Source organism: Scytonema sp. NUACC21, assembly GCF_054684315.1.
Window position 1 is genome coordinate 1 of record NZ_BAAFZH010000058.1, and the last position, 57,671, is coordinate 57,671.

A 57,671-nucleotide genomic window follows, 5' to 3' on the forward strand; every position below is an offset into this window, starting at 1 on the left:
GAGTTAATGGTTAACTGTCAACACTCAACAATCGAACAGTCCGAAGTCGCGAGCGATCCTCAGATTCGGATTCGTACCACAGCTATTAATAATGATTTTGTTGCGATTCATATTATAGACAATGGACTGGGAATGACTGAAGATGTGCAACGACACCTTTTTGACCCCTTTTTTACTACCAAACCTATTGGCAAAGGGACAGGTTTGGGCTTGAGCATTAGCTATCAAATTATTGTTGCTAAACACGGAGGACAAATGCAATGTATTTCAGCACCAGGGAAGGGAGCAGAGTTTATTATTACCATTCCCGTTAGACAGCGATCGCCTCAGTTGTGCAACATCACCCAGCGTAGGTTGGGTTGAGGCACGAAACCCAACATTTCAAGTATGAAGTATGAAGGATAAAGGATGAACGTAGGTTGGGGAGCCACTGCGTTGTGGGGGTTCCCCCCATTGAAGCAAGTGGCGTTTGAGGAACCAAACCCAACACAATCACTGCTGCACAATTTCCACTTCACTTTCCCAGTAGTCATCAAAACGGGACGAAAACCTTATCGGCATTGCTTATATATAAAACCAGCTTATAGTTAAAATTACTTATTTATATATTTTTTAAGTTCTATTGAGATCCTTAAGAGGATATTATGAAGACAAATGTCATGAAACTATAACAATAATAAAGTGGAAAAATTTTTGAAATTTGTCATCTATAAATGTATGGGAATTGCCGAGCCCTAAAGTGCCGATTCATTAGTCATCCATTGGGAAAAAACTAATTTCTTTGTCTGTAAAAACCGAGGTTTCCTTGACTCAATTCAAGAAAACTGGGTTGCGTGGGATGCCTGCAATTATGGAATAGCAGGCTAGAACCCAGATTGTGGATTCAGGCTGTTAACAAACTAGAGATATTTTGGCTCTAGTAAACTTGCGTTCTGCCGCTATGCTGTAGCGAAGCTATCGCTTCCCTTGTTTATTCATAAATTCCAAGGGTTGCAGGGACAATCATACGCAGAAAATTTTTCAAAAAAATTGCTTTTTCTTATAGTTTCTGTGGAGAATTATGAAAAGCTATTTACCAAAAGAACGGAGCAATGACACCTACTTATCCAGATTAAATTATAAAAACGTCCATTTAAAATGGAAAAATTACTGGTTCAAAATCCGGGCAAGTAGGCGTTTAGTTGCTCTAGAGAGACCTCATTACACACATATCTTTTGGAGCTGGCTAGGTAGTTTTATAGGAATAGCAGCCACAGCTTACCTTTCCGTGAAAACCAATACTCCTCTACTTATAGCTCCCTTTGGTGCGACCAGCGTATTGATTTTTGGTGTCCCTGATAGCCCGTTAGCACAACCCCGTAATGTAATTGGCGGTAATCTCGTAGCGGCTTTAGTTAGCCTGACTATTCTGCACACTTTCGGATCGGAACCTTGGGCAATGGGAATGGCAGTGGCAACAGCCATTGGAATGATGCAGCTGAGTGCAACTTTGCATCCACCTTCTGGAGCTGTTGCATTAGTTGTCATGATGACAAAACCATCCTGGCAGTTTCTGCTAACTCCTGTACTAGAAGGTTCTATAATTTTGGTACTTTGTGCTGTGGTTTTCAATAATCTAGCGAAAGAGAGGACTTATCCCAAATATTGGTTTTAATTTCTTTTCCAAATAACCCTGTCTAGAGTTAAAATTTAGCTCTTATTTTTCTTCTCCCAGAGTGACAGAAGAGGGCTTAAAAGCCCTGAAATACTTGATTTTCCTAAAGGCGGCACCCAGATTTGAACTGGGGAATGGAGGTTTTGCAGACCTCTGCCTTACCACTTGGCTATGCCGCCAGACTGGGCTAAGTTACTAGTCGCTAGCTTACAGTTGGACACTTGTCTACTTATTGTTAAGCAGTTTTAGTAGCCATCTTTTAAGCTCTATCTATCATAGCATAGAAGTATTGTGATAGCCAACATTTGAATCATAACTAAATGGCTGTTACCTACCTATACCTGCTTCTAGAGCCATAGTTATAAAGGTATGCCTACAGTTGTCTAATTTTTGTAGCTTTTAACACTTCAAAACAAGTAAGTAGGCGAGAATAAACAGAATTACGTCCTTTACGCTGGTTTTTGTTGGTAGGGCTGTGGCACTGATTGATTCATGGTGGGCAGTGCCCACCTACGTCTGCTTGGGACAGCTTTACCAATGACAAATGACGAAGGACTGAGGACAACACCTAGTTAATGTGTAAATTTCTGTAAGGAAATGGTCAATTTTACATAAACGACTAAACCTGAGGTTGAGAAGTAAGTAGGTAGAAATAAATAGAACTCTGTTAAAAAACAGAAATTTACCTGAAACCCTTACTAATGACAAATGATAAAGGACGGCTTTAACCAGTTAACTTTATTTGCACCGCTTTACTTAAACTCAGGAGTTTGGTATGTCTTTGACCGTTGAAAGCGCATTTAATGCCAATTTTTATCGTGCTGCAAATTCTGACTTGGCTTCTTTCAATGATGCTCAAGCCTTGTCCCACTTCCAAACATTTGGTTTAAACGAAGGTCGGCTGTTTTCACCACTGGTGGATTTGAATTTCTATCGGGCTAGTAATTCTGACCTTGCAAACTTCGATAACAGCCAACTGTTCGACCACTTTAGAGAGTTTGGGGTTGCTGAAGGACGGAGTTTCTCTCCAATTGTTGACCTCAGTTCTTACCGTGCTTACAACAATGACCTAGCTGGTTTTAACAATGAACAACTGTTTAACCATTTGAATACCTTTGGTGTTGAAGAGGGCCGCGTTTTTTCTCCTATTTTCACTCTCCAATTCTATCAAGCGCTTAACTCGGATCTTTCCAATATGAATGGGTCTCAATTATTAAACCATTTTGAAATTTATGGTATTGAGGAAGGACGACAGTTTTCGCCTTATATTGACTTCAATTACTACCGGTCTAACTACAATGACTTGGCTGTGTTCAACAACAGACAACTGTTACAACATTTTGAAGTTGATGGTCTAGATGAAGGTCGAAAAGCTTCGCTCTTTTTTGATTCTGGTTATTACAGAACAAATAACCCTGACTTGTCAGGCTTCAGAGGCATTGACTTGGTCAAGCACTACGACACATATGGCTCTTACGAAGGGCGTTCTGCTGCTAGTGACAATGCTGGAAACACACTAAGTAATGCCTACCAGTTGAAAGTAGGTTCAAATTTAGTTTACGCAGTTGAATTTGTTGGTCCATCCGATTCTGTAGACTACTACCGATTTGATTTAAATACAACTCGCACTGTCAATATAGTTAATGCTGGTGCTTCTCGCAGTGTATTTGAGGAATTGCTTGATAGTGAAGGTCAGGTTTTAAGTTCTAGGAATACCGCACTAATCACATCTGATAATGGTGTTCTAGGTGATTTGAGTCAAAGTGTGTCATTAGGTGCTGGTACTTACTACTTACGAATTCAACCACAATCAGGTAATACTAATTACAGCATCTTCCTGACTGCGGAGTAAGACAGTAAAGTTGTGGTCTTTTAAATCGAATAGTAAAGCGGAAAAGACTTTGCATCTTTGGGCTTGACATAAACCTTTTGTTGTGGTTCCAGCTTTAACTCGTCATACCGTTCTCGTGTTAAATGGGCTGTGACTACCTGCCCATCATCCAAAGTCAATTCTGCTTGCACTTCCCACCCTAAATGTATCAACCGAGTTACCCTGGCTTGTACTGTGCTGCCGTTGGGAGATGTTTCTACAATCACGTCTTGGGGACGTAGGAATACTTCTGGATGGGCAGAATCAAAACCGTTACTCTGGAAAATCTTAGCAGTACTGGGCAACACGTTAACAGGACCGATAAAACTCATCACAAAGGCTGTTGCTGGATGGTCGTATATTTCTGCTGGTGTGCCTACCTGTTCCACTCGCCCTTTGTTCATCACCACGACTTCATCGGAAACTTCCATTGCTTCCTCTTGGTCGTGGGTCACAAATACGGTGGTAACGTGGACTTCGTCATGTAAGCGGCGCAACCAAGCTCTTAAGTCTTTACGAACTTTGGCATCAAGTGCGCCAAACGGTTCATCTAAGAGCAGTACTTCCGGTTCTACTGCCAGCGCCCGTGCCAGTGCGACTCTTTGACGTTGTCCCCCGGAAAGCTGTGATGGGTAACGATTACCCAAACCGCTCAGTTGCACTAAATCTAGCAACTGTTCGACCCTTTCTTTGATTTTTGCTTTTGAGGATTTGCGAATTTCTAAACCAAAGGCAATGTTTTGCCTCACCGTCATATGCTTGAATAGAGCATAGTGCTGGAACACAAAGCCAATTTTCCGTTGTTGCACGCTTTGATATGTGGCGTCTTTGCCCGTCAGCAAGATTCTGCCACTATCTGGCAGTTCTAAACCCGCAATCAATCGCAGTAGGGTAGATTTTCCGGAACCAGATGGTCCTAGCAGTGCTACTAATGAGCCACTCTTTACTTCCAGACTGACTTCATCGACTGCTTTAAAATTACCAAACTCTTTAGATACGTTCTCAACTACTATGCCCACTGTGCTTGCACCTCAGTAACTAATCTACGGGTTTTTGATAAGATTAGCGTATATCACAGTATACCATCATATTGTTTTTGCTGCACTATTTATAGATTTTTGGCTTTAAGTAGGTAATTATATATCGCCTTTGTCATCTGTCATTAGGTAGAATAATACAAATAAAGTTAACTCATGAGAATCGTCCTTTGTCATTGGTTATTGGTAAAGTACGTTTAAAAAGAACGATCATCTTTGAAGAGGGGAAGCGATCGCCGTCGCGAGCCACCTCCACCCCTCTCTATGATTATCATTTTAAGTGAGAGGACTTAATCGAGAGTTCTCTAAGCATTTATCAGCAATAACACCAACACTTTGAGACAATTTAATAACTAAATAATACTTAAGCGGATTTCATTTCTCCTTGTTACACTTTTGCCTCTTGATTTGCTGATTTGCAGTCAACCCCTACAGGTACAAGATATAAGAAAACTTGTTTTGTGCATAATAATGATGCTCGACTGCTGCAACTAAATATTTTTTTTTGTAATTTTAGGAAGTCAAATTTGAACCATAAGAGTTTTGCATATAGTAGAGGCTCAATGGCTTGTATCCTGACAATGTAGTGTACCTCACCGCATATAAAAACTGCTATAAAGTCATATAAAGTCATATAAAGTCTGTGCTCTTCGATGATTTCTGTAAATCCCCAAACATCCTGTGAGGAATAAGTATACAAACATAAAACTCTCATCACTAGGAGTGCAGACAATGTTGCAACTGAACAACACAGAAATCCTATCATCCAAATTAGAAGCACAGAATAATCCCTGGAAAATACTCAAGCAGTATTTTAAGCAGTATGTCTCCCCGGTTGAGGAAATTGAAAATTTGGCAATTGAAGCTTTCCAAAATAAAGGAGGTTCTGCTTGGAAAAAAATTCAATTCCTTCTATTTGAAATGAACTTGCAATTAATGCGAGAAGGATTTGGGTTAGGAACTGACCGTTTCATGAAAGAATGGGAAATTCGCCATTTAATTGAGCAGATTGAGCAGCAATACCTACCTCAAGAGCAAATTCCTTCTGAAATCACCAGAGTTGAGGAGTTCATGCCTTGGCTGAAAGAACGGATTAGTCAACATCGTGTCAACCATCATCCATTATTTGAACTATTCGATAATGATGGGTTGAGCGATGAAGAAATTCGTTACTTCCTTGCTAATTACCGAGTTAATATGCAACGTTTTCACTTACACGTTGCTGCCTTCAGCCTGATTGTGCCTTTTGAAATGCGCGAAGAACTTTATCACAATCTCCATGACGAGTTTGGTCAAGGGGATTTTACCCAAGCTCACCCCAATTTATTTGAGCCTCTCATGGACTACTTTGGAGGAGCGCGTTCGGAGGATATTAACGCAGAAACTTGTCATCTGCTCAATACCAAAATAAACCTCTGCTGGTTTGCGGATGGTCTTCAATATGGTATTGGTGGGATGGGAGCTTTAGAATTAGCAATCCCCCTACAACAGAAGCGAGTTTTGGCACATCTACGCCGTCGGGGTTTGAGTGAAGAGTTAGTGAAATTTTTTGTCGTTCACTGTGAGTTAGATGAAGAACACGGTGAAGGATGGTTTGCTGCAGGAATACCCTATATGCATACCTTTGGTGACTTGGAAAAAGTGTTCTCTAGTGCGATGCGGATGCTTGAAGCTAGAGCTGGAGTTTATGACGGTATTCTTAAGGGTATTTTGTTACGCCGTAACGAAACAGACAAAAGGCTTGAAGCTGCTTAACAGCCTCAGATGCTGTTTGAAATGCATAAAATAAGGGTGCAACGTATTGCGCCCTTACCTCCATACTTCATTTATCTAAAAATGTTGGTGCCTTTACAGTTTGAAGACTGGTGGCAGTACCAACAATCACAGGAAATGTCAGTAATGCCACTCATAATACTAAAGACTAATAAGGGTTTTCTTAAGAATATTGCAGATAGGCTTGCTGAAGCTTTATCTCTAATAACCGAAAAAACCCTTCGCAAAAAGAAGGAATTAATTGTTGTTCGTTTTGAAACCATTTATGGGCGATCGCAATGGTATATAGGCGGTGCTATTAAAAGTGACGACCGGGCAATTTTTGAATTAAATATTATTATCACAAAAGGGACAAATACTGATAAAGAAAAAGCTCTTTGGATAGCACAAGCTTGGGAAATTGTGACAGAAATTCTTGGCAATGCGCCCCACCCAAACTATTCTCTATTTAAAGAAATACGTAATGTTTTTAAACGTCCCAAAAGTTCAAGGTTGAGCATCAATTCGCCAAATGCACTACCCCAATCTAATCCTGCGCCTATGTTACCACCTACTTTGTCCTCAGCCTCGATCGCTTTTCTGAACCATTCTTCATCTTTCAACAAATCCATCGGATTTACTGCTTTGTCTTGGTTAGAGGTAGATTGATTGTTTGGTGGTTGTTGCTGGCTCATCACTTACATCTATTATTTGTATCATATTTTCATTATGATAAAGACAAGTGGATTAGTTGTATGGGATTAGTGAGTAACTTATTATGTACTCTCGCTACATTACTCAGGAACACGACGAACTCCATATTCAAAATAAATTAGGTCGTCATAATCTTCATCTTCCCCCAAATTAATCATACCTTGATTTTCATAAAATTCTTCGGCTCCTGGTAAAGAATGTAACCCTATTCTACCTTCATAACCTAGTTCTATACTGCGATTTCTTGCAAACGCCAAAAGCGCAGTACCAACGCCTTTTAATTTTGGCGGACGTTGAATAAATTGTCTGTTCCAAGGAGCGGAGGCAATACCTTCAACATATATCAGCCTTTTCCCCTCTGTAAACCGCGAACCGTGCAACTGAGTTTCGATCAACATTAAACCCTGCGTTTCGCCTTCATACTCAATTGCATAGCCTTCGCGGTTCTCTTGTCTGGTAATGATGAACCGCAGTTTGAACTCCCAGTCCCAAAACTTATCTTCTTGTCCGTACAATCTTAATTGTTCTTTCCAAAACAAAACATAATCCTTAACGTGTTTTTGTGCCAATTCTACTAAATATGCTTCTACGGTCATGTTATCTTGACCGCGAATTAATTCTATTTTCGTTCGCATTGCACTTACATCACGTGTATTAACAGACACATATCTGCAAGAGGAAAGGATTGTCCAAAATTAAAGAAATCCAGTACATCTTCTACTTGCACACATAATTTTAAAGCTTGGTGAAAAGTATACAATAATGTTGTAACTTTCAACTGTTACTCTAATTAAACTATTGATAAAAACTACCGTGCAACGGAAATTCTTCCTAGTATCTACCACTTTTGTAGCACTTGGGTTTCTCAGTAGTTTCTGGGGAATAACCGAAACTCATGCCCAAGCTAATGGTTCCCAAGAAGTGACAATCCAATTTCGTGGGATGGTCGGCGATAAGCCGTTTAGTTGTGGTGAAAATTATGCACAAGTCGGTCAACCACCAACTACTGTAACCGCTACAGACTTCCGTTTTTATGTATCGGATGTTGCCCTGATTGATGACAGTGGTAAGGTGGTACCGTTAAAGCTAACGCAGGATGGTAAGTGGCAATACCAAAATGTGGCTTTACTGGATTTTGAGAATAAATCTGGTGCTTGTGCCAATGGGACTTCTGAGGTCAGAGATCGCATCACTGGTACTATACCAAAAGGCAATTATAAGGGTTTAAAATTTACCTTGGGTGTTCCTTTTCAGTTAAATCACGAAGATGCCACACTTGCTTCTTCTCCCCTGAACCTCACTTCTCTATGGTGGAGCTGGAACGGGGGTTACAAGTTTGTGCGGATCGACCTGAGGAAGCCAATGTCTGCCCACAATACCAACGTAAAACAAGACAGACATGGCGGTCAAGGATTTGCTATCCATATTGGCAGCACGGGTTGTCAAGCAGCGAACAATAGCCAGAAACCAACAAGTTGTAGCAATCCCAACACTTCAACTATCAGCTTTGCCAACTTTGACCCCAATCGAAATGTTGTCGTTGCTGATTTAAAGGCATTGTTAGCAAGTACTAACTTGGAAACTAATCAAGCTAACACTGGTGTCGGTTGTATGTCAGATTCTACGGATAAAAACTGTGCTGGCATTATGGCGAATTTTGGTATACCTTTTAATGGCAATCCTTCAAAGCAAACCTTCTTCCAAGTTAAATGATACAAACTAGCTGAATGAATTGGAGACGTTGGTCAACCTTTGTTATTGCTTGCATTTTGTCCTGTTGCCTGTCGCTGTGTCTGAACGCTTTCATTTCACCACCCAGTGACGCTACCCCATCAGCATATAACTGGAACATTCCTGCCTGGATGCCAAAGCCAGTGGTGCCAGCAAATAACCCCATGAGTGCAGCAAAAGTGGAGTTGGGAAGGCACCTTTTTTATGAGAAGCGTCTGTCAATTACGGGAGAATTCTCCTGTGGTTCTTGCCATATTCAGGCAAAGGCTTTCGCAGATGCTAAACCAGTGGCAGTCGGTGCGACTGGAGAAAAGCACCCCCGTAATTCCATGAGTCTGACCAATATAGCTTATAATTCAGTGCTAACTTGGGCTAACCCCATTATGAAAGACCTGGAAACTCAGTTATTGGTGCCTCTGTTTGGGGAACATCCAGTTGAGATGGGGATGGCTGGACGGGAAGAGGAAATCTTGACAATGCTACGAGGAGATGCTATGTATCGGCAGTTCTTTGCTGCTGCGTTTGGTGCTCAGGACGATTATATCAGTATTGCAAACCTCGCCAAGGCGATCGCTGCTTTTGAACGCACTCTGATTTCTGTCAATTCACCTTACGATCGCTATCGTTATGGTGGGGAGGCAAATGCAATTTCTGCTGCTGCAAAAAGAGGGGAAATATTATTTAACAGCGAACGTTTGGAATGCTTCCACTGTCACGGCGGCATAAATTTCTCTGACTCCTTAAAGCATGAAAGGCTGGCGTTTCAGGAAATTGCATTCCACAATACTGGGTTATACAACATTGATGGCAAAGGGGCATATCCACCGAATAATACAGGAGTCTATGAAATTACCAAGACATCCTCAGATATGGGACGGTTTAAAGCTCCCACCTTGCGGAATATTGCCCTAACAGCTCCTTATATGCACGATGGCAGCATTGCCACTTTAGAAGAAGCGATCGCGCATTACGCTGCTGGTGGCAGAACAATTTCTACCGGGCAGTATGCAGGTGTTGGCAGCAAAAACCCACTCAAAAGTACTTTTATCAAAGGCTTTAAGCTGACTCAAGCTGAAAAGCAAGACTTGTTGGCTTTTTTGCAAAGCTTAACTGATGAGACCTTCATCAATAATCCTGCATTTAGCGACCCGAATTCAGCCAACTAGCGTTCGCAGTACTTCCCCAACAAGGGCATAAAACATATCATACAATTGTATAAGTTAAAATTGGTGCAGCTTTTTGCAATCTAAAACCTTAATTTTTTTGTGTCAGATAGTCTTAGTAGCTGTTTTGGTTATCGCGTGTCATGGCATAACCAAGACCAATGATGTTAGTATACCGAGCGCTAGCACAACTCCATTCTCTAACACTAATGTTCCTCAAGGATGTATTGAAACTTATAATCCAGAAATTGATTACTTCCCTGAAAAAGTCAGTGTCAATTACGCTAAAGGATTTATAGTAGAATACCACAAAAATTATAAAATTGTCACAGTCAAAAATCCCTGGAGAAATGCTGACACCACATTTCAATATGTTCTCGTTCAATGTGGCACACCCGTACCTAAAGGTTTTCGAGAATCGCAAATAATCCAAGTTCCCATCAATACAATAGTTTCTCTTTCTACAACTCACTTACCTCATTTAGATATGTTAGGAGTCGTAGATAAACTTTTGGGAGTTAGCGATGCAGAAAGGATTAACACCGATCGTATTGCCCAAGAAATCAAGGAAGGTAAAGTAGCAAAGCTGGGGAATAGCACCAATGTAAATCTAGAAAAAATCTTAGAATTAAATCCTGACTTAGTGACAACTTACGGTTCGGGCAATTCCACCATTGATAGCTATCCCAAATTGCTAGAACTCGGCTTAAAAGTCGCCATCAACGCTGAATATATGGAATCATCTCCATTAGGACAAGCAGAATGGCTAAAGTTTACATCTTTGTTTTTCAACCGTGAGGCAAAAGCAGAAAAACTGTTTGGCGAAATTGCCCAACAATATGAAGCAATTTCAACTCAAGCCAAAGCGGTTAAGAAACGCCCAACAGTCTTTGTGGGATTCAACTTCAAAGGTACGTGGTATATGCCTGGGGGTAAAAGTTATGTAGCACAATATTTAGCTGATGCAGGTGCGAATTACCTGTGGAAAGATAACGAATTATCTGGCACCATACCATTATCCTTTGAAAAAGTTTTTGAGCGTGCTGCCAATGCTGACTACTGGTTAAACGGTAGCCAATCATGGAAAACAAAAAAAGATTTACTTGCTGAAGATAGTCGCTATGCCGACTTTAAAGCAGTAAAAAACGGTCAAATCTACAATAACAACGCCCGTCTCAACTCCAGTGACGGGAACGACTACTGGGAAAGCGGAATCAGCAACCCCCATGTTGTTCTATCCGACCTCATCCAAATTCTACATCCAGAAGTTCTAAGCGATCGCACGCTAAAATACTACCGCAAACTCTCCTAATCTTTGCTATCCTCTTGACTCGGGGTTCTCTGCGCTTAGTACGGTTCGTATAATAAAAATGTCATCACTCAAACACAAATTAAAGCCCATTTTAAAAAACTCTCAAAATCTTCCCTTATCAACACTTATCTTCCCCATACTACTTATAACGCTCCTAATTGCTTTCTTACTCGACATAGCCCTAGGTTCAGCTCAAATACCCCTAAATCAAGTCATCACAATCCTACTAGGACAACAACCAGAAAAAATCACTTGGACTAATATTGTTCTTAAATTTCGCTTACCCAAAGCCTTAACCGCCAGTCTTGCTGGTGCTGCATTAGGCGTAAGTGGGTTGCAAATGCAAACCTTATTTAGAAACCCTTTAGCCGGACCCTTTGTCTTGGGAATCAGTTCCGGTGCAAGTTTAGGGGTTGCATTAGTTGTACTCACCGCAACCGCAACAGGTGCGCCTGCATTATTCCAAGATTTAGGAATAATTGGGGATTTTGGTTTAGTTATAGCAGCCAGTCTCGGCGCAGCTTCAGTTCTTGGGATAACGCTAATTGTTTCTCGCCGGATTCAAGACACAATGACACTCCTCATTTTAGGTTTACTGTTTGGTTATGCGACGAGTGCAATTGTGAGTATTCTGCTGCATTTTAGTTCGCAAGAGCGCATTCAAAGTTACCTGACGTGGACTTTTGGTAGTTTTGCAGGTGTCACGTGGAAACAAATGGTTGTTCTAGCCCCAGTTGTACTTTCGGGGTTATTGGTGGCGCTGTTGCTATCAAAACCACTCAATGCACTTTTACTGGGGGAATCTTATGCACGCAGTTTGGGGTTAACAGTTCAAAAAGCTAGATTTTTCATTATCACCAGTGCTTCTGTTTTGGCGGGTGCAATGACTGCTTTTTGCGGTCCTATCGCTTTTCTGGGTGTCGCTATTCCCCACCTCTGTCGCAGTCTGTTTCACACCTCAGATCATCGGGTTCTCATTCCCGCAGTGATGATAATGGGTGCAATCCTCGCATTGTTTGCAGATTTGATTTCCCAACTTCCAGGAAACGACATTGTTTTACCATTAAATGCTGTGACTGCTTTGATAGGAACTCCCGTAGTCACTTGGGTGATTTTGCGGCGTAATTCTCAAAACTCTTTTCCCTCATGAGTGACGCGATTCTAACAACTCACAATCTAACTATTGGCTACAAAACCTCTCGAAAAACTTTCCGGAGTGTTGCGTCTAATATATCTGTATCTCTAAAACCAGGGGAATTGGTTTGTTTGCTTGGTCCTAATGGTGCGGGTAAATCAACTTTATTGCGGACACTAGCTGGAATGCAAAGCCCCATCCAGGGTGAAGTGCGGCTTTTAGGAGACGATGTCTACAAATTACCCCCACAAGAATTAGCGAAACGTCTTAGCTTGGTACTCACCGAGAAATTAGATGTAGGCATACTTTCAGCTTATTCCTTGGTGGCGCTAGGACGCTATCCTTATACCAACTGGTGGGGAAAGTTAACACCCCAAGATGAAACCACAGTTGCTTGGGCTCTAAAATCTGTAGATGCTGCACACTTAGCACAACGAAATGTGAGCGAACTGAGTGATGGTGAACGGCAAAAAATTGCGATCGCTCGTGCATTAGCACAGTCACCAATTGCCATGCTACTTGATGAGCCAACAGCATTTCTAGATTTACCACGGCGAGTGGAGATTATGCAATTACTGCGCCAAATTGCCTGGGAGAGTAATCAAGCCATTCTCCTTTCCACCCACGATCTCAATCTAGCTTTACGTTTAGCTGATAAAGTTTGGTTGTTAGCAAGCAATGGAACTTTGCATGTTGGTGCGCCAGAGGATTTGGTGTTGAGTGGAGCTTTTGCTGAAACTTTTCACAGTGAAGGTGTGGAGTTTGACGTTGCTTCTGGTGAATTTCTGCTCAACATACCTTATAAAAGAAAAGTTCATTTGGTGGGTGAGGGTATTGCAGTTTTCTGGACAACTCGCGCTTTACAAAGAATCGGATTCCAAGTGTCTCAAGACGCGGAAATTTTAATAGAAGCGATCGCACAAGAGGAACGAGTTTATTGGCGAACGACAATCGGAAATAGTGTCTACACCCATCACTCCTTGTATAAACTGGTCAAATTTTTAGCTTCTAGTTAGCCCAGTATAGTTCAGTATACCCAATTGCAGGGGTGCAAGTCCTCCCTTACTAAGGTACTTGGGTTAATAACCGCACCTTTATCGACGGACACCACGACAGATCGGAAGATGAGAAACGCTTAACATTTCGTTACGATAGAAACATCAAGGGGGGTCAAACAAAACCTCTCCACATTGAAATCAAAGGTGAACGACATGAATGGCACAATTCGCGCTTAATTGCTGCTTCATCAAAGTCAAAGATTTCTAGGGTTCCTTGAACAGCCGCGTGGGTTTTAGCATGAGTATCTCTCTTTGCAGGTTCTTTCTTCTCATCCCCGTAAAGATTGTCCATCCGCTTTTTGGCTAGACTACTCATTAGCTCGCAATATTTGAATTCGTCTTTTTCTGGATATTCTGTAAATAGGTTCATTTTTTTTAGTTGATTTAATAATGGATTTTATTTTTCTATCATCAAAATTAGCTTCCGGGCAATTGCTGCGATCGCATCTGTGACAATTGTGTGGAATTTACGTAGATGGGTTTGAAGGGCTTCAATGCATGAATGTCCACACAGGGCGTACATTCCAGTTTGGTTGTGAGTTCAGCACTGAAGGACGCTAACTGTTCGACAAGAGCCTGGCGATCGGTTAAACAACCTTTGATTGCTATGAGTTCTCCCAAAGTCCACTCATACAGATGTCTGTCTCCATTGTTCATGATTACAGTCAATTCGTTCTTAGCTCTCGTGATTTCATTCAGAAGCTCATCTATTTTGCCACTAATTAAACTTGCAATCAAGATGTTAAATGTCTCTTTGCGACCTATCATATCGATCAGTTCATCAACGTACTGTCTGAGTAGAACTATAAATCTCTGATTCCACTCATTACGGATGCCTTCTACCGTGATGTCAATATCTCTGTAAACTTTATTAATCTTGTTATTAATTTCATTACTGTTAGCAACAAAAGTTATAATTTGGTTGCTAATTGTAGGGTTCCTTGTAACATTTTGCTGTAAGCGGCGATCGAAGTACTGGTTTACTTCTTCATTATTATTTACAATGTTGGCAGTAATTAATTGCATGTAATTTTGGATCTTTTGCTCAAAGATTTGATCCACATACTGGTTGACGTGCTGGTCTAGTCTCTTCCATAGCTCCAATTGGATTCTCTCTTCTAGTTCCCGTTTCGCAGATGATGACCGACGACGCATCCACAACCATAAAAGCAAACCTAACAGCGCTGCAGGTAGCCACCACAACAGCAAAAATAAAAATGGATTCCTAGAAAAGGAGTCTAAGATATTTGAGTCTCCGTCACTGTTAACTAAACCAACAATATTTTTCCGGCTGTCTGGATTTAGATTGGAACTCCCAATTTGGTTATCTTCTGTTCCCGTTCCACGCGAGGGTGTACCTTTCTCTCCTGTCCCATACGAGCCTCCAAAATTTTTATTCGTTAAATCTTGTCCGGGGTCGTTAGTCTCAACTCTCGAAGAACCACCTTGTCCGGGGTCGTTAGTCTCAACTCTCGAAGAACCACCTTGTCCGGGGTCATTCGTCAATACTCTCGAAGAACCACCTTGTCCGGGGTCGTTAGTCTCAACTCTCAAAGATGGGGTGTTTGTTCCCGGATACTCTCTTTGTTCTTCAACAGAAGTGTTTCCTCCTGGTTTTGTCCCTCCTTGCACCCCTCCATATTGAATACTACTTTTTCTAGAAGAACCCTCCAACCTCTGCCCTTGAGCAGGTTTCTCTTGAGAGGATACCTGAGGTTGTCCTCCGATTCTCTCTGTGGAGTCTGTTCCATCTGTTGAGTATGTTTCACCTTGCAGACTCCTTTGTCGGTCTATTATTTCAGGTGGTGCATCAGACAAAACGGGGGTTGGGATCAGGAGACTCAATAAAACTGTTACCCCAACGTATGAATATCTTTTTTTTGCCATAAGTACTATTTTTGACCCACGCAAAGTAATTTTCTATCCAGCAGCCGAGCAGATTAAAATAGGTTTAGAAAGAGTTTTTATAGTTTATAAGTCATCACAAAAGTCAGACATTTTTTTCCTGGTATTTGACTCCTCGTTTTTTGGGAGGGAACTCAGCAATGGTGGAATAAACTGTATATACTTCGTAACCTCTTGATTTTTCTAAGCTTTACCACCCAATATATAGTAATATTTGAGATCGTCTTTTTCTAAAAATTCTGTAATTAGTTGCATTTTTCTAATGCTCGCTTATTATCCCAGGAAATTACATCCATGATAAGTGATTTGCCTGATAGCAGCAATACTCAAATTCGATTCCTTCATCATTTCTCTGTAGAGCGAAAGCAAGAAAAGTAGGAAAAGTAGATTACCCTTTATTTAAAGATTATTTGTAAAATAAACATTGAAATACCGTGGGTTGGAGATTCGCAAATAGTGCAAATGTTTCTCCCGAAACCCTCAAATCACAAACAATACAAAAATGATTGTAAGCCTTACCAATGGATGATGACGAGCGGAGTTTTGCTCTTAATTTTATTTGTTCGTACTACTTTTCCTACTTTTTTAAGCTTTTCTTGAGTTTTAGATATTACGTAAGAACTTACTTTTCATACTTTATATGAAATTTGTTAAATTATTTAAAATTGTCGTGAGTGTATAAGCATACTATTCATACTTTACATTTTTAATAATTGCTAATAAACTGATATATGAGGTTTAAATAAAAAACTAAAGCTATTGAAAAGCTGAAGATATACCCATGCACCTATACCTTAAGAAAGAAACGAGTTAAGCCAGACAAAAGGAAAGTTTTGGAAAGTTATTTTTTTCTATCTATCAGTCACCAGGTATATGAATGGTACCTCATCTTTTAATGGGGCGGGGGGCTGCCTCAATACTTTGTAAATTGCGCTGTGGATGTTACTACGGTAGTCCTCTGACTGCCTTTACTTTAGATAATGGAGTATGGCTGTCGTCCAACGTTATTGTGATTTCTCCCCTACAAAAGTAACAGATATAAGAAAGTAGAACATGAAAATGAAAATACTTGCCTACGGTATTACCATACCAAATATATCGCAAGTTAGAGGATACATTAAGGTACTAGATTCGATGATAAATTTAGTGTTTTAATTATCAATCCCATCTCTCTATTTAGTAAGTCTGGAGAAATTGATTGCACGGGATTTAGAACTAGGAGCAAATAAAAAAGTCAAGCATGAAATTATTCGGGTTCAACAAAAAGAAAAAAAAGGAAAAAAGCGTGAGTAAGCAAGCCATCTCTATACCTCCTGTTGATTTAGCGATCGTCATCGATACCAGTCCTTCGATGAAAGATGAAGCACAGGCGTTAAGTGATGCTGCAGCAAGTGCGATCGCTAAAGCTAAATCGAGTTGTCCTTCAGACTTAAGAGTCGTTTGGTTGGGTATAGAAGGTACTTGGAAAGGTACAAATTTCGACCAAACTATTAGAGCCTATCTGACTCAAAAGTTGAAGGTTCCTGAATCTAAACTCCGGGGTAGGAAGAGAGGAGAACTAGCAGAGGCAGGAGCCCAAGAAGACGCTGCTCGCGCTATTGAAGATATCTCAGAATATTTTGATTGGCGCAAAGGCGCAGCAAGGTCTATCTTTTATCTCGGCGATGAAGCCCTCGAAGGGGGTGGAGATAAAACAGAGCGAGAGGATATCAAGGCTGCCGATTTAGCTATCCAAAAAGCCCAGACTTTAGGAGTTACCGTTCATACCTATTTTGGAACTTCTAAGAGCAAGCATAGAGAAGGGATCAAAGCTGAATACGCTAGACTCGCAACCTCAACAGGTGGACAAGCTTTTACAGATAAAGATGCCATTGGTGGTTTTAGTGCAGTCTTAGAAAAAGTTATCTGTGGTAGTCGCACAGCGAAAATCGTCAAGCTGACACCAGGAGCAGTTTACATCCAAGACTGTGTTTCCAATGAATTCAGCAAACTTTATACCCTGGATTTAGTCACAGGTAAAGCTACTTTTATTGGCGAGATAGTTACAGAGGTTTCTGATATTGCTTTTGTCGGTTCCCAGTTGTACGGGCTCGATCGAGAAGGTGACAAGACTCAACTCATTCAAATTGACCTGAACTCAGGTGATGCAACCGTAATTGGTGATATTGGTTTTGCTGCAGCTGGCTTAACTTATAGTTACAAGCGTCAAACTTTATACGCCACAACAGCTAAACAGCTGATTGCCATTAATATCAAAACAGGTAAAGGTAAACCAGTAGCCACAGTAGCAGGTAAAGATTACAACTGTGGCGAAGTTGCCTTTGATGCAGATGGCAAAGCTTACATCACCTTAATCGGTTACGACAAGAAGAAGATATTAGCAACCTGCAACCTTGAGACAGGGAAAGTCAACAATATCGGTGATATTGGCTTTGCCGATCTTGCCAGCATGGAATTTGTTGGTAATGCTCTCTATGGCGTGACGGGCAATTTCTTTAACTTAGGTAAAGACGGTCAGTTAATCCGTATTGATACCACGACCGGTCAAGGAACTTTAGTTGCCATGACCGATCCTATAGGTCGTTGGGCAGGCATTACTATTTATGAACCAACTACGGCAGCCGTAACGACAATTACTTCAGAAGTTACGCCTAAGGAAAAGTCGGAAAAGAGCGCAGTTTCTCAAGAAAGTAAAACTAGTTATGAACAAACTTCAGCAGTCACAACGAAAGTTACTTCTGAAGTCACCTCAAACGGAAAATCGGAAAAAATAACAGTTTCTCAAGGAAGTCAAACTATCAGCGAGAAAGTTATGAGCATTTTAACCATCGATACCAAAAATAATTGTTACGTAATCAACCCCGAACAAATGAATATCTTGCAACAAAATGTTGCAAGTTCTTTTTCTTTAGAAAAAGGTACTTTTGATATCAAAATTACCGGCGGTCGCTACAGCTACGCTAAATCTAAAACAGAAGGAGAACCTTTCGTCTTACTCTGGATATACGGAGTTAATGGTAACAAATTTATTAACAAAACCACAGGTCATGAAGTAGGTGCAACTTGGACAACCTTAAATGGATACAATGACAAGTTGCAGTTAGAAGTCCAAGAAAAAGCAGTGCTTTGTGCCTTGTTCTTTGATGTCAACAATGCTGATAACAGCGGCTCAATTAATCTTTTAATTACCAGTAACAAGCCATTTTTCAATCCTCAAAACTTAACGGTAGACAGCAAAAGTAACTGTTACGTACTAGATGAGAATCACCTGTCTGGACTGAAACAAGCAGGTACGAATTCTGTTGAATTAAATCCTGGCAATTACAAAATCAAAATTCGCGAAGGGAATGCCAGCTATTGGTCGGACAACAAGAAGTTCAATATAGAACCTTGGGCTTTACTATGGGTTCAAGGTGGAAAATTTATCACTAAGCTGACTGGCATTGAAGTTGAAGAAACCTGGTGTTCTTTAAATGGTCTAACCGACGAAGTCGTTTTAGAGGTCAAAGAAAAAACTACACTATCAGGTTTCTTTTTTGATACCTACAAAGAAGACAACGAAGGGCAAATTATTCTGGCAATAGAGTCAGTGAGTGCCACTGACATATCTGACGGCTATAAACAGCAAGAACAGACGATTACAACTACTATCGAGACTGTCACCATTGGCGGCACAACTGTATCTGAAACTCGTGAAGAAGTAGGCGCAAACACTTCGATGCAGTTTTCCTTCCGCTTTAACGACGAGGAGTTCAAGAAAAAATGGGAGGAGCAGTTACAGCAGATTAGTTCCTCTATCAAGGTGATAGATGAAGAGGATGTAACCCTAGAAGCTAAGTACTGGGATCAGCTTGAACAGTGGCTCCTGAAGAACTATGAGAAGCACTTCAAAAACTTAACTGTAGAAGTGGCGAAGGTCAAGTTCTCCATGGACACCTACATCCAACAGATAGAGTTCAGCCTGAACCAGCATTTACAAAGTTTGTCTACTTACTTAGACACCCTGGTTCAACAAAGAATCAACGTTGAAATATCCAGGAGAATTAACCAGCAGATTAACCAGTATTTCGACCAAACCTTTGAGCAAAAAATACGTAACAACGTCGGATTAATCATCAATAACATCGTCAACAAGCAGGAACTCAATCAGTACATAGACCGACACGTCGATCGCCAAATCGACCAAATCTTCGACCAAAAGGTGCGTAACAATGTTGGATTAATTGTCAACAACATTGTCAATAGACAAGAAATCAACCAGTACATAGACCGACACGTCGATCGCCAAATCGACCAAACCTTCGAGCAAAAGGTACGTAACAATGTTGAGTTAATCGTCAACAACATTATCAACAGACAAGAACTCAACCAGCACGTCGATGGCCAAATCGACCAAACCTTCGAGCAAAAGGTACGTAACAACATTGAGTTAATTGTCAACAACCTTGTTAACAGACGAGAACTCAACCAGCACATCGATGGCCAAATCGACCAAACCTTTGAGCAAAAGGTGCGTAACAACGTTAGCTTAATTACCCAGAATATCCTAAATAACAATACTGAGCTTAATCAGTACGTCAGCCAGCAAATCAACGAAAACTTCGAGCAAAATGTACGCAACCACGCTGAATTAATTATCAGCAACATTGTCAACAAGCAGCAATTCAACCAGCACGTTGATAACCAAATCGACCAAACCTTTGAACAAAAGGTACGCAACAACATCAACGTAATTACTCAAAGTCTCGTTGATAATAATACTGAGCTTAATCAGTACGTCAGCCAGCAAATCAACGGAAACTTCGAGCAAAATGTACGCAACCACGCTGAATTAATTATCAGCAACATTACCAACAAGCAGGAACTCAACCAGTACGTTGATAACCAAATCAACCAAACCTTTGAACAAAAGGTACGCAACAACATCAACGTAATTACTCAAAGTCTCGTCGATAATAATACTGAGCTTAATCAGTATGTCAGCCAGCAAATCAACGGAAACTTCGAGCAGAATGTACGCAACCACGCTGAATTAATTATCAGCAACATTACCAACAAGCAGGAACTCAACCAGTACGTTGATAACCATTACGATATCACTTCCAAGCCACCTGGAACTATAGAGTGGGAATAACCTATTAGTTAATGGTTAGTAGTTGGTAGTTAGTAGTTTTACCGCTATCCACTAACCACTAACCACTAACACCTAAAAACTAATATGACTGGATTGGTATGCAGGTGGTTCAACATGGATTAAAATTCGTGCGGGATGGAAGCGTTCTTCCAGTCGCCTTTCTACTTCTTCCGTAACGCGATGGGCGGTTTCTACGTCTGATGCATCCACGACTAAATGCATTTCAATGAAAACTTGGCGACCCAAAACTCCGCGAGACGCAATATCGTGACAGTTGACTACACCAGGAACAGAAACTGCGATCGCGTGAATTGCTTCTGGTGCAATTGCCATTCGATCCACAAGCCAAGGTAAATTCTCTTTTAAAACTGTCCAGCCACTCCAAAAGACTAATAAAGCTACAGGGAAAGCCAAGAATATATCCAGCCATTGAACACCCAGCCACACACCTATCAATCCACCCATAACGCTGATTGTCACCCAGATATCACTCATTGTGTGTTTGGCATCAGCTATCAAAATTGGGCTACCCACTCGCTGCCCTACACCACGTTCGTAAAACGCTACGAAAATATTAATTCCCAGAACTATCAACAATAACCATAATTCTGGTGGCGATATTCTCACAGGTTGACCGCCGTTGATGATTCGTTCAATTCCTCCTTGGAGAATTTCAAAGCAGGCTATGCCTAAAAAAGCAGAAATTCCTAACGCTCCCACTGCTTCAAATTTTAGGTGCCCGTAGGGATGTTCGCGATCCGGGCGTGGGGAAGAAAATCGACTGGCAATCAATCCTAAAATATTATTTGCGCTATCTGTCACACTGTGTAGGGCATCTGCTTGCAAGCTCAGAGAACCTGTCAGATTTCCTACCACAGCTTTCAATACCATGACAAATATGTTTAGCAGCAGGGTGATCGTGAGAACCCTTTGGACTGCACCCCTATTATCGTAATTCATACAATCTTTAAAATCTTATGTTACATAATTTACATCTTAAAAGTTACAACATAAAAAAACGTTGCAAACTCTTACTTTGTAAAAATTACACCTGCCTTTAGGATTTAACTCTGCTCACCTACTTATTCCGGTAACATGAATTATTCAGACGTTTTAACATATAGCTCATGTCCGGGAATCACTTGACACTAAATTTAGTTGAAGGTTCTGTTTCTTTTAGTTTTTCACCCGAAGCAGCACGGGAATTAAAAGCAGCCCTTGATAAATTGATGCAAAGCCTGAAAGCAGTCTCCGCTAAAGCTTCTTCGAGTGGTGGTAAACCTACTCCTCAATCTCCAATGGAGTATCGCTATACACAAGAAGTGTTTCTAGAAATTTTCTGTAATCCTAATATCTGGCCCACTCCCTTCGCTGCTAAAGTTCTCTTAACTATCCGTGACCTCAATATTCGCTTAACGACAGAAGCTGAACTGACGCGAGTGATTGAGGACGTTAACCAGTATTTGGAGCAAGTTGGTTAAAAAAGGTTTATATAAGTAATTACACCCGGTATGCAGCCTAGCTTTCAACAAGAGCGTTACAAATGCCTGCAGAACGGGTGTATTTTAGCAAATTTATAGCAAAACGATTTAGTAATTAACTATTAATTGGATTTGGGGCATCAAAAAATCCGGAATTTGAAAATTTGATAAGTAGTTAAAGAATAGGCTTAAACACAAGCACTCCTCTGTTCCTCTCAAATTTTGCCCCCCGAAACCATTTCCCAATCCAAAATCAAATCAAGAACAGATTAGTCGTTTTCCCATTCTTCACGACCAATCAAATCGGCAATGCGATCGCGCAGTAAAAAATCACACTTTTCCAACTCGCACTCAATGCAGACCCATTCTCTAGCTGGGATGTATTGGCACAGGGTGTAAATTGGCTGCTGTCTGCTAACCAGCCCCCTTTGAACCAATCGCCGTGCTTCCTCTTGTATCACGTCCAGAGAATAGTAACTGATAGAAGGCACCGTATTCACACTCATGATTTTTTGCTCACAGATTAACACTTAAGTAGTGTTCCCAAAATGGAATGGGAACAAACATGACCTGAAAAAGAAGACTAGTTGCTACAGTTTTGTAGTTTTCTATACGGAACTATTTTCATTTTGACGCTACATATCCTCAAATTATGTGAAGAAATATTAAATTTGTCAATATTTTCTGACATTTGCTTTTATTGTCCTACATATAAGAAAAGTATGGTAGTAGATTTATCTTGCTACTGTTGTTAAGAAACGTGGATGCTCCTCATTTCTCGCTGACAGTTCTGAATCAACCGTCTACCTCCCAAGCAGGAAGTTCTCATAGAACAGATTTGCTACAAGCCGTACAAGCGCCAAAACGCTATCTTAAGCTTTTCACATCTTTCAGTAGAAATATACCTGAAACAGTTGTCAGGGGAGAAAGTATAAACTGCTGCAAAACATAAGCGCTACCGTACAACACAAAGGCTTGTTAGTCATTAGTTATTAACCTTTTCTTAAGCAAAGAAAGTTGCAACTGGAGTAAGCATTAGGCGGTTTAGGAACAGATTGTCAGGGATAAGCATCTGTACTCATTGGGAATGTTTTTTCCTGAAGTAGTGATGGCTTGAGTGTAACAGTTGAGAATTGAAATTTTTTATCCCATTGGAGTTAAAGCTGCCATTGAAAGACAATTTTTTCAGAAAGAAACTTAATAAAACGTCATAACTCTCTCTAAAACTGTCTCAGTGATTGGCTATATAGCTATAAAACTATATAACCTTTATAGGTTGTTTGTCCTTTGGATAAAAAGCCATAAATATTATCAACTTATAAAATATCCAACCTTGTTTCTACAACCGTAACAGAAACAATAGAATGCATCATCGCGCTCGGCACAAGTAGATAACAAGAACAAGCTGTTCCACATTTAAGTTACGTCATCTAAACAGGGGAGACTGGTGTAAATGGAATGTGTTTTAGCTTAAGATTACGTATTTCATTTCCGCGCTTTTCATATTCGTAATATAGCAATATTTAAACAGACGCGATGGAGTCGCGTCTGTAAAATTCTTGGCTGATATACCTGATTTAATTGTTCTTTACGTTACTTAATCTTCATCAGAATTATCTTCATTGTCTTGCACTTGACTGTCTGGTTTTCGTTCTTCCTTCAATCGATTCAACAGTGACAGCACCTTACTACCGCGTTCTATGGAACGATCTTCAATAAAGACCACCTCTGGTGTACGACGGAGACGAATCCGCGACCCAAGTTCGCTGCGTACATAACCTGTCGCAGATTTTAAGCCCGCCATTGTCTCTGCTTTGGCTTCCTCGGTACCATAGATGCTGACGTAAATTTTGGCGTGTTGCAGGTCGCCAGAAATATCAACGTCGGTGACACTTACCATTCCCGTGCCTACACGGTCATCTTTAATACCGTTCAGCAGCATCTGGCTTACTTCCCGTTTTATCAATTCAGCAACTCGGGAAACACGGCGATTTGTAGCCATAAAAATCAGTCTCCTCACAAGAGGTTGTAATGATGGATTGTTTCCAAACCTTATGGGTTATGGGTAATTGGACTAAACTCCTCTTTAGAGATTAACCTTTAGCCTTAGGCACTTACCTCAGGCTATGGTCTTACAACCGAAACTCACCCAATCCTGATTATGCCAATAACGTTGAGCTAGATTGTACTCAAGCCAAGCATTGCTCGCAAGGTAAGAGTGACGAAGACGATCGCGCCTCCAAATAGTCCTAGAACGGCGATTAAGGTAACTGGGCGTTTTAACAGTGGTACCACCGAGCCGAACGCGTTTAAGAATAAGCCTAAGAGAATGCTGATGAAGTAACGGGGATACCGAAAGACGTTTTCCCAAAATCCTTTAAACATTTGAATGTAGACTACCTTGTTATAAACTGTCTGTTGGCTCTGCTTTGATTTTATTTTAATTGTAATCTATCTATAGAGAGTTAATGAATTAATATCGAGTATAGTCTGACAAGCAAAGAATTTAGTTATTTATTTTTCTTTTAGAACTTGGATTCTGAAGATTCTTGTTCTAGAAGTTTCCCGTGTGCGATCGTATATATTTTAAGTAGATGGGCGGCAGGCAACAGAACTATATTACAAAATATCAATTTTATTGCAAAGACTTACCAATAACTAATAACAAATGACTGAGGACGACCTTCTCCAGGTACATTTTTTCATACCAATTTACCTTCTACAGACCTATTTAATAATTATGAAGTTGGTAACTTCCCTGTATCCCCCCGCTTACCCCTGATAACTTCTATGAATAGAAAGGAAAAGTGGATTGCGGGGAAAATAGGAAAGATATTTGAGTTGAAAATAGAGAGATGTAATATATAATAACCATTTAAACAAACGGGATAAAGTCAAGGAAAAAGTCGGTTAATATTGCGTTATTGTAGATGCAAGTAACCACGACTTTAACCTGGATGACTTTCAGCGTTTCCGTTACGGATGTCCCATGCAAGTTCTAGCAGTTGGGTCCAGCGCTTTTGTAGCTGTTTGGGAGTGCATTTGACGGCTTTGGCGATCGCTTGGTCACTTTGTTTTTCAGCTTTGAGTTGTAGTATTTGTCGTTGCTGTTCGGTCAGTTGGTTGACAAAGGTTTCCCACTGTTGGGAGGATAAACCCAACTTTTGCTCCAACCCAGCACCGAGCCATTGGTGTACCAACTGCCAGTGATGTTGTTTGGCGAATTTTTCCACATGATATTTAAACCTCTGTTGTAAATAGTCCCGCTGGCGGCTAGTTAGACCGAGGATTTGGTCGATTTCCGGTGCTGAAAAATCCTGTAGTTTTAAAGTTAAGTAGTCCACACAGTCAGATTGACCTTGGGATTCTAAGTATTTTACGAGTTCCGAGATGACGCGATCGCGTTCGGATTCCTCAGCCGGATCGAAGTTAGGTTGTGCGATCATTTGAGAGCGCACCTGTTGAACTGCCGAGTTACGTTGGAAAGATTCTGCATCTTCCGTCTTGGAAGACTCAACCGCCCTTTCAATATCGACAGTTGTTTCCTGGGGTAATCGGCGAGCAAAACCTTGAGCACGCAAGATAACAAGCTGCTGATTGGCCCCACCTGGTAGATTAATGCGGCGCTTGGCATACTGCTCTGTAAAAGCCATGTATTCTGCCAGTTCCAACTGAGTCCGGGGAGTGTAATCTTCTGGTAATTCATTTTCCCGCCTGAAAGCCTTAATAGCTTCCAAATAGAAAGCTTGCAGGAAATCTTCAATCAAATTGTAACGAGCATCAAACCCCAAATCAGAACCAGGTGCGGCAACATGACGATAAACCATAGCTCCTAATTGGCTGTGCAATTCCACGCGACCCTTTTTTGAACCTAAATGGTAGTAGTGCAGGCATTTTTGAAGGCGATGTCTAGCCAAGGTCTCTAACCAAGACTTGATTTGCCCAGATGTTTTAATGCGAGAACTTTTATCACAAATACGTTCTACTTCTCGGGCTATGCGCTTCGCAACAGCTTCCATAGATTCAAGTGATGTTTTCACTTGAGCTTGCAGTTCCTTGGACAGCATCTGCACTAAAGCATCTGTGTTGATGGCTTGCAATTGTTCGGTAGAAGCTTCGTTATCAAAACCTGGTGTTGGGGTGGGTAGATTGGCGAGGTTAGCTTTCATGATTTTTCTGGGAATGGTACTGCACCTTAAGGACAAAGCAACAGACAGCACTGAAGCGGCAAGCCTCAACTGGCGGATCTCCTACATAGTCTTCATACATTAAGAGTCGCCATCAGCACTGCTTACATATATAACTGTAAATAATCCGGAAAAATAACGGGGGTTGCATTGTGTCGCTTTTTTCATAAGCCACTAGACAGTAGGTGGCACATGGCTAGCTGTCACAACCTAAAAATGCCTCAAACCCTCACTAGATCTGGCTTTTTCTGTGTGCGAGTTGCGTTCGCTCCCAGCTTCATAAATATGACAATCTTGAAACTGGAGTGCTGAACTCTTTGAAATACGAAATTGACAGATGAACAAGTGATGTATAAATCTTATACTAACGTTGCTGCTGTCTCCCAACCTAAACCTTGCCTTGTCATAATTGGTTGTTCTCCTGTCAAGTCCAAAATGGTTGATACTTCGTAAGTGGGTTCCTCGCCAGTATCCACAATGACATCTACCAATCTGTCCAAACGGTCAAACAGTTCTACCTGGGATAATAACGGTTCTGTTCCAACTCCTCGCAACCCATTCCCTACATCATCTGGAGGCACGTGTGCTGAAGTTGAAATAATTGGATTTTCCAACCCTGCTAGCAGTGCCAAGCAGACAGCGTGATTTGGAACTCTAATTCCAGTCGTTTTCCGTTTGGGATTTTGTACCAGTTTCGGTACCAATTTTGTAGCTGGTAGCAGAAACGTATACGGTCCGGGAATTAGACGTTTCATAATTCGGTAGGCAGTATCACTAACAAAAGCATATGTCGTTACATTAGAGAGTGAGGGACACAAAAACGTTAGTGGTTTATCATTTGCTAACTGTTTGATTTGCCGCACTCGCTCTACTGCCGACTTGACATTTAAATCACACCCGATGGCATAAACTGTATCCGTAGGGTAAAGCATCACCGCACCGCGTCGCAGTTCTGCTTGTATCTCTTCTATTCGTCGAACTTGGGGATTATCAGGATGAACTTGGAAAATTTTTGCCATAAGAGATAAAAGCGGGATTGGAAAATGGTTAGTGGTTAGTGGTTAATAGTTAGTGCTACTTTTTAACTACTAACGACTAACGACTAACGACTATCCCAATTGCAATGACGCCCCAGCCCGTTGCGCCAGTAATTTTGCCAGAGCTAAACGGATAGCAAAATTAATTCTAAACGCTTCTCCACCAGAGTAAGTTTCATAAGCTCGCGTTCCCTGAGCATCTGCAATCAAGATATCCAAGGTATCAATCAGCTTGACATTTTTCTTGGTTGCCTTACCGTGTCGCCCAGCTTTCTGAGTCACAAATTGAACGTGCAACTGATTGGCACTCAATCGCGAGAGCAATTGGTTTGTCTCGGCTTCCAATTGAGGCAAAACATTCTCAATCATCAATGCCTGAATACCATTTTTACCAAAGGCTAGCGCCAATTCCTGATAAATGCGGTGTTGCCGTTTTACAGACTGCAATTGCTGCAGCTGCTCCTCGTACTGAAGTTGCAATGTTTCCAGCTGGTGACCCAGTTGTTGCATACGCCCCAGGTGCGAGAGTTGCTCGTCAAGCTGACGCCTGCGGGATGTGAGTTGCTGTTCCAAAGCTTGAATCTGGGCTGTTGGGTTTGCCGTGTCTTGCAACTCGCGAACGATGCTTTCGATTTCGGTGAAAAGCCTCTGCCGTTCCGCTAATCTTTCTTGCAAAGACACCTCGAACTCTTGCAGTCTCGCCCTCAGTTGAGGGTACTGCTGTTGCGCCCCCAGAAGATGTTGATACTGTAACTGCCAAGACTGTGCTTTGCGTGCTGCTGAGCGAAGCCTGTTGTGCTGCTCTGTATCATAACCCATTTCCGCAATGTATTTTTCAAGAGCTATGATTTGCTTGGCAAACTCAGATTCAGTTGCTTCATGCTCAATTCTGACTTCTAATTGGGCAATTTGTGCCTGAATTTCTGGTTTGCGTGCCTGTATTTGGGCATGACGTTTGGCTGCATCTTTAACCTGGCTGAGTTTAATTTCCGCCCACCGCCATCGCTCTACTTCGTTACGAGCAAGGGCATGATCCTGTTCGCTGTAGTTCAGTTGTTGTAAGTATTGCTCCAGTTGTTGCAGTTCGGTTTGTAAATCGCTAGCATAATCACCTATGTGTAAGGATTGCTCTAGTTGCTGCTTCTCGACTACTATCTGCTGTAGCTGTTGTTCGACATCGGTTGTTGCCTGCAATTGTGCTGCTAATTGTCCTCTTTGTTCGCGTAAAGTATCGTAAGGAGACAATAATTGCGATATTTCTCGGTATTCCTGCCTCAAAACCTGAATTTCTCTGTCTGAAACAGCCATGCGTTCCCGGACTATCCACAATTCATCCTCAGCGTCTTTGTACTCGCTTTTGGTTTTGTCCACTACACGATTCCAATGGTGTTCGTCTAAGGGACGTTCGCACAAAGGACACTGAGCATTGGGGGTTTGGAGCATTTGCAGTTTTTGCTGTAGTTCTCCCAGAAGTCTTTCGTAGTCCCTTTGGTGAGCTTGCAAGCGTTCTATGAGGTGGCGTCTCTCCTGTCCTTTTTCCTGCACTCTTTGCAGATAAACCCGCTTTTTTTCCAACTCCTCAATTTGTATTGCAACTTCCATCACTGCTTGTTGTAGTTGCGGGTAACGTCGTGAGGCGCGTTGCAGTTGGTTCTCTGTCGCTTCTAGTTGTTCGAGACGAGCAACTATAGTAGCTTGAGCGCGATCCAGTTGGCTTTGTAAGGAAGCCCGTTTTTGCAGAAGAGGCGAAACCTGTAATTGTAACTGGTCTAGTTGAGAAAGACGGTTACGTGCAGTCGCCAGCTGTGCCAAAGCCGCTTCAACTTCCTCCGATTTCCCAAGAATTTGCTGAAGTTCTTGCTCTTGTTGCTGCAATGCTGCTAGTTGAGCCTCGGCGTGCTGTAGTTGGCGCTCAATTTCGTGAGTTTGTTTGCTCAGTTGCTGTTGCTTCTGTTGGCGTGCTTGTTGGGCGCGAGTGTATTCTTCAAATCTTGCACCCATCGCTTCTTCTTGGGATTGCAAAGTTTGGTACTGAGCATACCCTGCTTTAATTTCTGCCTCTTGACTCAATAACTTTTCTAAAGCTGATAGCTGAGAGCTAATTGCCAAGCGCTCTTGTTGAAGGCGATCGCAATCTTGGGTAAGATTCTGGTATTGCTGCCTGATAAAGTTGAGTTGTTGTTCCCTGGTTTGCCGTTGGTGCTGAACAACTTGCAGACTTTGCAATTGAATTGTATCAAATGCTTGTACCTGCTGCAGTTGGTTAATTTCTGCTTCCAACTCCGTTTGCTTTTGCGCGATCGCTTCTCGCTGATGCAGTTGGTTTTTTAACGATTCCAAACAACGTTCTAATTCTTCCCCTCGTGCTTTAAACTGACGTGATAGTTCTTTTGCCCGTTCTTCTAGTTCATCATATTGATTGAGTTTTAATAATTCTGCTAATATCTCTTTACGTTCATTGGGACGCTTGAGCATAAACTCATCAGCACGCCCCTGACGGAGATAGGCTGAATTAATAAAAGTGTCGTAATCTAGCTTAATATGTTCTAGAATGACATCTTGCGTTGCCCTCAACCCTTTACCGGTCAGTGGCTTAAAGCCAGTAGGCGTTTGTATTTGAAATTCTAGACCCCCATTCCCACCCCTTTGGCGGTTGCGAATCACCCGATAAATTTGTTGGTTTGCTTCAAAGATAAAATCAACCCTAACTTCTTTAGACCCTGTGTGAATAACATCATCTTCCGATATAGCTCTGCTTTCACCCCAAATTGCCCAGGTGATAGCTTCCAGTAGGGAAGATTTTCCAGCGCCATTAGAACCACAAATACACGCTGTATGTAGACCGCGAAAATCTAAAGTGGCATCGCGGTAACTGAGAAAGTTTTTGAGTTTAAGTTGTATTGGGATCATTGAGGCTTCAGCGCGACACCTTTTTTTTCAAAAGTAAACAGTACAGATGCTCTCTTTTGTTAGTTTAGCTAGTTGACTATCATGTTTCTAGTCTTTAATACCTCAACTTTACAATTGTTAACATTATAATGAATATAGTTTTTCCTAGTAGGCAAACACTTTTTGCCATCTTCAACGAAGTTTGCCTTCGCTTCCTGGAAAGTCATTTTTGTAGGTAGGGCTATGCCGCACGTTGACGGCTGTACAGCATAGCCCTACCTGCATCTACCTAAATCTTTAGGTAATCTTCTGGCGCGAAGGGAGTAGTTCTATTGTCTTCCATTTGACCTTGAGCGTGGTATCAAAAGCCCGTACAAAATTACTCCTCCTGAACCTTGGCGTTCTTGGCGTCTTGGCGGTTGTTATACTTGCCAAAAAGTCTAAATCTTGTTAATAATAATCATAATTTAATAGAGGCGTTATTCTTATACAATTATGCCTAAGCTCATCAAAGACTTGCTGCTACCACTACTAATAGTACTGTGTAATGGTGCATTAAGCTGGTTAACCAACCAATTACCAGCATACGATAAATTAGGCATTCCACAGTCTGTAATTATTGGGTTAACTGGACTGTGCATAATAGCAGTGTTTGTTTTAGGCTTGCTGTCAACTCAGACGCAGCCAAGTTCTACATCTCACAATCAAAATTGGTTGAGTGGCTTATTACCTTTGTTAGGAGGTGCCATACTTTTCGGGCTACTAAAGCTGAGTTTCTTACCTCCAGAGCTTAATCAACTCGTTTCTTTTATAGCACTGATTTTGTTTGGTGCAGGAACAGTATTACCACCTACTATGCTACTGCTACCACAATCGCAACTGTTGCCACAACAACAACAGAAGTGGGTGGTTAGGTTAGCGATCGCAGTATTTCTGGGACTAACGCTTCATTTTCTTTTCATTCAGCAATGGTATTCAGCTCTATGGTCTTTGGTTTTAGCACTGTTAATTATTTGGAGAAAATTTTTATTTCAATTTATAGATTTAATGTCCCAGAAGTGGGAGGTATGGCAACAGCAATTGGCAGTTAATTTAGTCAGTAAACTTGAATTTTGGTGGTGGGAATTTACTTCACAATTTCAAGCCAAGTATTACAAATATTTAATTTATACTTACCGCACCTACCGCACACAAGGACTAAAAACTCCAGGAGCATTCACTCCAGATTTGGACAAGGTGTTTGTACCATTGCGGGTATCATCAAAAAGTCCAGTTCAAATGTCAACAGCGCTTATTCAAAAAGAAACATCTGGAGATTTAAAAATTTGGGATTTTTTAGGAGAAATTCATACTACCCCAATTTACAAGCATATGGTAATTATTGCGCCCCCAGGGTATGGAAAGACGACTCTATTGGAGCATTTAACTCTAACATATGCTCACAATACTCAGCGACGGCAGTATAAGAAAGCGCCTAACCTCATTCCAATACTATTGTATTTGCGGAAAATTCGCGATCTCATTACAAATCCTCAACCTCCTAATTTGGCACAACTGGTTACGGAAGTTGTGAGAGCTGACTCTCAAGAATCCAGCATAAAACTTGACCCACCATTGCGATGGTTTGAGGACAGGCTAAGAAGTGGTAAATGTTTGGTTATGTTAGACGGGTTGGATGAGGTTGCGGATATAAATCAGCGTCAACAAGTTAGCCAGTGGGTAGACGTTCAGATGAAAGCGTACCCCGAAACAACTTTTATATTAACTTCTCGACCTTATGGTTATCTGGAAGCTCAACTGCAACAGCAACCATTTTGCTTAGAGGTACAACCTTTTAATCTCAAGCAGATGCAGGAGTTTATAAACAATTGGTATCTGCAAAATGAAATTATACGTCAAGGAAGAAAAGAAGATCCAGGAGTGCAAGCAGATGCAAGGAAGAAGGCAAATGACTTGATTGGGCGTATCAAAAATAATTCAGCGTTAGCAGCAATGGCTCTCAACCCCCTGCTTCTGACGATGATTGCCACAGTTCACGATAACCGAGGAGCACTTCCAGGATCGCGTGTAGAGCTATATGCAGAAATTTGTGAAGTTTTGCTAGCACGGCGACAAGAGGTGAAGGGAATCGGCTATCCAATTCAATTGAAAGCAGCGCAAAAGCAATCTGTGCTGCAAGTGTTGGCGTTAAAGTTAATGCAACAAGAAACGCGTGAATTTACTCCGGATGTTGGAGAACAAATTATCCAACAACAGTTGAATGCTGTAGCAGGCAGCACAGTAAAACCTCAGGAGTTTCTAAAACATATTGAACAAGCTAGTGGATTGATATTAGAAAAGCAGCAGGGTGTTTGTGAATTTGCTCATAAAAGCTTTCAAGAATATTTAACCGCAGTTCAAATCAAAGAAGAAAATGATGAACAACTTTTAAAAGATAACATTAATAACTCATGGTGGGATGAAACTATTCGCTTATATGCAGCCAAAAATGATACTACACATTTAATTGAGGAAGCTTTAAAATCATCCACTGTTATATCTTTAAGCCTTGCTTACGACTGCTTGCAAGAGGGTATGAGCGTTGCACCAGCAGTAAGACAAGAATTGGAAAATACGTTGGAATCTGGTTTAGAATCTAACGACTCACAAATTTTTCAACTAGCTGCACAGGTACAACTGAGACGGCGATTAAGCAAATTCGTAAGAATTGATGAACAACTAGAAATAGATTTAGATAGCTATATAACTGGCGCTGAATATCAACTGTTTCTTAATGAGACAGGGCAGTCTCGCCTACCCCAACACTGGCAAAGCCGTAGATTTCCAAGTGGAGATGCCAAAAAAACAATAAGTGGAATTGAATGGGAAGATGCAAACCGATTTTGTGTCTGGTTAAAATCTTGGAGTAAAAAGCAAGGTTTAAGCAACCAACTCAGTGAAGAGGTAACTTTTTATAGATTACCAACAGAAAAAGAAAGAAACGAGCATCCTATCAAAGATGACCAGCACTTAAAAGACAGTGGAATTCGTATCGTTAAATGTCAACTCCCTATCTTATACAGTCAACTTGCTGACTATCTACTAAGTGGAGAATGGCAAAAAGCTGATGAAGAAACAGCCAAAGTGATGCTTAAGGTAGCGAATAGAGAAAGCAAGGGCTATTTAGATGTACTAGATCTAGAAAATTTCCCATGCCCGGATCTTCACACCATCGACCAACTTTGGGTGTATGCTAGCAAAGGATACTTTGGTTTTAGCGTTCAAAAGAATATTTACCAAAGTTTGGGTGGTACAAGGAAATATAATGAGAAAATCTGGGAGGCTTTTGGCGATTGCGTTGGATGGCGAACAGGAGGTGAGTGGTTGGAATGGGAGAATATAACCTATACTTTAAATGCCCAAAGTATAAAAGGACACCTCCCAAGTCCAACTAGTACGTGGGGGGCGTTTTTCGCGTTACTTTTGGGAACGACGAGGGCTCGAGGGCAGAGAGAGGGAGTGGGAGTGGGAGATGGAGGGACGTGGCGTGGTATCTCTTCTCTCGCGCAGAGACTTGTAGACTGTAACACATAATGCGTTTCAGTCTTTATGAAGATTTGTTACCAGAAGCCTTTTCTACGAAAACACAAGCATTTCAACGATTTCGATACCAGGCACTGCGTCACTGCGGCATTGCTGTCAAGAATTAAACAACTGCATCGCAATTTTGGGGTCATAACAGTTTGCCATGACAAACTTTTCAGCAACTGCTTGGACTTCTGTGGTTAAAGGTTCCCACTCATCCCAAGGTAATCGCATCTGCCCCGGCGATGTCTTTTTCTTCTTTCCTTTCAGGATTTTAGGCAGCAGTTTACTTCCCCAGCCATAGCTTTTTTCAGGTTTAGGCTGAGGTTTGTACTTTTTACAGAATCCCCGGTACTTAACAGCACATTCTTCCAGTGTCTGCCCCAACGATAAAAATGCTGGATGCCACCCTATCGGAAAGTCAAAAGTCAAAAGTCAAAAGTCAAAAATTTATTTATTCAACTTTTCTTTAGTCGTTACTAGGGTAAGGGCGAGTGCTTTTACCCAGTTACTATGACCGACTAAGGTACGCAGTTGTTCTCCGGTTTGCCAATTCCAGACTTTGAGGGTGTTGTCAAAGGAACCAGAAATCACGTACTGGCTGTCTGGGGTGAGGGCAAGTGCAATTACCCTGTTACTATGACCTGCTAGGGTACGTACTAAGGAACCGCCAGGAGAACTTAAGCTGGCTGTTTGGGGAAGCAAGCAAGGGGTTTCGCATTGCTGCGCCTGCGTTAACAATCTTTGAATTTCTTCTGTTTCAAAACCCAGCAACCGCCCTAATAATTGCCCTCGTAATTGCTGTTTATCTTGATTTAAAATATGTGCCGACAGCCGCAATGCACCTTGAATTAACTGTAAACTCTCATCCTCCGACAAAAAATCATAATCTGCTATCAAAGCATTAATATTGATTTTCTCCAACTTCGCCTGCAACCAGCGAAAATCACACAGCAGTTGTTGTAATTCTCTTTCCTTTTTCCCCGCCAGCAAGTGATAAGCCAAGTTTTGCCAGATATAGCCGTCATTTTCTAAACTATGCCAGCCTAAGGGGTATTTTTTGCTGTAAGCATTTAAGAAACGAGTGTGTAAACACCCTATCCCCTCACTTTCTTTTACTAAGGTGGCGTGCTGCTTTCTGACATAATCAAACTGCAAGTCATGTAATCGCAAATTTCCCGCTTCATCCCGCAAAGCCAGAGATTTACTTACCAATTCATCAATCACATCTTGGGTATCAAACTGATTCAAGCCCAAGGGTTGCCAAAAAGTCTGCAAAACTGCTTCTGGTATGGGTGTATCCTCAGGAAAGACGGCAAAATCTAAATATCGCTGTTGGTAATTCTCAGACATATCCTCCACACTCACCTGAATTGCCTTAAGTAAATTCGGATAAGGATAATTGGGGAATTGTTGTTTGATTTTCTCTAGATCGGCACTACGTAGTTTTTCTAAAATATTGTGCCAGCGATTTGGCGGTTTCCCGCGCATCATCGCCCCTACCATTGCCAATGCTAAGGGCAAATACCCGCATTCCCTCGCTACCTGCAAGGCGACATCATTTTGCTCTATGGGGTGCAATATCTCCGGTTGATTTGCCCAATCTGCCAATAGTGCTAACGCCTTTTGTGCATCTAAAACCGCAAGTTGATGTTCTTCTCCTCCCAACCCTGTAATTATCGCTGTATCACGGGTGGTAACTATCATTTGACAGCCTTCCCCTAAGACATCAAACGCCGTCGCATCATCCAAACGCCAAACATCATCCAAAATCAGCAAGCAAGCTTTATCTGCAAATAACTCCCGCAACCGCGCTTTTCCTAATCCAATCTCGGTAAAAGCTGCTTGCTTGTCGCCCAACGCCTGAGCAAGATAGGATTGCCAAGTTAAAATTTGGGGTGTTTGTCCAAATGTTACCCAAAACACTCCATCCGAAAACGCCTGTCTGACTTCTTCATCCCGCGCTAGGGCTGTAGCTAAAACAGTTTTGCCAATTCCGCCCATTCCTTGCACGCCAACACGACGACTTTTCCCCGTAATCCCTATAGGTTGTTTTGTTAATGAAAATACCTTATGTTTTAAGGGTGCAAGTTCTTCCAGACGGTGTAAAAAGTGCGGTGGTAATTCTGGAACGTTGGTAAGATTACCTAAAGGTAGGTGATGGGGAGTAAAATTGGTTTTTTTTTAAGTTCAGGAATCGACTTGCCAGACACCCCAGATAACTCAATCGCATTCCGGGCAATATTAAAAGCAAACTCTACAGGCGAACCAGAATCACATTCGGGATTGTAAGCCAGAAGCCCATCGTAAAATCCCACAACAAATTCAATGGCGGCTTTATCTTGGATTTGATCGTTCATGCCAATCACATAATTAATGTGTTGGGCGATCGCATCTGCTTGCATTTGGGAGTAGCAAGCATTCAACAGTACACATTCTACTTGATTAGCGAACTGTCCAAACAGCCCAGCTAATGCTTCTCCCGTAACTAGCTTCTCAAATCCAGTTTCATCTTCAAAAGCTAATCCTTCTACCCCTGCACCATGCCCACAAAAGTGGATAATGTTTGGTCGATAATCCAAAATAGCGCGGCGAACATCCCTCGGACGTACTGCCAAATCACATCGGAGATCAAAATTCTTTCGATTGTGCGCTCTTTGCAAACCTTCCTTAATATCACGCAATTCTTCATCTAGACGCAAACGTACTGTCTGCTTGGGATTTGCCGCCAAAATCAAAATTTTTTGGGGTTTGATGGTCATTGCCGACATTGGGAATAGCTATTTTTAATTTTTCAGTATACAGCGAAGGGCTAGCAATTTAAATGCAGCGGGCGGACGAACTGCCCTAGGCGATCGCTCATTCTTTTCTCTCATTTCTTGTCTTGCTTGTCAATATATAAGTTCTAAAAGTTAACACAAATAATTATATGCATTTTTACTTATACAATTGGGGATCGGAGATTTCACGGTTTAATTCTAAGGTAAAGACTTTATAAACAATATTTAGGCGACTATTGCAGCTCAATTTTTCTTTGCCTATAATTATAAGTATAAGGTGTATTAAAAAGGCACCGAAAGACAAATGACGAAGAACTAGGTTAAATAATTTTAAAAAGCATCTGGACTCAAAAGTTAAGAAAATTTAACTTTTTCCAAGTGATACCGACAGTTTGAATCGTCTAGTTGCTAATAAAAATCGAGCGTAGCTCATAATTATTTGCGCTGCGGAAATTTTTTATTGGTAGCAGAAAGGTATGAATTTTGACTGAATTTTCGGGCTCGTGGTTTGACTATAGAGGCAACCCAGTGTTTTCAAGATGTTAACTTTGCTACCTGCAATGGAGCCAAGAAGGATAGTCATATGTTTGAATTAAGAAAAAAGGTTTTTGATTGTATTACCAGCTATGCTTTGGAAAGTATTGCTGCTGTCAATGTGGATAATCTAAAGCACTTTTACAACGATCTTCCCGTAGATCCATATATAAAAGATAATTACCGCTTTAGGCGCTTATCTCATTTCCGGGTTTCAGACGAGGGGTTGATCAAGTTACCTCATAGAGCTTTATTTCAATCAAAACAATATAATCCTTTGCTGGGTAACGTAGTCAGAGAGTTTGCAGAACTGGATGACGAACTTATAAAACTTGAAGATTTCCAAAGAATTATTTTGGAATTTTTTGAGTTCTGCAAAATTTGCTCAACTTACAAAGAAGTCGCAGTTCATCAAATTAGAACCGTTGCATACCCAGAGAAAATGGGCAACCCCGCTCCTGAAGGCATTCACAGAGACGGGGTAGATATGATTGCTATCTTTTCTGTGAATAGAGAAAAGATTGAAGGGGGAGAAACTCATCTCTATAAATCTAAGAGTGACAGACCGATTTTTACCAAAATTCTCAATCCTGGTGAGATGGTCGTATTTAGCGATCGCAATCTATTCCACTTTACAACTGCTATCAAAGCAATCACTGACGAAATTGGGGTGAGAGACGTGTTTGTTTTAACTTGTCCCGGCTTAAATCCCGAGCCGAATAAGTGAATGATTGACTTTTAGCAATTCTCATGTAAGGTGGGCAGTGCCCACCCTACAAATTTTTGCTCATTAAAGATGAAAGAACTCGTCTTAACTTCACGAAAAAAAGGAGTATTCTACTATGGTTGACCTAGATTTGAAGTGGATACGCGATCGCTTTCCAGCACTCTCCCAAGAAATCAATGGTCAACCCGTGGTCTTTTTTGATGGACCGGGCGGTACTCAGGTTCCAGCAAGCGTAATAGATGCGATCGCACAATACTTGGTCAATTCCAATGCTAACACTCATGGGGCTTTTGCCACCAGTGAGAGAACAGATATACTCGTAATCTCAGCACGTGCGGCTGTAGCCGATTTATTAGGGTGCGATTCTGATGAAGTGGTCTTTGGTTCTAACATGACCACACTCACCTTTGCCCTGAGTCGAGCCATTGGTCAAGAATTGCACCCTGGTGATGAAATCATCGTCACCAAACTTGACCATTATGCTAATGTTTCCCCCTGGTTTGCACTTTCAGAAAAAGGTGTTGTCATTCGTACAGTTGATGTTCGTATAGAAGACTGCACGCTAGACATGAACCATCTCAAGCAGCAGCTCAATGAACGGACTCGATTAATAGCAGTGGGATACGCATCCAATGCTGTCGGTACAATTAATGATGTTGCAGAAGTGACAAAACTGGCTCATTCCTTTGGGGCAATGGTGTTTGTAGATGGCGTACACTATGCACCTCACGGCCCAATTGACGTGCGTGCGATCGACTGCGACTTTCTTTGTTGTTCCGCTTATAAATTCTTTGGACCCCATGTAGGTGTTATGTACGCAAAGCGCGAACATCTTACTCGGTTACGTCCTTACAAAGTGCAACCTGCCCCAGAAGAACTTCCCGGACGTTGGGAAACTGGCACCCAAAACTATGAAGGTCTATCGGGAATGGTAGCAGCAATTAACTATCTAGCTGAAATAGGTTATCAAGTTTTGCCCGGAGTGGCAAATCGCCGACAAGCCTTAGTAGCCGCTATGCTAGGTATAAAGCAATACGAAAAGGAACTGAGTCACAAGTTGGTTTCGGGATTGCTACAGATTCCTGGTTTGACTCTCTACGGCATTACCAATCCAACCCAGTTTGACTGGCGAACACCAACTGTTGGAATTCGGCTTGCAGGGCACACACCTCAGACAGCTGCTAAAGCCTTGGGCTTGCGCGGTATCTTCACTTGGAACGGCAACTTCTATGCACCCGGTATAACCGAGACATTGGGAATTGAGGCAAGTGGGGGATTACTACGGATTGGGTTAGTACACTATAACACCGTCGAAGAGATTCACCGTCTGTTGACAGCGCTTAGTGAATTGTAACTGCTGTTAGAGGAACGGTGGGCAGTGCCCACCCTACGTCTGGCTAACCACTAACTACCTTCAATACAAATTTCCAAGCACATCACAATATATTAGGAGGGCGTATATGCCATCCATGAACTTACTCTCTATTTTCAACCCTTCCAATTACTGGCGGGGGGGCTATTTTTCTATTCCTTGGCAACCTATTTTCCGACAATTCCAAATTTTACCGGAAGAACTCGTTTTAACGGATTTACGTGACCTTTCACACACACCACTGAATGTCCAAGTTGACCGGGTAGATCCAAACGATCCCTCTCGCGACACTCTTGTTTTCTCATTACCAAAAGGAATTCCACCAGGTTCAGAAGATGAAGTTCTTGCCTCAACTTTTGTCAAACTAGACAGGGGCAAGCCAGTATCATTGGGACTAGTTGAGCCATCTCTTGAGGTTGTTTACAGCTTATCGGGACAGGCACGAGGGGTGAGATTGATGAACAGCCGCCTGATTGTTTGGTTCAACTTAATACCTGCGCCTGAGGATAATTGGCGAAACTGGTTTTCTGGTTCAGCAACAAGCGTGCAACTTGATAACCAAGAACTTCTCGATCCATTTCAGGCAGCAAAAGGAGAATGGATTGGGCAAGATCCAGAAAAGCGTTGTATGCAGTTAGATGAACTGTTGTTACCAGAAACATCCCATCCTGGGTCGCAACATTACAAAGTCAGCTTGTACAATCATTCTTACCGCTTGGTATCCCATTCTAGTGGTTCAGTAAGAGCAAGTATTACTATTGCCTCTGAGCCTTTTGACTATATAAGTGCAGACCCAGTGACAGGGGGTAAACGTCATTTAGTGTGCGAACTTTATAGGGTGATTAGCTTATACGCTGGTGCAAATTACTTGGTTGAAGAACTCTATGTCAAAGGGCAACCCAAGGGAGAAAACGGGATTCTCAATGAGAAAGCTGTCAATTTAGACTTTGCAGCTTGCTACTTTGCCCATATGAACATGGGACGTACAGAAGATATCCAGCAAGTATTCCCTGTATTCGATTGGTTTGCTATTGGGTCTACTGAGCCACCCTACCCCGCATACGGTTTAATAACGAACGTACATATTAGCTCTTTGATACACCCACATGCAGGTCATCAGAGCAACTTTTCCTGGCAGCTCTTACCCAGCAACTATGCAAAGTGCATACATTTATTTATGAGAGGTCAACCAGACGGGTTTGATGCGCGAGTCGGTCATTATTGGTATCAATTGATACACAAGCCTCTGAGGGCTGAGATGTATCAGGAAGCTTCTTGTCCCATAGTTGTTAAGTTAGCAAATTTTGCTTTGTTATAATGCATTAGACTTTGGACAAAAAGAATACAACACATTAATAATAACCCTCCCTCTCCCTCCCCTTATGCAGTAAAAGCTCTCTGAGAACCAAATATGACTGATAATTATCTGCGATTTCTGCTTTTAAAAGATTTTTGAGGAGACAATATGTCAGATTTCCAAGATTTTCTAAAACATCAATTTGCTTACGTTGCTATAGGAGAGTTTAAACCGGGCAAGTTTGAAGAAGCTCAACGACTCTACGAACAGGCAGTTGCAACCTACACTCACGGTTTTAAGGGAGCATACCTTCTACAAGAACCGGGAACTGACAAAGGCATCGCTGTTATTTTTTGGGAAAACGTGGAAGATATGGATACCAACCATACTGAAGCTTACGATAACATCATGAAACAAATGATGCCCTTGTTTGCCAAGACTCCAACGACCTTTTTGCATGAAGTCGTTTGCGAAATTCAGCCAAAAGTAGAACAAGAGGTTGAGAGCAATTAGATCTGATTGAGATTATTCATAACCTAAAAAGCGCCCCCCGTCAGGAGGACGCTTTTATTTACGCAAGATTCGCTGCTTGAAGCGGCTCTACATCATTAACCGTTGATTGCAGGAGCGCTGATTGCAACAGGAGCAGCTTCAGCCGCAGCCAAGTCGTTGTTAACAATTGCCACGGCAGTCTCATCACAGCTAGTTTCAATTGCCAAAACAGTTGCCATTTCAGGGTTTTGCCAAATAAGGACTTGTTTGAGAAGCTTTAACTTTTATTTACTTCAACTTTACTCGGTTCGCGGGCAAGAGTATGATGACTTGCTAGTTCTGCAAATCAAGATTGTACAAGCCGCTTCGTTTTGTACAAAATAACTTTTTGTTTCGTAATAAAAGGCAACAATTCCATGCGACGCTTGTGTGCTTTGATTTTAACGATTTGTCTTTGGTTCAACTTTGCCCCGTCAGCCAAAGCGGAAATTCCAGGAACAGGTCTTGTGCCTTGTAGCCAATCTCCTGCCTTCCAAGAACGGGTACAAGCTGCCCGCGCTACTAACTTTGACCCCAGTTCAGGGGAAAAACGATTTGAGCGTTATTCCCAACAACTTTGCGGTCCTGAGGGTTTACCCCACCTAATTGTAGACGGTCGTCTCAGCCATGCTGGTGACTTCATAATTCCCGGTATTCTCTTCCTGTATATCGCTGGTTGGATTGGTTGGGCAGGTCGCACTTACCTGCAAAAGAATAAGGCAGAAGGCGGTGACGTGGAATGGAGGGAAGTTAAGATTGAGGTGCCCAAAGCACTGCCAATCGTTCTTTCAGGTGCTACTTGGCCTCTAGCTGCCGTAAAAGAATTGCTGTCGGGTGAATTAACTGCCAAGGACGAAGAAATACCTATTTCGCCACGCTAGTGACCATTTGACATGACAAATCTTAGGTTGGAACTGAGAACTACTTAGTCGTTATTTAACAACTAACAACTCACAATTTCCAATTGAAAAGTCATCCATTAGCTACATCCAAAACTCGCTCATTCTATTGACTTATTTGGGAGAATAATTCATGCAACAAAAGTATTTTCTTCAATATCTTTCCCTCGCACCAGTTCTTGCTGTTGTTTCTGTTTCCGTTGCCTTCTCTACTTGGGCTATATTTAACTACTTCTTCCCCGACCTACTTTTCCATCCAATGCCATAATCACGGATAAAAGATAGGATTTGGAATCAGTTAGGAGTTAGAAGTTAGGAGTTAGAAGCTAGATAATGGTAGCTTTGAGCTTTTAGAAGCAAGCATCTTGCTCTGCCTCAATCTTTAATAGACAACTTTCTTCAAGAACTCATGGCTGACAGAATAGCTTGTAACTTTTAACTTCTAACTCAAAGCTTTACTTCACACTTGGAAAAGTAAATACTTGTAAAAATAGTCTATTAAAAACCTTAATGCTGTATAGAGCATAAGGATTTTAGTATTTGAAACACCTAAATTAATTTTTATAAAGTTCGATAGCAAAAATGAAATTTAGCTAAGATTAACAATTATTATTAACTTGAAAATAAAGCCATCATTTTATTTAGAGGCGAACATAAAGTATGGCAGATATAGCACAAGCAGTAGATGCATCAAAAGATCGTCCCAGCGATGCTAGAAATCGCGAGGTAGTCTTTCCTCAATGGCGTGACCCACAACAGGGCAACTTGGAAACACCAATTAACGCTTCTCCGCTAGTCAAGTGGTACATTAACAACTTGCCTGCCTACCGCCCTGGAATCACTCCCTTCCGACGCGGACTAGAAGCTGGTATGGCTCATGGTTACTGGATCTTTGGTCCCTTCGCCAAACTGGGTCCCCTGCGCGATACAGCCAATGCTAACTTAGCTGGTTTACTGGCAACCTTGGGCTTAATTGTGATTTCGACTGGTGCCATATCCCTATATGCCAACAGCAATCCCCCTAAACCCCACGTCACCGCTACCACACCCAACCCCCCAGATGCTTTTCAATCTGGAGAAGGCTGGAACAACTTCGCCAGCGCTTTCTTAATCGGTGGTATTGGTGGCGCGGTTGTCGCTTACTTGTTGACTAGCAATTTAGGGCTGATTCAAAGTCTGTTCGGTTAAGAGTCATCAGCCATATGTCATTAGTCATTCAATGACTTGACATGGGATAAATTGGCAAAAAATATAGGGCATGAAGGATAGGCTTAAGTAAGTCTTTCTTTATGCCTGAAGTTGTTCCCCCCTTATCTGTCCGAATTTAGGACAGGCAAGAGGGGATACTTGTTATGAGTTAGTAGTTAGTAGTTATTTGTTCCACTATCCACTAACCACTATCCACCTACAAAAATCGCAGCTTCTACAGCGTTTAATGCGGATTCGAGATCGTCATTGACGATTTGAATATCAAATTCATCGGCAGCCCCAATTTCTTCTTTAGCGTGACGCAAACGGCGGGCAATTGCCTCTTCAGAATCCTGCCCCCGACCGCGTATCCGTTTTTCTAACTCCTCTATAGAGGGTGGCAAAATAAAAATGCTGCGGGCATCTTTAAAAGCAGCACGAATCTGTCGTGCCCCTTCTAACTCAATTTCTAGCACAACACGTTTGCCAGAGCGAACTTGGTTCATTACGCTTTCTCGGGGAGTTCCGTAATAGTTACCAGCATATTCTGCCCACTCCAGTAATTCGCCAGCCGCTACCAATTTTTCAAACTCACTACGGCTAATGAAGTAATAGTGTTTGCCGTTGATTTCTCCAGGACGGGGAGAACGAGTCGTCACGGATACGGAATAATGCAGATCCGAATGACGCTCCATCAGAGTTCGCATTAAAGTGCCTTTGCCTACTCCACTTGGACCGGTCAAAATAATGAGCCTGCCAACTGGCGGGCATTCCTTGGTAGCAGCACCACTTCTGGTGGATAAAACTTGCATCATCCGCTTTACCTGTGAATTAATCGATAAACCTAGCTCACTAGTCATTAGTCTTTCTTTCGCTGGCAGGTCACGAGCGACTGACACATTTGTAGTCTTAGTGACATAGAACTAGTGTAATTCACATGGTACTGCTGATGCTGCCCAAATAGGGTAGGGTTACTGACCCTTCATTTGTCAATTATCTACGACCTGGTGGTCTCGCGTAATCACAAAACGGTTTGCTACTGTCTCCGGCTGAATTGCCGAAAGAATGACATGACTTGAATCAGTGATAATGACAGCCCTAGTACGCCGACCATAAGTTGCATCTACCAGCTGACCGCGATCGCGTGCATCGGTGATGATCCGTTTGATTGGAGCAGACTCTGGACTGACTATGGCAACGACTCGGTTGGCAGACACAATATTGCCGAAACCGATGTTGATTAACTGAATGTCCATAAAAAACTGACGCCAAACGTGGTGTGAGAAGCTTTAAATTAACTATTTTCCATGTTATCCATAAAAAACAGGAGTTACAACGAAGAAATTAAAGCTTGTTCAAGTTTTTAACTAAGAAACGCTTTTTTTAGCTATTTCTGCCCCAACATCCCTAAAAATCTATCTAAAGATATAGGAAAACTATACGAAATCAATCTAACAACTTGACTATTTAGGGAGGGTTAGAGAGGGATATTATCAATGTGTTGCATTCTTTCCAAATCGAAAAAAGACTGCGGACTCGGGTCAAAAAAAATATGTAGAGACGTAGCGTACTACATCTCTACAGGTGGATTATGTTTCTTTAGCTGCTACTGCTTGGCAGTCTTATTTAACTGCTGCCATCTCTGTTGGAGTCGATTTAAGTCAGGAGTATAACCACCATAACGCCAGCTAACGTAAGCTTGGCAAATTTCATCAATAACTTCGGCAATACCCGGAGAATGATGGTTGTACGATCCCCGAGCAAACTCTAGGGGTGTTTGTGCTGGATGTTTACCAAAACCTTTTTGATTTGTCCACTTGAGCATTTGTTGATAAAGGCTTTCCATAGGTGGAAGTTTACTCAGCTCAAGACGATAGCGCCACAATGAGCAAAAACGCCATGCAGCCCAACTCAAAAAGGCAAAAGCCGTCCCCACAATCAAGCCAGCAAGCACTCCGATCCAACCTTGGAAGAATAATGAGATAAACCACGAGACTGCTCTAGCTATCCAATTGAATATTGCTCCAAACACATCATTAAAGAACCCTTTAACAGGAGAAGGTAACCAACCAGCAACCCAGTTCCAAAACTGACGCAGAACACCAAACGTTTCAGTATCCTCTAAAGAAGGAGGAATCAGGGGATGATTTGGGATTGGGTCAAAGGCAAACCAACCGTATTTAGGGAAATAGACTTCCGTCATCGCATGGGCGTCCGTGTTGCGGACAACGTACATTCCCGTAAACGGATTGAATTCTCCTGGGCTAAATCCCGTCACCAATCTCGCTGGTATACCTATGGAACGCAGCATCACTGTCAGCACTGTGGAAAAGTGGTCTGGGTAGCCTCCCTTGTGCTTAAACAAGAAAGCCTCTACCAAATCTTCTTTTTCACTGAGATAAGGCACTTCTAAGGGATTCTCCGGCAAATTATAGTGTTGTTTTAGATACTGAGCCAAGTACAGAGCTATTTCATAGGGTGATTCAAGGCTTTTTTGCGACTTGCCTACCCTTTCAAGATTGTAGTTGGCTAGTATTCCTTCGGTATGTTTTCTAACTCGAGCGGCAATCTCACTTGGAACTTCTAGATAGTATTTTTTAATACTTTCCGGATACTTAGCTGGGGCTGTTCCCAACAAAGTGCGATCGCGCAAAGGCACTTCTGAAATCGCTGTATAAGTAAGACCTTCTGACAATTCTACGGGCGCTCGCAGCCCACCTTCTTTATCTATGGCAACGATTGGTGTCGGAAAGTAAATTTCTTTGGGATATGCCATAGCAGGGATCAAGTTTGGGAAATCCGACACTATGGTGTAGGTTTGTATTATATCTCTGGTTTCACCGGCAAAGATTGGTCTGGGAAGAAAAATTTGGAAAGACCAAGGAAATCGCTTCACTGTTTCAACTTGTTCGTTACGAGAAATTTCCCATCCTTTACCTGTATAGCGGTCAAAGGCAAGAACTCGCCAGAAACCAGGGCTTTGCGATCGCACTCGCATCACCACTTTGGGTTTCATTTCGCCTCTGAGGTTCTGGTTGATTTGGCTGCCAAAACCGTAATAAAAATTATCATCCAAGCGCCCTGGTGTGCCTGGTTGCTTTTCTCCACTTCTACTTGAGCTACTAGCACCACCTTGATTTTTGGTATTGTTACCTTGGCGGACGTAACCGGGGTTAATAATACTACGCCCAGTAAAGTCCCCTTTGACGTTAATGGGAGCACTTACTGGAAACATTCTCAGTTGGTAACCTGGGAATCGGGGTAGAACGGCAAAAATCCCTAACCCTACTGTTAGGACTATTAAGAAGTTAATGAGAAAAAACTTCCAATTAAAAACAGAGGGATTCTTTTCTCGTTCTTGAGATGACCCTGAGAAGGCAACGAATTCTTGAAAGCCCAAGCGGGAACGGTAATCAAGCACTAAAGTTGGCAAAGCTATTGCCAGAAATAACAGCAGCACTGGTGCAAATGCTAGAGTTTGACTCAGTGTTGCGGCGACGCCGAGCAAAATCAACCCGATGACAATTGAATAACCCAAGTCTTTGCGACGGGGCGTATCAAAACTATGAAGCACCTGAAGTTGAATTAATAACTCTGCCAACGCCAAACGCGTGTCATTCAGTTCGCCAAACAATCGCCCAAAGAAAGCACCCAGTGCTGCTAACATTCCTATAGCGATACAGAACTTAACCGAGACATTCCGTTCGCGGCGATGATGGTAACTCCAAATCGCACCTACCACCGAAAGTGGTATTGCCCAAAGACTAAATTGAGTCTCAGCAGCAATATCCTTTGCCACTATTCCAACAACTACCAACGCTAGCACGAGCACCCGTAAGGTAATTGAATTTTCCACTTCCATCAACGGCGTCCCCTGCATACTTTGCAGCAATTGCTCACTGATAGGTAAACGCCAACTCATCCTGGATTTGTTAATCATTATCAAAGAAAGCAGTCTATGGGTATGTAATCAAAGCGGTAATTTGGACGCTACTGACACAAAACGAGAACTCGGTTAAACCGACTCGCTTTGTATCTTCCTCATAGCAGCTTTCTGTAGACGCCCTAATGACGCTTTTATACGAAAAGAGATATTGCTCAAAACCAGGATTTCTACTTCATCACAATGGCATTTGATTAATTTAGGGTGCTAGCGATGGCGACAGTGATTTACACCGTGGGAACAATCACAAACAATAGTGGCTTTTGGTTTATTTCTTGTAACTCTACCTCTAAGGTATAAGTTTGGTTGGGTTGCATGTCATTTAATTCGACACTCAAGCATCCTGGAGTTGAAGTCTCTGCCATCGCCTGAGAGCCTTCTCCCCGAAGATTTAATATCCCAGATCCTGGTAAATCACCTTCAACTCGCAGTTTCGTCACTTGACCTTCTTGAGACTCGTATTCCACCCTGAGGTTGAGAACACCTGCCTCTGTGAGCCATTGTCTTTCTACAACTGGCTCGTCAGATGAAACTGGTAGCGTCAGATTTTCTAGCAGCTGTTTTGCCGCCATCAATGACAGTGCCATTTGTTGGCGGGGCTGTAAATCTGAGTAATTGCTTTCCAACGTTGGCATTGTTTCTAAAGCATCCACAGATCTATATGGACTCCTCAGCACCAATCCAGCTAGGTCGTTTATTATCTCGGGTTCGCCAGGAAAGAGACTGTCCACCGCTTGAACCAACTTTGCCCCTAATGGTAACGAAGACGATACCAACGCAAGGCATTTCTCCAGTAACAACTGGAAAACTTTTTCCGGTAGTAGAATCGGCAGATTCAGCTTTAATTGCTGTGCCGTCCACCCCCAGACCGGAACCAAATCAACTGATGGCTTGTCTACATAATCGGGGTAGTCTGTCAGTTGGGTTTCCCAAGGAAAGAGCGGTGGGTGGTTTTCAATTTGAATTTGTAACCGACGTTTAAGGACGGCTTGGAAACGTTCTTGCACAGTAGGAATTACCTCATTTTTCGATCCAGTCATAGAGCGGGTTTCAGCCTTCATTTTAGTAGTTCATTTGTTCGCGCCCCAAGGGCTGGGTGGGCACCGCCCACCATTATCAAATATGGGAATTTGAAGATTACACTGAAGCTATCTGAAACCGCAGTTAGACGCAGATAAACGCAGATGAAAGACAATTATAGCGGTTTTAGTTGCGTGCAATATATATAGAAGGGCGAACGGTTGTTCGCCCCTACCAAGGGTTTTAACGAACGCATAATTAATTTTCACTCCTATGTCTAATATTGTGGGGTGGGCGTCCTTGCCCGCTACCTGCGACGTCTGAGACAGACGTACCACAAGAAATTTTTGAGTATTTTTTTATTTGGAAGTCCCTAAGGTACTGGCATTTGCTCCAGATGTATCAGCATAATGCCAACTGACAATATCTTATGGTACTATTGTACTATAAATGTAGATTAACCCCACCTATACAGGTAGATTTTTCTTCTCTCGAAAGAATTCAGAACTCAGGAGTCAGAATTCAGCATGAATTCTGTACGAAAAGGTGGTGAGTCAAGTACAAAACCCCCGAATTTATCTGTAGCTAATTCTTTAGTCTGAGTTCTGAATTCTAAATCCTATTCAGGGGTACAGACAAATGATAATTGTGGTTGATACAAAACCTCGATATCGACGAGGGCAATTGGTAGAAGTCTCACGAAAAGACGTTATTTATCAAGGTGTTGTTATTAAAGTTAATGAAATCAATCGCTGTTGGGATAAATGGGTATACATCGGGTATTGCGTTCATTACCCTAAAAAATTACGTCAATATCAAAACAACGCAAACCGTTATGAGTGGGTGTTATTTGAGGACGAAGTCAGGGAATACCAACAAAATTGACGCTTCCTGCCCTTAAAGCACAAGGTTTTCAGTCGTCTTCCTTATTTAAATTGGGGGAACAAAAACCGGTTTCTTTAGCTGTAAAGACTAAGATTTCATTAACTTAATTTAAAGAAACCGGGTTACATGAAATGACTAGACTACTATGGTTGTTGTTAGATGAAGTTTGTAATTGGCTCGCCTGGTTTTGCCTTTTTGAATTTAGTGCCAGTTTCACCTTTGGCGAGTTTTTGTTTTACCTTGACGTAAGCCTCATCAGGGAGTGACACATAACCTACAGAATCTACCCATTTCCAAGAATTTTCTATATAAAAACTGACAAACTCCTTGACTGCTGTTTTGTTATCTAGTGACTGCTTGCTGACATAGATGAAGAGAGGGCGGGACAAAGGCGTATAGATATTTTTGACAACATTGTCCAGTGGAACCGGCTTTTCACACTTTCCTGTTGGACTTTCTACAGCCACTATGTTTAACTTGTCTTGGTTTTGTAGGTAGTAAGATATTCCAACATATCCAAGAGCATTTGTATCGCCAGCAACTCCTTGAACAAGGATATTTTGATTGTGGCTTGGGGTGTAATCTGTACGGCTATTTTTAGCTTTCCCAGTGATAGCTTGTGTGAAATAATCAAAAGTTCCAGTATCAGAAGCTGGGGCGTAAAGCTTTAGAGGTTTGTTGGGAAACTTTGGATTGACTTGATTCCAACTATTGACTTTGTTAGTAGCTTTAGAGTTCCACATTTTCTTAAGTTCATCTATCGTCAGACATTGAACAAAATTATTCTGACGATTGCTAATGACAGCAATTCCATCAAGGGCAATGGGTATTTCTACAAAGCTAATGCCCTTCTTTTCACAGGTTTTGATTTCTTCATCTCTAATGGTACGTGATGCACCAACAATATCAATGTCTCCAGCACAAAACTTACTGATACCACCTCCAGTACCACTTGAAGCAACACTCACGTTAGCATTAGGTTTTACCTTTTCGTATTCTTCCGCAACTGCTAGAGAAATAGGAAAACCAACAGCAGCACCATCTATACTTACCTCATTCTGCTTTTCCTCTGCTCTGTTACAAGAAGTTACACCAAACATCAGAACTATTAGAGATGTTAGTAAGGCGTGGTAATTGATTCGGTAAGGAAAGTTCATAACTTCAAGTCCTGTATTGTATTTCTTCTCGTACTGCGAAATGTTTATACCTTACTAGCAGTCCAAATTTTGTCAAAGATTGCTCCGTCACTAAAAAAGCTTTTCTGAAGAATCTCCCATCCCCCTAAATCTTGAGCCGTGAAAAAGGTTTTAATTGGGGTATATTTCTTGGATACTTCTTCGATAACAGCAGGGTTAACGGGACGATATCCTAAATTGGCAAATTCACGTTGTGCTTCTGTTGAATACAGAAAATCAACAAATGCTTCTGCTACTTCTCTCGTACCGTGCCTATCAACGTTTTTGTCCACAATAGCGACAGGATTGTCAATAGAAATGTTAACGTCAGGTACGATGTAAGGCAGCTGCTCACCGCTTTGTTTGGCTAAAATAACCTCGTTTTCGTAATTGATTAACACATCTCCCTTTGCTTGTTGGAAAAATAGTTCGCTAGCATCACGTGCAGTAGGTGCTAGTACGGGAGCGTTTTTATAGACATTGGTGACAAAGTTTTGTGCTTGAGCCTCGTCACCCCCTGTTAGGCTAACTGAACCCCATAAGGCTAAGAATTCCCAAATAGCAATACCAGAAGTTTTGGGGTTGGCAGCAATGACCTTGACGCCATCTTTTGCCAAATCCGACCAAGTTGTAATCCCTTTAGGATTGCCTGCACGGGTAACGATCGCAGCCACGGATCTGCTGACAATACTACCTCTTGGCGCTTTTGATTCCCAATTCTTTTCAATCAAACCTGCTTGCTGAATTTTATTGACATCCAGGGGAAGTGCTAGATGTACTACATCTGCCTCTTGCGAGCCTTTAATCACGGCTTCTGCTTGAGAACCAGATCCACCATAACTCTGCTCAAAAGTCACGTTTTGATTGTGTTCTTTCTTCCACTTTTCTACAAATTTAGGAATGATGCGATCGTGAGCTGCTTTGGTCACAGAGTAGGACACGAGCGTTAGTTTGACATCAGGTTTGGCAGCTGAGGTGCTTCCAGAACAAGCAGCGATCGCCACACTCAAGCTAGCCCCCACCAAAAAAAGGCAAACAAAATCTCGAAACGAATGTCCGTTTGACCAATTTCCTATGAATCTCTGGCTCCATTGTTTGATAGTCCAAAAGGGTTTAATCAAATAATTGGGGATTTGTTCAATCCAGGATGTCCCCGATCTTTTTGTATCCTGCCACTTGCTCATCAAAATCCTCCCTTAACTACGGTAACTTTTGTAATTTACCGTAATTTATGGAATTATAGGTCAGAAGATTGGGTTTCGATCGAACGTTAATTTTTCTTAAATTAAAAGATAAAAGATGGCAGATATTTTCTCACTATAAAAAAAGGCTGAATTATCACGGTTTGATACCCATAAACCGAAAATTCAGCGAAGTATTTCATCTATATTAAAGAAGTAACTCGCTTTTGTAAAAGAGATCTGCCTCCACAAGCCCGCAATTCTATGCCCCAGAAAAACGAAACCACTGTTCTCGTTTTGTCACTGCTAATCACACTGGGATTAGTGGGAGGTGGTGTTTGGTGGTTCATTAAGCACTCTGGCGTAGACTTGGGTGGTTTAGCGAACAATCCATCACAGCAACTGGGACAGTATAACGTCGAAAGTTTCTCCTCTGTACAAAACGTTCCTTCTGGTGTGTTTAACTATGGTGGAAGCACGAGTTGGGTATCCATCCGCAAAACAGTAGACCCAGTTATTCAAACCGTCTGGCCCCAGTTTCGCTTGCGCTACATTGACCCCGATCGCGGTACGCCAAGCTCTCAGACAGGTATCCGTATGTTGTTAGACAATCAACTATCGTTTTCTCAGTCCTCTGTTCCGATTCCAGATGAAGTCTATCAGCAGGCGCAACAACGGGGTTTTTCTCTCAAAGAAATACCTGTGGCAATTGATGGGGTGGCGATCGCCGTAAACCCAAGCTTGAACTTAAAAGGTCTAACTGTAGCTCAATTCAATGACATTTATGCGGGCAAAATCACCAACTGGCGTCAAGTTGGCGGTCCCGATTTAAAAATTATACCCTACGGTAAAAAAGACCGGGACTCTGGTAGCAGTATTGTATTTATGCCGACGACAACTGAGGCTTTGCGCCAAGTTGCTGACAATCCAGGGGGTATTTACTATACCTCAGCACCATTAGTCGTATCCCAGTGTAAAGTTAAGCCTTTACCAGTGGGTCGTAACCCTAATGAACTTATTCCTCCTTACAAACCGCCTTTTGTTCCCCTCGAAAAGTGTTCGCAACAGCGCAACCAAGTGAACACCCAAGCTTTCTTGAGTGGTGAGTATCCCCTGAGCCGGCGATTATCGGTGGTGGTGAAACAGAATGGTCAAATTGACCAACAAGCAGGCGAAGCATATGCTAGATTATTGCTAACTGCTCAGGGACAGGAATTAATCACAAAGGCTGGATTTGTTAGTCTACGTTAATCAGCATTGCCCCGATGCCAACCGACAATTATTAAGAAGTGCGTTGAGATCCTCTATAGCTTTTAACGGATTTCTCCCTCGGATTGCGCCTGCGATCGCTGCTTCATAAGGATTTCTGCCTGTTTTTCTAACTGCAGCGATGGCAGCTTTGTTTGATAATCCTCGACCATTAACCAGCCAAGCAGCAAGTACTACACCAGTTCGTCCAATTCCACCCGAACAGTGGACAACCACTTTCTCTCCATGCAGGTCTGCTGCTGCTAGAAACGGCAGAATCGTCTCGATGGAGGTTGTACGGTCGGGTAGCTGAAAATCCTCAATAGGTGCCCAACAAACCCGATCTATCCCAAATGCCTGTCGATATATTTCAAGTAGATCTAACGAAGGAGCTAACTGGGTATTAGGAAGCAAGCAGCAAACCCGCCTTATACCTTGGCACTTCATGAAATGAATCCAGTCAGTTACACTCCGAGCAGAGTAACCCGGTCTTGAGGCACCAAAAACTATTGGTTCAAGTTCACTTGCAGGAGCAAATTTATATATCTTTCTGTTCATTCTTCTTGGTAATGTCAGGAATAGCTATTGAAACCATTCGTGTCAAGTTTATTCCGCAATAAGTGCCCAAGCAACTGCTCTATCCCAAATACCTGTCAGTAGCTACTGCTTTGTAAATACTTCCTTTGGGGTATTTTTATTTAAGCTGACAATAAATTAAGATTAAGTTGTAAACCATATCAGATTTTACTTACATTGAGTGTTTCTAAGAGAATAAGAAAGTATTGTGGTGTCGCTGTTGTCAAAAGAGAAATTTTAAATTTCATTTGGTGGTGGTTCTGCTTCTATAGAAGGCTGGTTGCCAATTCCCAGTTCTTTTCTACTAAGCTTCAACTGTTTCCAAAGCGATCGAATTTGGTTGTAAGCTTCTATGTTTGAAAGTTTCCCAGATGTTTCTAAACTGGTAATAATCGCGACTTTTTGAGCAAACTCTTGGAGATTAGCGTTAAATACTAAATTTTCGGGTTTTACTTGACCGTAATAGCGACTGCGAGGATAGAGAAAATTTTCTTTGTCTCTTGAGTTAGAATGTTCCATGTGTTTACTCCCGATACTAAATTTTTATTTTTTGATATTTAATTTAACATTATTATTTATATTTTTTTAACACATTAGTTTAAGAATAATTACGGCTTTACTCTTAAAGACATACGGGGATTATCCCACATCTAGTTCCCTCCCCTACTGTCTTATTCCCTTTTTTCTGGTTACATTTAAAGCAAGATAAAGTTAAATTGGAAAAGCAATAGCGTAAGCGCTAACGGCTAAAGCCGTTAGTTGCCACCCTGACTTCTTGCATTAATATGTTCAATTTGTATGATATTTCCGTCTTGCTACAATAAACACATTCCCCTTCCCAATGTTCTAGGAGTGCTTCCTTATAACGTAGAATAAACAGTTCTACGCTGAGTCATGGTGAAGTCAGTTAACCGTATTACCTCGATTCCTAACGAATGACTTCGTTTCAAGCACTTCTCAAGAAGCTTTCCGTCGTTTCTCTGATGGGACTGTTCCATCAATTTACCTCCAGGGGATAACCTTTTGTTAAACTTTTTAATTTTAACTTAACTTTTTCTGTTAGAATCTATTTTAAACTACAATTTCTCAAGTAATTTACCGTAGTTATAAAGAATACTTAAATTTACGCTATTACGCGGCAAACATAACGTCGGCTAGCGAAGCCGGAAACCCAGCATTCATCACAAAACATTCTTTAATATTAAAAAAGCTGAAAGCTAGCAAAAGCAAAGCTTGTCAGCCTTTTATCTGTTTTGTTAGACTGAGGGCAAATCAATACTTAACTTGGGCAGCGTCGTAAGGCACTTGAGACGGATGTAGACCGAACACTCTCTTTAAGGATTCGTTTGAGCGAACGAAGTTTAACCCGCTTGATGGCTTTTTTCACATCTAACCACTGTCGCTGTCTTTGACCTGCTTCTGGATAATCTTCGCTCACCTTGGACACTGGCAATAAATACATCTGGACTTGGTAAGTCTTACCTCGTTTGCGATATTTATAACTGCCCAGTGCATGAGTATCCACTTGTCCAATGATGCCAGCTTCTTCCCACGCTTCTTTTGCCGCTGAATCGGGCGGACTCATCCCATTAGAGATACCTCCCTTTGGAACTACCCAGCGCTGACGGTCACGGGCTGTAATCAGCAAAACTTCAATTTTTCCGTCTTTAACTCTATAAGGAATTACCCCGGACTGCTGAAACACTTTGCTAACTTTTTGGCTCATTTAATAATAGTCCCTTCTCATTCAGCGTTTTTATACAATTTTTACTTTAGGGAATATCAAGTGAACATTAAATATCTTTTGGGAAAAATGGTTAACTGGCATCTTGCACCTTCTCAATAAAGGGGTGGTGGGCTTTAGCCCTACCTACGTAACAATAAGCTTTTGGGCCGGGTGAGGTCACGAGTTCAATTCTCGTCACGGGCTTTGTAAAAGTACAGTAACATTAATAAACTCAACTAAGGCAGCGATTGTTTTGTATAGTAGTTGAGCGCCAAGAACACGTTATTCAATTGTAATTGGCTAGTAACGCTGGCGACGGACATGGCAACGGACACTGTATCCAGCTAGCGCTAATGATAGGAGTAGCCAAAACTCATATGGTAAAAAGAAACCAGTAAAACGAGGCAGTGTATTTATTAAAAGAATTGCAATTAGATGGAAAAAGGAAGCCATTACGACAAACCTTACAAACAAATCTACAAACCTTACAAACAGATCTATTAATTTCACGATAAATGACCTCCAAAATAGTCGTTACAGTCATAACACACCATTGAGAAGGGCGCTCATTTTGTGTATTGATTTTTACATTAAATATAGAACATACCGGATGGTAGAAAAAAAGCACTTATCAAAGCAGTACTTCAACGTCAGATAATCTTCAGTAAACGTGGAGGTGGACGGCACTAGCTTCGCTTGTTTTTCTACCTCTCCCATCAATTGCATCATGTAAATCACACCCGGTACTTTACCGGGTTTTCTTGTTATGAACGAAGATTACAGAGTTGAATGTAGTGCTGGTATTATTGGGTTTATGAGAGTCGATTCAAGTCATTGGACTGCGTGCATTGACAGTTCCTTAACTCTAGCAATTAACTTGCTTTCACCATCCAGACCAAAAAGCTAAGAATTGATTCGATGGGCGGAAGAGGATAATCCATTAAATCAATTGTCACCGTTTGTTCCTCCAACTTCAGGAATCGCCACTGTGTCCCACTACTGACACAACCGTAAACAGTTTTTAGACTTTGTCCTCTAGCTTCATTAAACCTCTGTGCAGCTATCATTTCCGCAATACATTGTCCGAGTCCTGATTTTAGATCCGATTTTTTCGCCTCAACAATAACAATAGCAGGCGCTTCCACTGTTAATTGTTCCGGTGAACGACTAATCAAAAAGTCACATACCCCGTTAAGTCCAACACTTGCATCAACGTTAAACTCTTCCCCAGAAAACACGCTAATTTCTTGATTGAAAATGCGCCGCACTTCTAGAAGTGTGGGGTTGATAATAACCTCGGAACGAGCTTTCTCTGTATCTACTGCAATCGCCCACGGTAAATCCTCTAAAATTCCTTGCACTCTCGAACTTGGAGTTACAGGTGGAATCGAGTCTGGGAAAAAGCGAACTCCCTCTACAATTGTCAGTCGAAAATCCTGTTTTACTTTGTCAATTGTAAATTGGCTGTAAGGCATAGTACAAATTCTGTTAATGAGAGTGCAAGTTGTTCAGTTGTGCGGCATAGCCCTGCCTACATACTTGTATGAGAGAAGCTTTGAATTCTCCCCCTTCCCTTGTAGGGAAGGGGGTTGGGGGGTTAGGTCATAGCGTTAATTTTTCCATTTGGTGTGAAAAGTCAGGTTCAATTGTGCGGCATAGCCCTGCCTACATATGTTTCAAAAATTGGATTTTTATAGCAACAAATTCTGTTAATATGTTTGCAAGTGTTTTATTTATAATGTAACTCAAAAAATTTCATTGCGATAAGCTGGGTACGGCTTGCGCTCCACGAACGCAAACTTTCAAGATAACTATGCTCAACCAAAACAATGAAATAGCGAACGACACTTCAAAACCAGTATCGAGAATATTTCTATGGAGTGCATGGATAATCTATGTTGGCTATCTGTTGCTCAGCGACTTACCACCAGGCTTATCAGTACTGCACATTCAACCGGAAACATTGCAAGAAGCGTTAGATTTGAGCTTAAATTTCTGGTTTGTGATGCCGATTTTGTCTCCAAGCACTGCACCAGTCATCAACCCAGCATTAGAGGGATTATTTAATATTGTTATAACATGGGGCTTATTATTTTGGGGTTTTCTTGTTGATGGTCGCAATCAGCGCTTCCCCATCGTGCCATTTCTGATTGGTACTGCTTTACTGACAAATGTTTTCTATCTACCTTGGTTAGCAATCAGACGACCCGATACCCAACCCCCTAAGGATTCTCTCAACACTTTGGAAAAGATAGCAGAGAGTCGAACCTTCCCTTTGGTTTTAACAACAGTAGTTGTTGCTTCTATTGCTTGGGCAATATTAGCACGTCCTGAATTTGGTAACCTGACAGTGCGTTGGAATTCTCTTATAGAAATACTCTCTACGGATCGACTGGCATATTCGTTTGCGATCGATTTCTTAGTTTTCTGGATATTTCAGTCGTGGCTAGTACCGGATGACATGGCACGTCGCCAGTGGAATGACAGGACAACACTCTGGATAGCGCGTCTTATACCTTTTATAGGTCTCGTTGTGTATTTGCTTCGCCGTCCGTCACTGCTAGTAGAGTCAAAAAATTAGCTGCTGTCTGATATCTTGAGCAGCGCTTTAGAAAAAGCTACACACAATAGAAATAAAACTAAACACTTTGTGAAACAAGATGGCTTCTTAATTAATACTTGAAGCTTCATCATTCATGCCTGCTTGCATTATAATCTAAGAAAGTAGCAGTAAATTAACGATGGCTCAGATTATCTTAGAAAATACCGATCCAGTTATTATCGAAAAGTTAAAATTTCGCGCTCAAAAGCATGGTCGTTCTTTACTAGAGGAAGTGAAGTGCATTTTACAACAGGCAACTGAAGTAGAGATAAAAGCTAACCTTTCAAAAGATGAGATAATTCAGCGGAAGTCAGCATTAATGTTGCAGCAGATTGAGAGACACGCTCATAAAGTGGGTAAATCT

General features: G+C 41.6%; 48 protein-coding genes, 1 tRNA gene and 2 pseudogenes (1 of these 51 running past the window's edge). 23 read left to right on the plus strand and 28 right to left on the minus strand.

Annotated elements, in window-relative coordinates; all coding sequences use genetic code 11:
- Together ACYRY3_RS08720 and ACYRY3_RS08725 are read left to right on the plus strand one after the other, a co-directional pair.
- Window positions 1–363, plus strand: a 363-nt coding sequence (locus tag ACYRY3_RS08720; RefSeq protein ID WP_460201301.1) for a sensor histidine kinase, incomplete at its 5' end; no start/stop codon positions are given.
- Between the two features lie 697 nt (window positions 364–1,060).
- Window positions 1,061–1,654 carry an HPP family protein gene (locus tag ACYRY3_RS08725; RefSeq protein ID WP_460201302.1) on the plus strand — a complete coding sequence of 198 codons (594 nt, stop codon included), beginning with the start codon at window positions 1,061–1,063 and terminating at the stop codon, window positions 1,652–1,654.
- 107 nt (window positions 1,655–1,761) lie between these two features.
- Here the strand turns inward: ACYRY3_RS08725 and ACYRY3_RS08730 are convergent.
- A tRNA-Cys gene (locus ACYRY3_RS08730) sits at window positions 1,762–1,833 on the minus strand.
- A 596-nt stretch (window positions 1,834–2,429) separates the two neighbouring features.
- On the opposite strand from ACYRY3_RS08730, the gene ACYRY3_RS08735 reads away from it, so the two are divergent.
- Window positions 2,430–3,506, plus strand: a complete 1,077-nt coding sequence (locus tag ACYRY3_RS08735; protein WP_460201303.1) for a hypothetical protein — start codon at window positions 2,430–2,432, stop codon at window positions 3,504–3,506.
- A gap of 20 nt (window positions 3,507–3,526) precedes the next feature.
- Here ACYRY3_RS08735 and ACYRY3_RS08740 read toward each other — a convergent pair whose 3' ends face one another.
- Window positions 3,527–4,543: a sulfate/molybdate ABC transporter ATP-binding protein gene (locus tag ACYRY3_RS08740; RefSeq protein ID WP_460201304.1), complete on the minus strand. Its 1,017-nt coding sequence runs from the start codon at window positions 4,541–4,543 to the stop codon at window positions 3,527–3,529.
- Window positions 4,544–5,293: 750 nt separating this feature from the next.
- Between ACYRY3_RS08740 and ACYRY3_RS08745 the strand changes: the two genes are divergently transcribed.
- Window positions 5,294–6,316 (plus strand): iron-containing redox enzyme family protein, encoded by a 1,023-nt coding sequence (locus ACYRY3_RS08745; RefSeq protein WP_460201305.1) that lies wholly within the window; start codon window positions 5,294–5,296, stop codon window positions 6,314–6,316.
- A 458-nt stretch (window positions 6,317–6,774) separates the two neighbouring features.
- Here ACYRY3_RS08745 and ACYRY3_RS08750 read toward each other — a convergent pair.
- Together ACYRY3_RS08750 and ACYRY3_RS08755 are read right to left on the minus strand one after the other, a co-directional pair.
- Window positions 6,775–7,008 (minus strand): annotated as a pseudogene (locus ACYRY3_RS08750) (hypothetical protein); the annotation flags it as partial.
- A 99-nt stretch (window positions 7,009–7,107) separates the two neighbouring features.
- Complete coding sequence (locus ACYRY3_RS08755) at window positions 7,108–7,662, minus strand: GNAT family N-acetyltransferase (RefSeq protein WP_460201306.1); 555 nt, start codon at window positions 7,660–7,662, stop codon at window positions 7,108–7,110.
- Between the two features lie 178 nt (window positions 7,663–7,840).
- Here ACYRY3_RS08755 and ACYRY3_RS08760 point away from each other — a divergent pair, with 178 nt between their 5' ends.
- From ACYRY3_RS08760 to ACYRY3_RS08780, 5 genes are all read left to right on the plus strand, one after another.
- Window positions 7,841–8,740 carry an MbnP family copper-binding protein gene (locus tag ACYRY3_RS08760; RefSeq protein ID WP_460201307.1) on the plus strand — a complete coding sequence of 300 codons (900 nt, stop codon included), beginning with the start codon at window positions 7,841–7,843 and terminating at the stop codon, window positions 8,738–8,740.
- A 14-nt stretch (window positions 8,741–8,754) separates the two neighbouring features.
- Window positions 8,755–9,924: an MbnH family di-heme enzyme gene (locus ACYRY3_RS08765; protein ID WP_460201308.1), complete on the plus strand. Its 1,170-nt coding sequence runs from the start codon at window positions 8,755–8,757 to the stop codon at window positions 9,922–9,924.
- A 73-nt stretch (window positions 9,925–9,997) separates the two neighbouring features.
- Window positions 9,998–11,233 (plus strand): ABC transporter substrate-binding protein, encoded by a 1,236-nt coding sequence (locus ACYRY3_RS08770; RefSeq protein WP_460201309.1) that lies wholly within the window; start codon window positions 9,998–10,000, stop codon window positions 11,231–11,233.
- Between the two features lie 58 nt (window positions 11,234–11,291).
- Complete coding sequence (locus tag ACYRY3_RS08775; RefSeq protein ID WP_460201310.1) at window positions 11,292–12,383, plus strand: iron chelate uptake ABC transporter family permease subunit; 1,092 nt, start codon at window positions 11,292–11,294, stop codon at window positions 12,381–12,383.
- A complete protein-coding gene (locus ACYRY3_RS08780) occupies window positions 12,380–13,384 on the plus strand; it encodes an ABC transporter ATP-binding protein (protein WP_460201311.1) in 1,005 nt (334 codons plus the stop codon). Before ACYRY3_RS08775 ends, ACYRY3_RS08780 begins: the two co-directional genes overlap by 4 nt.
- 154 nt (window positions 13,385–13,538) lie before the next feature.
- Here ACYRY3_RS08780 and ACYRY3_RS08785 read toward each other — a convergent pair whose 3' ends face one another.
- Window positions 13,539–13,796 carry a hypothetical protein gene (locus tag ACYRY3_RS08785; protein ID WP_460201312.1) on the minus strand — a complete coding sequence of 86 codons (258 nt, stop codon included), beginning with the start codon at window positions 13,794–13,796 and terminating at the stop codon, window positions 13,539–13,541.
- Between the two features lie 47 nt (window positions 13,797–13,843).
- On the minus strand, window positions 13,844–15,313 hold the full coding sequence (locus tag ACYRY3_RS08790) for a hypothetical protein (protein WP_460201313.1): 1,470 nt from the start codon (window positions 15,311–15,313) through the stop codon (window positions 13,844–13,846).
- A gap of 1,303 nt (window positions 15,314–16,616) precedes the next feature.
- Here ACYRY3_RS08790 and ACYRY3_RS08795 point away from each other — a divergent pair.
- The gene (locus ACYRY3_RS08795; RefSeq protein WP_460201314.1) at window positions 16,617–20,465 is read left to right on the plus strand and encodes a hypothetical protein; all 3,849 of its coding nucleotides are present in this window, start codon (window positions 16,617–16,619) and stop codon (window positions 20,463–20,465) included.
- 72 nt (window positions 20,466–20,537) lie between these two features.
- On the opposite strand, the gene cdf31 is transcribed toward ACYRY3_RS08795, so the two are convergent.
- A complete protein-coding gene (gene cdf31 / locus ACYRY3_RS08800) occupies window positions 20,538–21,425 on the minus strand; it encodes a CDF family zinc efflux transporter Cdf31 (RefSeq protein WP_460201315.1) in 888 nt (295 codons plus the stop codon).
- 167 nt (window positions 21,426–21,592) lie between these two features.
- Between cdf31 and ACYRY3_RS08805 the strand changes: the two genes are divergently transcribed.
- Complete coding sequence (locus tag ACYRY3_RS08805; protein WP_460201316.1) at window positions 21,593–21,946, plus strand: hypothetical protein; 354 nt, start codon at window positions 21,593–21,595, stop codon at window positions 21,944–21,946.
- A 269-nt stretch (window positions 21,947–22,215) separates the two neighbouring features.
- Here ACYRY3_RS08805 and ACYRY3_RS08810 read toward each other — a convergent pair whose 3' ends face one another.
- The 6 genes from ACYRY3_RS08810 to ACYRY3_RS08835 all read right to left on the minus strand — a co-directional run bounded on the left by ACYRY3_RS08810 (window position 22,216) and on the right by ACYRY3_RS08835 (window position 30,080).
- A complete protein-coding gene (locus tag ACYRY3_RS08810; protein ID WP_190826026.1) occupies window positions 22,216–22,452 on the minus strand; it encodes a DUF4327 family protein in 237 nt (78 codons plus the stop codon).
- Window positions 22,453–23,543: 1,091 nt separating this feature from the next.
- Window positions 23,544–23,948: a 30S ribosome-binding factor RbfA gene (rbfA, locus tag ACYRY3_RS08815; protein WP_460201317.1), complete on the minus strand. Its 405-nt coding sequence runs from the start codon at window positions 23,946–23,948 to the stop codon at window positions 23,544–23,546.
- A gap of 176 nt (window positions 23,949–24,124) precedes the next feature.
- A complete protein-coding gene (locus tag ACYRY3_RS08820) occupies window positions 24,125–24,331 on the minus strand; it encodes a DUF751 domain-containing protein (RefSeq protein ID WP_460201318.1) in 207 nt (68 codons plus the stop codon).
- Window positions 24,332–24,894: 563 nt separating this feature from the next.
- Window positions 24,895–26,115 (minus strand): HetZ-related protein, encoded by a 1,221-nt coding sequence (locus ACYRY3_RS08825; RefSeq protein ID WP_460201319.1) that lies wholly within the window; start codon window positions 26,113–26,115, stop codon window positions 24,895–24,897.
- Between the two features lie 377 nt (window positions 26,116–26,492).
- Window positions 26,493–27,152 carry an L-threonylcarbamoyladenylate synthase gene (locus ACYRY3_RS08830; RefSeq protein WP_460201320.1) on the minus strand — a complete coding sequence of 220 codons (660 nt, stop codon included), beginning with the start codon at window positions 27,150–27,152 and terminating at the stop codon, window positions 26,493–26,495.
- A 90-nt stretch (window positions 27,153–27,242) separates the two neighbouring features.
- Complete coding sequence (locus tag ACYRY3_RS08835; protein ID WP_460201321.1) at window positions 27,243–30,080, minus strand: AAA family ATPase; 2,838 nt, start codon at window positions 30,078–30,080, stop codon at window positions 27,243–27,245.
- Between the two features lie 474 nt (window positions 30,081–30,554).
- On the opposite strand from ACYRY3_RS08835, the gene ACYRY3_RS08840 reads away from it, so the two are divergent.
- Window positions 30,555–33,632 (plus strand): NACHT domain-containing protein, encoded by a 3,078-nt coding sequence (locus tag ACYRY3_RS08840; protein WP_460201322.1) that lies wholly within the window; start codon window positions 30,555–30,557, stop codon window positions 33,630–33,632.
- Between the two features lie 105 nt (window positions 33,633–33,737).
- On the opposite strand, the gene ACYRY3_RS08845 is transcribed toward ACYRY3_RS08840, so the two are convergent.
- The 3 genes from ACYRY3_RS08845 to ACYRY3_RS08855 form a co-directional block, all read right to left on the minus strand.
- On the minus strand, window positions 33,738–34,055 hold the full coding sequence (locus ACYRY3_RS08845) for a hypothetical protein (RefSeq protein ID WP_460201323.1): 318 nt from the start codon (window positions 34,053–34,055) through the stop codon (window positions 33,738–33,740).
- Window positions 34,056–34,073: 18 nt separating this feature from the next.
- Window positions 34,074–35,636 (minus strand): NB-ARC domain-containing protein, encoded by a 1,563-nt coding sequence (locus ACYRY3_RS08850; RefSeq protein ID WP_460201324.1) that lies wholly within the window; start codon window positions 35,634–35,636, stop codon window positions 34,074–34,076.
- A gap of 134 nt (window positions 35,637–35,770) precedes the next feature.
- Window positions 35,771–36,385: a CHAT domain-containing protein gene (locus ACYRY3_RS08855; RefSeq protein ID WP_460201325.1), complete on the minus strand. Its 615-nt coding sequence runs from the start codon at window positions 36,383–36,385 to the stop codon at window positions 35,771–35,773.
- 601 nt (window positions 36,386–36,986) lie between these two features.
- Here ACYRY3_RS08855 and ACYRY3_RS08860 point away from each other — a divergent pair.
- The 4 genes from ACYRY3_RS08860 (at window position 36,987) to ACYRY3_RS08875 (ending at window position 40,846) form a co-directional block, all read left to right on the plus strand.
- On the plus strand, window positions 36,987–37,664 hold the full coding sequence (locus ACYRY3_RS08860) for a 2OG-Fe dioxygenase family protein (protein WP_460201326.1): 678 nt from the start codon (window positions 36,987–36,989) through the stop codon (window positions 37,662–37,664).
- A gap of 115 nt (window positions 37,665–37,779) precedes the next feature.
- Window positions 37,780–39,018, plus strand: coding sequence for a cysteine desulfurase-like protein (locus tag ACYRY3_RS08865; RefSeq protein ID WP_460201327.1), 1,239 nt, complete (start codon window positions 37,780–37,782; stop codon window positions 39,016–39,018).
- Window positions 39,019–39,124: 106 nt separating this feature from the next.
- Complete coding sequence (locus tag ACYRY3_RS08870) at window positions 39,125–40,354, plus strand: hypothetical protein (protein WP_460201328.1); 1,230 nt, start codon at window positions 39,125–39,127, stop codon at window positions 40,352–40,354.
- A gap of 147 nt (window positions 40,355–40,501) precedes the next feature.
- Window positions 40,502–40,846, plus strand: coding sequence for an antibiotic biosynthesis monooxygenase (locus ACYRY3_RS08875; protein WP_460201329.1), 345 nt, complete (start codon window positions 40,502–40,504; stop codon window positions 40,844–40,846).
- A 95-nt stretch (window positions 40,847–40,941) separates the two neighbouring features.
- Here the strand turns inward: ACYRY3_RS08875 and ACYRY3_RS08880 are convergent, their stop codons facing one another.
- Entirely contained in the window at window positions 40,942–41,064 is a 123-nt protein-coding gene (locus tag ACYRY3_RS08880) for a hypothetical protein (RefSeq protein WP_460201360.1), read from the minus strand.
- Between the two features lie 177 nt (window positions 41,065–41,241).
- Here ACYRY3_RS08880 and ACYRY3_RS08885 point away from each other — a divergent pair, with 177 nt between their 5' ends.
- The 3 genes from ACYRY3_RS08885 (at window position 41,242) to ACYRY3_RS08895 (ending at window position 42,951) form a co-directional block, all read left to right on the plus strand.
- Window positions 41,242–41,745 carry a Photosystem I reaction center subunit III gene (locus ACYRY3_RS08885; protein ID WP_460201330.1) on the plus strand — a complete coding sequence of 168 codons (504 nt, stop codon included), beginning with the start codon at window positions 41,242–41,244 and terminating at the stop codon, window positions 41,743–41,745.
- 151 nt (window positions 41,746–41,896) lie between these two features.
- Window positions 41,897–42,031, plus strand: a complete 135-nt coding sequence (locus ACYRY3_RS08890; RefSeq protein ID WP_460201331.1) for a PsaJ protein — start codon at window positions 41,897–41,899, stop codon at window positions 42,029–42,031.
- A 401-nt stretch (window positions 42,032–42,432) separates the two neighbouring features.
- A complete protein-coding gene (locus ACYRY3_RS08895; RefSeq protein WP_460201354.1) occupies window positions 42,433–42,951 on the plus strand; it encodes a photosystem I reaction center protein subunit XI in 519 nt (172 codons plus the stop codon).
- Between the two features lie 209 nt (window positions 42,952–43,160).
- Here ACYRY3_RS08895 and gmk read toward each other — a convergent pair whose 3' ends face one another.
- The 4 genes from gmk to ACYRY3_RS08915 form a co-directional block, all read right to left on the minus strand.
- Window positions 43,161–43,766: a guanylate kinase gene (gmk, locus tag ACYRY3_RS08900; protein ID WP_460201355.1), complete on the minus strand. Its 606-nt coding sequence runs from the start codon at window positions 43,764–43,766 to the stop codon at window positions 43,161–43,163.
- Window positions 43,767–43,940: 174 nt separating this feature from the next.
- Complete coding sequence (remA, locus tag ACYRY3_RS08905) at window positions 43,941–44,207, minus strand: extracellular matrix/biofilm regulator RemA (protein ID WP_460201332.1); 267 nt, start codon at window positions 44,205–44,207, stop codon at window positions 43,941–43,943.
- A 350-nt stretch (window positions 44,208–44,557) separates the two neighbouring features.
- On the minus strand, window positions 44,558–46,891 hold the full coding sequence (locus ACYRY3_RS08910; protein ID WP_460201334.1) for a transglutaminase TgpA family protein: 2,334 nt from the start codon (window positions 46,889–46,891) through the stop codon (window positions 44,558–44,560).
- 230 nt (window positions 46,892–47,121) lie between these two features.
- Complete coding sequence (locus ACYRY3_RS08915; RefSeq protein ID WP_460201335.1) at window positions 47,122–47,955, minus strand: PatU; 834 nt, start codon at window positions 47,953–47,955, stop codon at window positions 47,122–47,124.
- A gap of 598 nt (window positions 47,956–48,553) precedes the next feature.
- Here ACYRY3_RS08915 and ACYRY3_RS08920 point away from each other — a divergent pair.
- Window positions 48,554–48,799, plus strand: a complete 246-nt coding sequence (locus ACYRY3_RS08920) for a hypothetical protein (protein ID WP_460201336.1) — start codon at window positions 48,554–48,556, stop codon at window positions 48,797–48,799.
- 155 nt (window positions 48,800–48,954) lie between these two features.
- On the opposite strand, the gene ACYRY3_RS08925 is transcribed toward ACYRY3_RS08920, so the two are convergent.
- A complete protein-coding gene (locus ACYRY3_RS08925; protein WP_460201337.1) occupies window positions 48,955–49,956 on the minus strand; it encodes a PstS family phosphate ABC transporter substrate-binding protein in 1,002 nt (333 codons plus the stop codon).
- Between the two features lie 44 nt (window positions 49,957–50,000).
- Window positions 50,001–51,158, minus strand: coding sequence for a sulfate ABC transporter substrate-binding protein (locus tag ACYRY3_RS08930; protein WP_460201339.1), 1,158 nt, complete (start codon window positions 51,156–51,158; stop codon window positions 50,001–50,003).
- 261 nt (window positions 51,159–51,419) lie between these two features.
- Here ACYRY3_RS08930 and ACYRY3_RS08935 point away from each other — a divergent pair, with 261 nt between their 5' ends.
- On the plus strand, window positions 51,420–52,406 hold the full coding sequence (locus ACYRY3_RS08935; RefSeq protein ID WP_460201341.1) for a substrate-binding domain-containing protein: 987 nt from the start codon (window positions 51,420–51,422) through the stop codon (window positions 52,404–52,406).
- Here ACYRY3_RS08935 and ACYRY3_RS08940 read toward each other — a convergent pair whose 3' ends face one another.
- The 5 genes and pseudogenes from ACYRY3_RS08940 to ACYRY3_RS08960 all read right to left on the minus strand — a co-directional run bounded on the left by ACYRY3_RS08940 (window position 52,407) and on the right by ACYRY3_RS08960 (window position 56,180).
- Entirely contained in the window at window positions 52,407–52,949 is a 543-nt protein-coding gene (locus tag ACYRY3_RS08940; RefSeq protein WP_460201356.1) for a protein-tyrosine phosphatase family protein, read from the minus strand. It abuts the gene before it with no gap.
- A gap of 267 nt (window positions 52,950–53,216) precedes the next feature.
- The gene (locus tag ACYRY3_RS08945; protein ID WP_460201343.1) at window positions 53,217–53,498 is read right to left on the minus strand and encodes a DUF7219 family protein; all 282 of its coding nucleotides are present in this window, start codon (window positions 53,496–53,498) and stop codon (window positions 53,217–53,219) included.
- Window positions 53,499–53,601: 103 nt separating this feature from the next.
- Window positions 53,602–53,703, minus strand: a pseudogene (locus tag ACYRY3_RS08950) (HNH endonuclease); the annotation flags it as partial.
- A 555-nt stretch (window positions 53,704–54,258) separates the two neighbouring features.
- Window positions 54,259–54,705 carry an NUDIX hydrolase gene (locus ACYRY3_RS08955; RefSeq protein WP_460201344.1) on the minus strand — a complete coding sequence of 149 codons (447 nt, stop codon included), beginning with the start codon at window positions 54,703–54,705 and terminating at the stop codon, window positions 54,259–54,261.
- 872 nt (window positions 54,706–55,577) lie between these two features.
- Window positions 55,578–56,180, minus strand: coding sequence for a hypothetical protein (locus ACYRY3_RS08960; RefSeq protein WP_460201345.1), 603 nt, complete (start codon window positions 56,178–56,180; stop codon window positions 55,578–55,580).
- Between the two features lie 338 nt (window positions 56,181–56,518).
- On the opposite strand from ACYRY3_RS08960, the gene ACYRY3_RS08965 reads away from it, so the two are divergent.
- Together ACYRY3_RS08965 and ACYRY3_RS08970 are read left to right on the plus strand one after the other, a co-directional pair.
- Window positions 56,519–57,286, plus strand: coding sequence for a hypothetical protein (locus ACYRY3_RS08965; protein ID WP_460201346.1), 768 nt, complete (start codon window positions 56,519–56,521; stop codon window positions 57,284–57,286).
- Between the two features lie 160 nt (window positions 57,287–57,446).
- On the plus strand, window positions 57,447–57,671 hold the 5' portion of the coding sequence (locus ACYRY3_RS08970; protein ID WP_460201347.1) for a FitA-like ribbon-helix-helix domain-containing protein. 141 nt of this gene lie beyond the right edge of the window; 225 of the gene's 366 nt are visible here — the first part of the coding sequence; its start codon is at window positions 57,447–57,449; the stop codon falls past the right edge of the window.

Bases quoted from the DNA above. Each gene is read 5' to 3' on its own strand.
- ACYRY3_RS08725 (WP_460201302.1), top strand. From the start codon at position 1,061: ATGAAAAGCTATTTACCAAAAGAACGGAGCAATGACACCTACTTATCC.
- ACYRY3_RS08735 (WP_460201303.1), top strand. From the start codon at position 2,430: ATGTCTTTGACCGTTGAAAGCGCATTTAATGCCAATTTTTATCGTGCT.
- ACYRY3_RS08745 (WP_460201305.1), top strand. From the start codon at position 5,294: ATGTTGCAACTGAACAACACAGAAATCCTATCATCCAAATTAGAAGCA.
- ACYRY3_RS08755 (WP_460201306.1), bottom strand. From the start codon at position 7,662: ATGCGAACGAAAATAGAATTAATTCGCGGTCAAGATAACATGACCGTA.
- ACYRY3_RS08765 (WP_460201308.1), top strand. From the start codon at position 8,755: ATGAATTGGAGACGTTGGTCAACCTTTGTTATTGCTTGCATTTTGTCC.
- ACYRY3_RS08775 (WP_460201310.1), top strand. From the start codon at position 11,292: ATGTCATCACTCAAACACAAATTAAAGCCCATTTTAAAAAACTCTCAA.
- ACYRY3_RS08780 (WP_460201311.1), top strand. From the start codon at position 12,380: ATGAGTGACGCGATTCTAACAACTCACAATCTAACTATTGGCTACAAA.
- ACYRY3_RS08785 (WP_460201312.1), bottom strand. From the start codon at position 13,796: ATGAACCTATTTACAGAATATCCAGAAAAAGACGAATTCAAATATTGC.
- ACYRY3_RS08790 (WP_460201313.1), bottom strand. From the start codon at position 15,313: ATGGCAAAAAAAAGATATTCATACGTTGGGGTAACAGTTTTATTGAGT.
- cdf31 (WP_460201315.1), bottom strand. From the start codon at position 21,425: ATGAATTACGATAATAGGGGTGCAGTCCAAAGGGTTCTCACGATCACC.
- ACYRY3_RS08805 (WP_460201316.1), top strand. From the start codon at position 21,593: ATGTCCGGGAATCACTTGACACTAAATTTAGTTGAAGGTTCTGTTTCT.
- ACYRY3_RS08810 (WP_190826026.1), bottom strand. From the start codon at position 22,452: ATGAGTGTGAATACGGTGCCTTCTATCAGTTACTATTCTCTGGACGTG.
- rbfA (WP_460201317.1), bottom strand. From the start codon at position 23,948: ATGGCTACAAATCGCCGTGTTTCCCGAGTTGCTGAATTGATAAAACGG.
- ACYRY3_RS08820 (WP_460201318.1), bottom strand. From the start codon at position 24,331: ATGTTTAAAGGATTTTGGGAAAACGTCTTTCGGTATCCCCGTTACTTC.
- ACYRY3_RS08825 (WP_460201319.1), bottom strand. From the start codon at position 26,115: ATGAAAGCTAACCTCGCCAATCTACCCACCCCAACACCAGGTTTTGAT.
- ACYRY3_RS08830 (WP_460201320.1), bottom strand. From the start codon at position 27,152: ATGGCAAAAATTTTCCAAGTTCATCCTGATAATCCCCAAGTTCGACGA.
- ACYRY3_RS08835 (WP_460201321.1), bottom strand. From the start codon at position 30,080: ATGATCCCAATACAACTTAAACTCAAAAACTTTCTCAGTTACCGCGAT.
- ACYRY3_RS08840 (WP_460201322.1), top strand. From the start codon at position 30,555: ATGCCTAAGCTCATCAAAGACTTGCTGCTACCACTACTAATAGTACTG.
- ACYRY3_RS08855 (WP_460201325.1), bottom strand. From the start codon at position 36,385: ATGACCATCAAACCCCAAAAAATTTTGATTTTGGCGGCAAATCCCAAG.
- ACYRY3_RS08860 (WP_460201326.1), top strand. From the start codon at position 36,987: ATGTTTGAATTAAGAAAAAAGGTTTTTGATTGTATTACCAGCTATGCT.
- ACYRY3_RS08865 (WP_460201327.1), top strand. From the start codon at position 37,780: ATGGTTGACCTAGATTTGAAGTGGATACGCGATCGCTTTCCAGCACTC.
- ACYRY3_RS08870 (WP_460201328.1), top strand. From the start codon at position 39,125: ATGCCATCCATGAACTTACTCTCTATTTTCAACCCTTCCAATTACTGG.
- ACYRY3_RS08875 (WP_460201329.1), top strand. From the start codon at position 40,502: ATGTCAGATTTCCAAGATTTTCTAAAACATCAATTTGCTTACGTTGCT.
- ACYRY3_RS08880 (WP_460201360.1), bottom strand. From the start codon at position 41,064: ATGGCAACTGTTTTGGCAATTGAAACTAGCTGTGATGAGACTGCCGTG.
- ACYRY3_RS08885 (WP_460201330.1), top strand. From the start codon at position 41,242: ATGCGACGCTTGTGTGCTTTGATTTTAACGATTTGTCTTTGGTTCAAC.
- ACYRY3_RS08890 (WP_460201331.1), top strand. From the start codon at position 41,897: ATGCAACAAAAGTATTTTCTTCAATATCTTTCCCTCGCACCAGTTCTT.
- gmk (WP_460201355.1), bottom strand. From the start codon at position 43,766: ATGATGCAAGTTTTATCCACCAGAAGTGGTGCTGCTACCAAGGAATGC.
- remA (WP_460201332.1), bottom strand. From the start codon at position 44,207: ATGGACATTCAGTTAATCAACATCGGTTTCGGCAATATTGTGTCTGCC.
- ACYRY3_RS08910 (WP_460201334.1), bottom strand. From the start codon at position 46,891: ATGATTAACAAATCCAGGATGAGTTGGCGTTTACCTATCAGTGAGCAA.
- ACYRY3_RS08915 (WP_460201335.1), bottom strand. From the start codon at position 47,955: ATGAAGGCTGAAACCCGCTCTATGACTGGATCGAAAAATGAGGTAATT.
- ACYRY3_RS08920 (WP_460201336.1), top strand. From the start codon at position 48,554: ATGATAATTGTGGTTGATACAAAACCTCGATATCGACGAGGGCAATTG.
- ACYRY3_RS08925 (WP_460201337.1), bottom strand. From the start codon at position 49,956: ATGAACTTTCCTTACCGAATCAATTACCACGCCTTACTAACATCTCTA.
- ACYRY3_RS08930 (WP_460201339.1), bottom strand. From the start codon at position 51,158: ATGAGCAAGTGGCAGGATACAAAAAGATCGGGGACATCCTGGATTGAA.
- ACYRY3_RS08935 (WP_460201341.1), top strand. From the start codon at position 51,420: ATGCCCCAGAAAAACGAAACCACTGTTCTCGTTTTGTCACTGCTAATC.
- ACYRY3_RS08945 (WP_460201343.1), bottom strand. From the start codon at position 53,498: ATGGAACATTCTAACTCAAGAGACAAAGAAAATTTTCTCTATCCTCGC.
- ACYRY3_RS08955 (WP_460201344.1), bottom strand. From the start codon at position 54,705: ATGAGCCAAAAAGTTAGCAAAGTGTTTCAGCAGTCCGGGGTAATTCCT.
- ACYRY3_RS08960 (WP_460201345.1), bottom strand. From the start codon at position 56,180: ATGCCTTACAGCCAATTTACAATTGACAAAGTAAAACAGGATTTTCGA.
- ACYRY3_RS08965 (WP_460201346.1), top strand. From the start codon at position 56,519: ATGCTCAACCAAAACAATGAAATAGCGAACGACACTTCAAAACCAGTA.